The organism is Pseudoalteromonas shioyasakiensis (genome assembly GCF_001550135.1).
Taxonomy (GTDB): Bacteria; Pseudomonadota; Gammaproteobacteria; order Enterobacterales; family Alteromonadaceae; genus Pseudoalteromonas; species Pseudoalteromonas shioyasakiensis.
Map to the genome: position 1 here is coordinate 633064 of NZ_LRUE01000015.1, position 57671 is coordinate 690734.

Below are 57671 nucleotides of genomic sequence, written 5' to 3' on the forward strand. Positions count from 1 at the left end.
TGGTTTTGCTATTTTTGGCCAAAGTGACTTTGTGCAACCTGAGCCTTTACCCAAATGGACAGCTTGGCTAGCTATATTCATGCTATGTAGCAGCCTAATCGTGATTTTTAGAACCAAGCTAAAGCATGCAGTTTGGTCTATTGCATCTGGCTTTATCGCGTATGGTACAAGTATTGGTTCAGCCATGTACCTAGACTACACATTAGGTACATTTGTAGGCGCATTAGCCGTGGGCGTTTTTAGCAACTTATTCAACCGCGTTGTCAATGCTCCAGCCTCTATTGTAGCTATGCAAGGACTGATCGTATTGGTACCTGGTAGTAAAACCTATATTGGCTTGAACTCACTTATTGAAGGCCAAGATTTCGTTTATGCAGACCATATTGGCCAGCAAACATTTTTGATTTTCATGTCATTAGTAGCGGGGCTTATCTTTGCTAACGTCGCGCTGCCACCGAAGAAAAGTTTATAACTTACTAAGCCCGAGTTTCTCGGGCTTTTTTACATCCTCGTTTTAATAAGCCGACTTTGCTTATCAGCAACAAACTGATATAACTCTAAGTGCATGTGGTAAAAATAAAAAGGATTTATTCAGTGATAAGATTGGCTTGGCTGTTATGCAGCTTTTTCGCATTCAATGCGTTTGCAGAACCCCAGTGTATTAACTGTCATCAAAGCCAAGTTGAAGATTGGCAAACATCCCATCATTTTCATGCTATGGAAAAAGCCACTCCCACTACAGTGCTTGGTAATTTCAATGAGCAAACCCTTGACTACCAAGGTCAGCGAGCACGCTTTTATCAACAAGACCAACAACTTTTTATAAGCATGCCAAACCTTGATGGCAAGCTGACTGACTACCCTGTTTTATACACATTTGGCTATGAGCCATTGCAGCAATACATGTTTGATATGGGCCAAGGCCACATTCAGCTGTTTCCATTTGCATGGGACTCACGCAGTAAAGCACAAGGCGGTCAGCGCTGGTTTGTACTGCACCCGGAACAAAAAAAACACGACCTATTTCATTGGTCGCAAAAAGGCCAAAACTGGAATCACATGTGTGCCGATTGCCACTCAACTGATTTCAAAAAGCAATTTGACCTTAAAACGAATAGCTTTGATTCGAGTTATTCAAGCATTAACGTGAGCTGTAAAGCGTGTCATGGCGATCCACAAGCTCATTTAAAATGGGCTGATGGCGATAGCAGTATTGCCGATAAGGGCTTTACTCATAATATTAAAAAGCAAACTCCGCTTTTTACCCAAAAAGCCGATGGCAGTATGCAAAGCGTGCAGCCACTGGTAAAAAGCGAGCAAGTGCAAGTGTGTGCAACCTGTCATGCTCGCCGCTCACAGCTTGATGACCGCAAAGACCCTCATAGTTTTTTACAAAGCTTTCAAGGCTCTTTACTCACTCCTGAGCTTTATCATGTTGATGGTCAAGTGTGGGATGAAGACTATGTATGGGGTTCATTTTTACAAAGTAAAATGTTCAATGCAGGGGTTACCTGTAGTAACTGTCATAACCCTCATTCGGGTAAATTAAAGCTACCGGGCAATCAAACCTGTACGCAATGTCATAGCCAAGAGGTGTTCGATACGCCGAAACATCACGGTCATAAAGTGGCAAGTGAAGGTAGCCAATGTGTTGATTGTCATATGCCTGCCACCACCTATATGCAAGTTGATGCAAGGCGCGACCACAGCTTCCGGGTACCACGCCCAGATTTAACATTAAAAACAAATGCTCCAAATGCCTGTAATAGCTGCCATGAAGACAAGACGCCGCAGTGGGCGGTTAGCAAAATAAAAGACTGGCATCCAAATTCAAAACACCTTGGCACTGCGCATTTTTCTGAAGCGTTTTATGCCGCCGATAACCGTTTACCAAATGCCTCAACCATGCTGACCAAAATCGTGCAAGATAAAAGCTTTCCTGAGATTATTCGCGCATCAGCATTAAGCCGTTTAGCCACAAGCCCAGATAACAACGCTGTCGTTGCGATTGCTCGCTCAGTAAAAGACAGCGAACCATTAAAACGCCAAGCCGCCATTGAAGCGGCGATGCCATTTGATATCAATCAGCGCTGGCGCTTATTAAACCCGCTTTTAGATGATGAGCATTTACCCATCAGAGCCGAAGCTGCAAGAGCACTGGCGGCCATGTTAACTCAGCCGTTCCCTACTGGGCTCAACGAGCAAGACAGCAAACGCTTAAATGCAGCCCTTGATGAGTACAAAGGCATTCAACAATACCAAGCAGAGCGTGGCTATTCCCATACCAATTTAGGTAATCTGGCACTCACACTACAAAAGCCAGCGCAAGCCAAAACACATTACCTACAAGCAATTAGTGTTGAGCCTATTTTTGCTCCTGCTTATGTCAATTTAGCTGATTTATACCGAAACCAAGGCGATGAAAAAGCAGCGCAAGCTATCTTAAAACAAGGCTTAGACGTTAACGCAGAAAGCGGCGATATTCATTATGCTCTGGCAATGAGCCTTATTCGCACAAAACAAAAAGACACCGCCCTTACTCATTTACAAAAAGCAGTACAGTTTGCACAAGAAAATGCAAACTATCAGTTTACCTACGCCCTGCTATTACAAGATTTAGGCAATATGCCAGCTGCAATATCAGCCCTTGAGCGCGCTTTTAATCTAACACCAAATAACCCAGATATCAGCTACAGTTTGGCGCAGTGGTATGTGGCAGAAGAAAACTACAGCCAAGCGCTGTTTTATGCTAGAAACCTAGCCCGTTTGGTACCGGGTAACCAGCAAATTGAGCAGTTTGTGAAACAGCTCGAAATGATGAATAGTATTAATCATTAAGCATTAAAAAAGGGCCAAGTAGGCCCTTTTCAACTTAACTTATGGTCAATAATTAATGACCATAGTTTAGTGATTTTGCTTTTTCGATTGCTTCATTCACGTTAAGAGACGCTGACTCTTGACGCGGTGGGAACTCTACAAAAGATTGTACATGTTCGTTTAACTTAGCAATGATTGGCTGTAGCAACCAGCTCTTACGCATGATTTGGTGAAATCCTGTTACTCCATCATAGTGCTCTAATGGATCTTTACGTAAGTTAAATAGTTTAGGCATGCTATGAGTTACCATGTCTTCGTAATATAAGCCATTTGGTTTAGTCGCAAAGTGCATTTTCCATGGACCAAAACGCACTGCTGTAAGCTGTGACTCATAGTAATAGAAGAAATAGTTACGCGCAGACTTATCAGCCTTACCAGTCCAGTATGCTAGGTTGTTTTCACCATCAATATACACTTTGTCTGACTTTTTAAGCTTTTCACGTAAGTTCTTTTCGCCTAATGCAGCCGCAATTGTAGGGAAAACATCTTCATGCGATGAAATACCATTTAGCTTTAAGCCTTTTGGTATTTTGTTTGGCCAACGAACTAAGAAAGGCACACGTACGCCACCTTCCCAGGTTGTCATTTTTTCACCGCGGAATTCAGTTGTACCTGCATCTGGCCAGCTTGATTGCTCAGGGCCATTATCACTGGTGTAAATAACAATGGTGTTATCGGCAATTTTTAGCTCATCAAGTTTATCAAGCAGCTTGCCAACATGGCCATCATGTTCAATCAGGCCACTACCAAATACGTCTCTTCAGAGCTAATACCCGTCGCTAAATGACGGCTTTCTGGTTTTAAGTGTGTGTAAACGTGCATACGACTAGACGCATGCCAAATAAAGAATGGCTTTTTCGCCTTAACTGCACGTTCCATAAAGTTAAGTGAGCGCTCTAACACTTCTTCGTCAAAGGTTTCCATACGTTTGCGAGTAAGCGGGCCGGTATCAATGATTTTGCCATTAGCGTAAGATTCGATAACACCACGTGGACCAAACTTTTTCACAAACTCAGGATCTTTTGGGTAATCCGCTTGCTCTGGCTCTTCAGATACATTGAGGTGGTACAAGTTACCGTAAAATTCGTCAAAGCCATGCTTTGTTGGTAAGTGCTCATCTAAGTCACCTAGGTGGTTTTTACCATATTGCGCAGTCATATAACCGCGATCTTTTAAAAATTCAGCTAACGTAGGATCGGCTTCTTTTATGCCAAGTGGGTTACCTGGTTGGCCCACTGTTGTTAAGCCTGTTCGAATTGGTAATTGCCCCATTAAAAACGCAGCACGACCCGCTGTACAACTAGGTTGTGCATAGTGATCTGTAAACAATGCACCTTCGTTAGCAATGCGATCAATATTAGGGGTTGGGTAGGTCATACCGTGCGAGTATGCACTGAGTGAGATTGGCGCAACGTCATCAACCATAATGGCTAATACGTTCGGTTTATCTGCAGCAAGGCTTACCGTTGAAACCAAGCCACAGATAGCCGCCGCTATTAGTTTTTTCATAAATCATCCCTTTTCATTAATAGTACTTTTTACTCTAGATGAGCAGCTTTCAGTATAGATTAAAAAACAAACCAGTCTAGTCTCTAAAAGCGGCAAAAACGATTTAAATCAAATTTCCACAAAAATCACACATTTTTATTAAGCCACTGAAAAACAATAGCAAAACAATACTTAAGTGCTTTTTGATTGCCTCGTTTTATTTACTGAGGCTTGTTCGATTTTTGTTCTCGCATTTGTCACTATTTTTATGCTATTTTTATTTTAGAAAGGAATAAATTGATGCCTCTTTAGATAGAGGCTGAAGTCGAGAATTTATTAAGCTAAAAGTATCTAATTTCAACTTATATAAACTAAAAAAACATTAATTTTTCAAACTTTTGTGTAAGGAAAACACATGACTTCTCTTCGATTCCCCTCTTTACTAACGCTTATGATTGCAGCTTCGAGCCATGCGGCTGAGCAAAAAGAAGTACAAGACATGTCAGACCCTCTGGCCGTTTATACTCAAGTAGGAGTTGGCGCTACAAATAAAGGGCTCAATTTCAAAGTTGGCCAAGCATACGATACGGGCATAGCAACAACTGCCGGCATGAATGTGTTTGAAGTAAAAGGCATATATGGCGATGCGCTAGGCTGGGAGAGCGATAGCAAAACGACAGATTCAATTGACTCATTCCGCTTTCGAAACTTCTCAGTTGACTTAAGCACTATGAGTGCAACACAGATTGATGCCAACTATAACCTAAATGCCAACCTTGTTGCTGACGAAAGTATGGATGTTTCGTATAGCTATATAAAAGCACTAAAACCTATGGGGCGTTTTACCTTTTACCCGTTAGCTGGTGTGGGTGCATCGCTCGGTGAAAATACGTTAGAAGATGATGGTAGTCGTGACAGTGGTTATTCCATTATGGGAGCCTATGGTTTAGTGGGTATGTATGCAAAAATTACTATTAACGATAAAATTTGGCTTAACTACAATCCATTTTGGCTAACAACTATCGGCGGTAGCGATAACTATAAAGACCACTACTACGGTCTAAACCAAAGCCATATTTTGACTCATGAATTTGCAGCAAGTTACCAAATTAACCCGCGTATGAATCTACGCTATTTCGCAAACTGGAATGAAAACGTTGATTTTATGGATGGCGATCATCGTCTCGAATTTAATTATCAGCTATAAATTAAAATTTGAAATATCAAGAAACAACAAGGTAAGGGATTAAGTGAAAAAAGTTGTACTAATAAATATGCTTACAGCAAGTTTGCTAAGCACGCAAAGTTTTGCATCAAGTTACGATGAATATGCAATAAAACCTGCAGAGCAGCAGTTAAGTAATCAACAGCAAAAAGTTGATGAGCCCATTTCATTTTTACCCATACCGACTTTTATTACAGAGCCAGCTGTAGGGCCTGGGCTTGGTGTTGTTGGCCTTTTTTTTCATGATAACGAAAAGAAGGCCAAAAAGAAGAAAAAAGAAGGCTCTACCTTACCACAAAGCATTAGTTTAGTGGGCCTGATGGGCACTAAAAATGGTACCAAAGGCGGTGCTGTTGGCCACATTACCTTTTGGGATGAAGACCGAATTCGCTATCAAGGGATTGTTGGCTGGGCGAGTATAAACCTTGATTTTTATACCTTCGACGAGATCAAGCTACTCACACCATTATCGTTGAATATTGAAGGCCCAGCGGTGTTTCAAAACCTTAAGTTACGCTATGACGACAGTAACTTCTTTTACGGCTTTAAACAGATTTATCGTAAAGTAGAAATAAGCTTAGCCGAAAACCCTATCGAAGATTTTCTGCTCGAAAACAATATAATCAAGGACCACCTTTCACTTGATGTAAATACGTCAGGTATTGGTCCATTAATAGAATACGATAGCCGAGATAACCCCCTTAACCCTGAGCGCGGTTTTAATTATAAGGCCGAATATTTATATTATGATGAGGCTATTGGCAGTAAAGTTGATTACACGAGCTTAAAGCTTACCGCCTTAAATTACTGGCGTTACACCGATAAATTCAACTTTGCTCTGCGCATGCAGTATGACTCAGTTAACAACCGTGGTGAAAAACGCTTACCGGTTTATATTCCGCCAAGTATTAGCCTTCGCGGTGTGTCTGCAACTCGCTATCAAGGCCTTGATGTATTTGTTACCGAAGCAGAAGCGAGCTATAAAATCACTCACAAAATAAAGCTCAATGTGTTTACTGGTATGGGCTGGGCAGCCGATAACTTTTCTGACTTATCGAAAGCTGAAACCATAGATACTGTAGGTGCAGGCTTTCGCTATTTAATTGATGAACATTACGGTATTAGTATTGGCTTAGATGTAGCCCATGGCCCTGAGCAGAATGCAATTTACATTCAGGCGGGGTCTACTTGGTAATCCAAACTAATACTTTTGTTATTATTTTAACGACCAATTAAACCTAAAGATTGAATTAATTTATTTCACTGCTATCATCAATAGCTCAATAAATATTCAGGGATTGAACGGATGCATAAAAAAGTATCAACCAATCATTATCCATTCAAAGATTTTAAACCCCATGGTCTCGTAGAGTTTTATCAACGTGAGCATGTGCTTTTAACTACTGCCACAGGGCCTTTCAACGAAGAGATTATTGACGCGCACTCTTTTATGCAAAAAGATTACATCAACAAACTCAGCGCTGATTATGGTCAATGGTTTGAATTGGTTGAGTTTGAAAATTCATGCATGGCAACCCCCGGGGCACTTGAAAAACTAATGGTGTATTTTGTTGAGCTTCGACGTAAAGGTATTGCGCCAGCCAAAACAGCCTTAGTGATAAAAGAAGGGCTTGAAGGCGGTAGCTTGTTGAGTGATACCTACTGCAATTTGTATAAACGAGCCGGCATGGTAATGAGTGTATTTAAGTCAAAAACGGCGGCTCTAAACTGGTTAGCAGAAGAGCCTGCTACAGAATTAGCTTGTTAATATACAATTTAATTTAAAAAGTGTTGCTCTTCTTCACGTAAGGTCAACACTTCAACTCCCCTCAGGGGTCTACCAAACGCTTTGCTAAAGATACTGCTGAATTACAACTCAGCAATCATTTTAACAAGCGCTTGTGTGGTCCATTCAAGTTCATTGAATTTAATATCAGGTTGATAGTAAAAGCCTTTTTTTCTGGGTCTATTTACATAGACCTTTATCGGCAGAATCACTTTAGCAAAGCCTGAAGGTAAGGTTTCGAGCCTCACTTCCATGTAGGTAGAGTCTGTACTACTTGGTGCGCCAACTAATTGTGTGTTTGCAAAAAGCTTAAAACTATCCAGCGCATCTAAACAAGCACTGGCACATTGTCCTGGCACAATCACTTAAACAGGTGTAGTAAACTGACTGGCGCTTTTTGGCATTGCTTGTTGCTCTGCTGAGACTATCTCGACATAAAATTGTTCACCCTTTTCATAAGCAGCTTGCATACTTTTGTGGGTTGTCTTTAACCATTGATGCCAAGGGCTAGCTTTATCATAGCTTGCGACTACATCGCCAAAATAGTCAGTATTACCTTTAGAAGTTCGCCACCACACTTGGGTATTTTTGTGTAACTCATAGCGACCATATTTAAACTGTTCACTGCCCCAAAGTGCTGAGGCTATTTGTTCACTCCACATTGATGAGCCACCTTGATTATGGCGAAGATCAAGCACCACAGCTTTAGCTTGCATTAACTTACTATGTTGCTGTTCAATGGCGCTCAGCATTGTTTGATAATCTGCTTGCTGCTGCTCATTGGGTGCATAAGTTGGCATGCTGATCCAAGCAATATCCTCTAAAGGCCAATTGAGCTCAATTGGTAACTTATCGCCGTTGTAAGCATTTTTAAGTTTTTCTTTGACACTATCAGGCCTAATACGCCAGTTTAACTTTAAGCTGTAAGTAGAGCCGTCGGCTTTTTCAAACGTGCAGCTTTCAAGTGGCGACAAAAACGGGTTTCCATCATCAACCGTTAGTCGCCAGCCATGGTTCCACCAACTACCGGGTTGTTCTACTTCGCCGTAATAGCGAAAAACACGCTCAACGAGCAAAGTATTAATTGCAGTATTATCACAGCTTACGAGCTTATCGCCTTTGGCAACCGTATCTAATTCACTGTAATACACTTTCAACGCATCACCCCGCCAAACTGTTGAAAAGCCCGGCCAACTTCTTTGTGGCTTTAGTTCTCTAGGTAGAGTATCAACCGCTCCAGCATGACCATCTTGTAGAACAGTTCTAAAACGTGCAATAGCCGCAGCAAAACCTTGTGAACTATGCGCTTTTACAGCCAGCTTTAAGCCTTCTTGCTTTGCTTTTTCGAGCTGTTTTGCAAAACCTGGGTTACGTACATCATGCATCCCTGGGTGATTGATAACCGACAACTGATAAGCCGCATCAACATCTTTTATAGCAAGTTCAGACCAATTAATTTCAGAGTGAGTGACTGTACTGCCCTCATCGGCGCGAGATAAGTTCACACCAAAACTAAAGTTTAGAGCTGTAAAGATGAGTGATGAGTAAAGCGTCAAGCGTTTCATAAAAATCCATTTTAAATAGTTATTATGTTTAAAAAACACCCTATTTAATCACTAAGGCATTGTTGTGGCAATAAAAAACAATTCACATGCTAATAGATTAAAAAAATTCATCTATCAGGTTTATTTTAATCGTTTGTCGGTTTAGAAGGATTACTCTAAAGTTAACCCATCAGCGCTTTTACGCTAAACAGCTTCACACCATTGAGAGTGTTTGCGCTAACCGAATTGTTGTCACAAAAAGTCTAGCTTGTGTGTTCTCTGGGCTTTTTATATACCGAGTTACTGCACACGCGGTAACTCAACCAAATTGTTGTCAAAAGCTTAGCTTGTGTGTTCTCTAAGCTTTTTTATTCCGAGTTACTGCACTTGCGGTGACTCAACCAAATTGTTGTCAAAAGCTTAGTTTGTGTGTTCTCTAAGCTTTTTTATTCCGAGTCATTGCACTTGCGGTGACTCAACCAAATTGTTGTCAAAAGCTTAGTTTGTGTGTTCTCTAAGCTTTTTTATTCCGAGTCATTGCACACGCGGTGACTCAACCAAATTGTTGTCAAAAGCTTAGTTTTTGTGTTCTCTAAGCTTTTTTATTCCGAGTCATTGCACTTGCGGTGACTCAACCAAATTGTTGTCGAAAAGCCTGGCTTGTGTGTTCGCCGGGCTTTTTTATGCCCGCTATAAAATAAAAACGCCACTAGATGTGGCGTTTGGGTAGTTTCGACAACAATAAGAAATTGCTTTTAAAAGAAGCCCAGTGGATTCTCACTGTAACTTACTAATAGGTTTTTAGTTTGTTGGTAATGATCAAGGGCAAGTTTATGTGTTTCGCGGCCTATACCTGACTTTTTATAGCCGCCAAACGCAGCGTGTGCTGGGTACATATGGTAGCAGTTAGTCCAAACACGGCCCGCTTCAATCTTACGACCAAAGTGATAAGCACGGTTCATGTTTCGACTCCACACACCAGCACCTAAACCAAATTCTGAGCTATTAGCAAGGGCTAATGCTTCGTCTTCATCTTTAAAAGTCGACATTGAAATTACCGGCCCAAAAATCTCTTCTTGGAACACGCGCATGTCGTTAGTGCCTTTTAATAGTGTAGGTTGAATGTAGTAACCGCCGTTAAACTCATCAGACAGTTGCTCCACTTCGCCGCCAGCGAGGACTTCGGCCCCTTCTTTTTTACCAATTTCGATGTAGCTTAGAATCTTATCAAACTGAGCTTGTGATGCTTGAGCACCCACCATGGTTTCAGTATCAAGTGGGTTACCCCGTTTAATTTGTAAAGTTCGAGCAAGAACACGCTCAATAAATTGCTCGTAAATATCTTCTTGAATAAATAAACGCGATGGACACGTACACACTTCACCTTGGTTAAAGTACGCAAGTACGGCTCCTTCAATCGCTTTACTCAAAAATTCATCGTCTTTTTCCATTACATCGTTGAAGAAGATATTTGGCGATTTACCACCTAGCTCGACCGTCGAAGGAATAATATTATCAGCAGCACATTTTAAGATATGTGAACCCACTGGCGTTGAACCAGTAAAGGCAATCTTCGCGATTCGAGTACTGGTTGCCAGCGCTTCGCCCGCTTCTTTACCATAGCCGTTTACCACATTTAGAACACCTGCAGGCAATAAGTCACCAATCACTTCAAGTAGCACTAATATAGATGCTGGCGTTTGTTCAGCTGGTTTTAAAACAATACAGTTACCCGCAGCAAGGGCTGGTGCAAGTTTCCATGCAGCCATCAACAATGGAAAGTTCCAAGGAATAATTTGCCCTACTACACCTAGTGGCTCATGAAAATGATAAGCCACCGTGGTTTCGTCTATCTCACCGATTGAACCTTCTTGCGCGCGTACACAACCTGCGAAATAGCGAAAGTGATCAGCCGCGAGTGGCACATCTGCCGCAAGTGTTTCACGAATTGCTTTACCGTTATCCCAGGTTTCGGCCACTGCCAGCATTTCTAGGTTTTGTTCAATACGATCGGCAATTTTTAATAAGATATTGCTACGCTCGGTGACCGACGTTGTTCCCCATGCCGCTTTTGCATCGTGGGCTTTATCAAGTGCCAGTTCGATATCTTCTTTTGATGAACGAGGTACTTTACAAAACACTTTACCGTTTACTGGGCTAATGTTTTCAAAGTATTCTCCTTTTACAGGGGCAACCCATTGGCCACCAATATAATTCTCATACTGCGCTTTAAAGTTAACTTTTGCGCCTTCACTACCTGGATTTTCATAAATCATAATGTGTTCTCTCTTCAAATTGTTGTGTTTTATTTAGCATTGACTAAATCATGCGGTAGGTTATTGTTTAATGAACCGCTAACAATTGAAGTTAGCTCAGTTACTGAAAACACACTTGATTCCTAGTCCAGACTTTTTGACTATTTGTCCAGAATTTAGGACGACAGCGAGGCAACAATGAACACATCAGTTAGCAATAGAAGTTTAGATAAAAAACGACAACGTATTGATGTGCTTATTGAAAATAAAGTCAGTTTTGCGGGCGAACATGCTGAATTAAGTATTTACGACACCTATTTAGATGCCCAAAAAGTGGCGTTACATTCCACTGAATTATTATTTTGCGGCATGATCAGCGGTAAAAAAATCATGCATGTCGCCGACAGTGATTATCATGAAGAGTTTTTACCAAACCAGTCATTTGTACTTGCCCCAGAGCAAGGGGTGCTAATCGATTTTCCCAATGCATCTCTTAATCAACCAACAACCTGTTTAGCGATTGAAATCAGTACCGACAAAATAAGCCAAGTAGTTGATGCTCTTAATTTTAACCAGAAAATTACCCAAGATGACTTTTTTCAATATCAAGCCAAGTTAGTGCACGCACAGCATAACCTGCAAACTCAACAACTGCTGGAGCGCATGATCACCCTGTTTAGCGAAAATGAGCAACACCGCGATTACTTAATTGATCTATCACTCAATGAACTCATAACCCGTCTGTTACAGCAGCAAAGCCGAGACTTAATGATAGCAAGTTGTAAGCAAGGCAAGCTCGCAACCCCATTAAGCCATGTAGTAAGTTATATAGAACAGCACCTTGCTGAGAATATTGATATTGATGTGTTATGTAAGATAGCCTGTATGAGCCGCAGTAAATTTTATCAGCAATTTAAGTTAGCCTTTGGTGTTACGCCCGCTCTTTGGCAACAACAATTACGCTTACAAAAAGCGTATAAATTGCTCGAAAAAGGCGAGGCGATTAGCCAAGTTTGTTACCAATTAGGCTTTAATAACCCAAGCCATTTTAGCCGTGTATTTAAACAAGCCTTTGGCGCAACACCTAAAAGTATCGCTAACCATTAAGTTCTGGTTTGCGATGAGAATAAACACGATAGGTCAAGGCAAGTAAAATACAAATAGCACTAGGCACATAAAGCGCCGCAAAGCTCATTTTTGCAAATAACCATGCCCCTGCTAAGCCGCCAAAAATAAACCCTAAAATGATTAGGCCGAACAGTTTAGCCTTACGTTTATCAAGTGCCTCGCCACGTAAAACGCGACCAAACATAATACCTAAATCAGTGAAGATACCCGTTACATGGGTGGTACGAACAATTGCACCACTGTAAGTTGTTGCTAAGGCGTTTTGTAAACCACATGCCGCAGAGGCCAAAAAGTGCCCGTAACCCGAGCCATTAAACAATAACCAAAGTGCGCCCAGTAAAAGCCCTGCTTCAATCAATAATGCCGTGTCGTAATGACGACCTAGTTTAAGTGCTGAACTATGCAACAAGAACCCAGCAATACCAGACCCAACTAAAAATGACAGTAATACACCTAATAAATGTAAAGCATCAAGGCTATTGCCATGCATGAGGTCTGCGCCAAGCAAGGTTGCAGTTCCTGATAAATGGGATACCGCTTGATGCTCAAAGCTAAGTAAACCAACCGCATTCACACACCCAGCCACCAGCGCCAAAATAAATGCGCCAATCTCAACCCATTTTGGTAACTTAGAAATCACTCACTATTCGCCTTTTTCTCACACTCGTACTCATTCTTTTATGGTACGCCTATTTTTATGACTAAAAACACTTTTTTTCGACTCTTTATATGGTAATTTACCATTAAGTAAATCGATTAAGAACCTACAATGACAAAGCCAAAAACTTGGACGCTAAAAAGTATTGCCAAAGAGTTAGGCGTTTCAAATGCCACCGTATCAAATGCGTTTAATCGTCCTGATCAATTATCGAAAGCACGCCGCGAAGAAATTTTGGCGGCCTGTAAAAAGCTCGGCTATTATGGCCCAAACAAGGCGGCGCAATCATTACGCCGAGGCACCTTTAATATTGTTGCCCTAGTGCTACCAGACAGCGTGGAATATATGGTCTCAGATCCGGTTGCTAGCAGCTTTATGCGCGGTGTATCGGCGGTGCTCGAAAAAAATGGCATTAATCTTTTATTATTTTCAGGTAACAACGATAACCTAAATAGCGTAGTCGATTTTGTTGATGGCTTTATTTGTTATGGTCGCCCACGCAATAAACAACTTGTTGAACAGTTAAAACAGGTTGCCAAACATGTGGTAACGGTTGATTTTAACATCGGTCGTGATGCCTCTGTAAACGTAAATAACCAACAAGCCAGTTTCGATATTGCCAAGCATGCACTACAAAAAAATGATGATCGGGTTGCTATTTTAGGCCTGCGCTTACTCGATAACGACGTATTATGCCGAGTATACGAACATCATGAATTTGAAGCCGGCCAGTCGATTGCTCATCAACGGCTGCGTGGTTATCACCAAGCAATCAGCGATGCTGACATCACCCTGGGTGATGATAGAACATGGAATATTCCTGAAAGCAGCGAGCGCTATGCCAGCATTGCCGCCAAAGAAGCGCTTAGCAGCACACCAAGACCAAACGTACTGTTGTGCATGAGTGATTTAATCGCCCTTGCCGCCATGCGCGAAGCATTAAAAATGGGCTTATCGATTCCTGAAGATGTCAGAATTGTTGGTTTTGATGGCATAGATGAAGGCCAACGATTTGTGCCAAAACTCACAACTGTCCATCAAAATAGCGAAGAAAAAGGCCGCATTGCTGCGACCTTGTTTCTATCGAAAGAGCAGCAAACAGCCGAAATCGACTATCAACTGCAATTGGGTCAAAGTAGTTAAGCTAAAAAGTCAGCCAAATTAACAATGCTTTGTTCGCCGTCTCGGTGATCGACAATGATCACTTCGCGGCTAGCAAAGTCAACTTTTAACTCGATTGAGCTGGTATCATCATGCCAGCTTAAACGACACACACTGCCTTCACCTTTCGCAATAAACTCACCGTTAAATGCTGGGTGCTCATTACGTAATTGAATTAGCTTGATTAAACCTTTCACCACAGGTTTAGCAAGCGCAGCATCAATGTCTTGCGCATTTAAATAAGGGCGATTGATATCACGACCTACATTGGTGCGAGCTAATAATTCCATATCGTTTTCACAAGCGAACAGGCCACCATAATAAACTTGTGGAATACCTGGCGCGAAGAACTGAATCGCACGCGCTAATAAGTAATCAAAGTCATCTGCGCCCAATGCATTGTAATATGTGCAGTTAACTTGATATAAATCGACATTACTTGCTGCTGCACCAGTTGCTAAGCGGCTTTGCCCTTCACTCTTTTCGTGAATGGTTTCAACCAAGTTATCAATTTGCGCTGCGTTTAATAGACCCGGTTTATCACCCATTGGGCCTGCGTCAATGATGCCAATGCCATCATGGGTATCGAGTACCGTTAAACAGTTTCGCGGCGAAATAGTTAACCAATTCAGTAAAGCTTGCGCATCATTGCTAAACAAGCTGTGTAAAATAAGGGGTGGTAAAGCAAAGTCATAAACCATATTTACACGCTTTGCTACTTCAACCTGAGTCTGGAAATGGCTGTGGATCTCGGCAATGGTTTCCATACCCGCTTCATTAGCTTGTGCCGAAAGCTTATTTAAATACTCAAATGTTTCATCCAACATAAAGCAGTTTGTGCCAGCTTCTTTAATCGCATAGCCTGCCGCATCTAAACGAATAATGTTGACATTATTATCAGCAAACTTGCCAAGCACCGTATTTAAATACTCGATACCCGCTGTTGATTTCACATTAATATCAATTTGGTTATCGGTAAATGTAGTCCAAAAATCATAGGTTTGGCCATCACCACACGCAATAGGTGTAAAGCAGCTACCCGGACGCGGACGGTAAATCGCTTGTTGCTCAACCTCAGACATGCCATTTGGGAATACATCGTCTTTAGTTAAAAATAAATCCCAAAATTCAGATTGCTTGCCTTTAGCGAGTACATCTTTAAATTGGAAAGATTGTGCTGAAACGTGGTTAACAATTAAGTCAGCCATAAGGTCATAGTTTGCACCAAGCACGTTAATATCGTCCCAGCCACCAAGACGCGAGTCTACTTCACTATGATCAATAGGATCAAAGCCAGCATCACTGCCATCAATCGGATTATAAAATGGCAACAAATGTACACCTGCAAACACATTGTTAAGTGGGCCATTTAATAAATTACTTAATTCATCAATACCTTGACCAGTAATACGGTCTGCGTAGGTGATTAATTGCACTTTATTGTTGATCATAATTGTTAATACCAAGTTGAAACTTAATCGATTAAGATATATCTTTAACCACGACAGCAAATTATTCAAGCAGTTTTTATAGTTTTTATACACTAATATACATAGTAAAGGCGCAGACCTTTCGGTGGGGATACAACAATGAATAGAACACACGATCCTTTGCAAACCATTAGATGGCTGACATACATGATGTTTTTTATGTTTGCGATGACCTCTGATGCGGTTGGTATGATCATTCCTGAGCTTATCGAAGAATTTAATTTAAGCATGACCCAAGCCAGTGCTTTCCATTATGCACCTATGGCACTTATTGCATTCAGCGGCCTATTTTTAGGATTTCTTGCCGACAGTTTTGGTCGCAAGCAAACCATCATGCTGGGACTCGGCATATTCACCATTTGTTGTTTTCTGTTCGCCGTTAGCAGTAGTTTTAGTATATTTGTAGTGCTGCTTAGCTGTATTGGTCTTGCAATTGGGTTATTTAAAACCGGTGCTTTGGCGCTGTTAGGTGATATTTCTAAAAACAATTTAGAGCACACAAAAACCATGAATTTGGTCGAAGGCTTTTTTGGTGTTGGCGCCATTGTAGGCCCTGCACTTGTCAGCTTTTTAATCACCCAACAGGTAAGCTGGACCTACCTTTACGTTATCGCTGGGGTTTTATGCTTAATTTTAACCTTAATTGCTTGGCGTGCAGATTACCCTAAACCTAAAAAGCTTGAAGAACACGCAAAACCGGCCTCTCTTGCAACCACCATGAGTATGATGAAAAACCCATATGCACTGGGTTTTTCATTAGCGATTGCCCTTTATGTTGCAACCGAAGTGGCTATTTACGTGTGGATGCCTACTCTACTTGGCGATTACAACGGCCCTTGGCAATTACTGGCAACCTATGCACTGACTTTATTTTTCATATTACGCGCTGCTGGGCGTTTCTTAGCGGTGTGGCTGCTGAACCACTTCAGCTGGCAAGCAGCAATGCTGTATTTAAGCTTAGGAATTGCACTGTGTTATTTAGGCTTAATCTTCGGTGGTGTTGACTGGGCGGTATTCTTACTCCCTTTATCAGGGCTATTCATGTCGATGATCTACCCAACCTTAAACTCAAAAGGTATTTCTTGCTTTGCGGTGCAACAGCACGGTGCAGTTGCTGGGGTTATTTTGTTTTTTACTGCCCTTTCTGCGGCAGCAGGCCCATTATTAATGGGTGTGATCAGTGACTACTTTGGCCACATTCGTTACGGCTTTTATCTCGCAACAGGTTTCGCATGTATACTGTTTTTAGCCATGCTATATAACTACTTACGAAACCCTGCTGAGCAAGCTTTAGCGCAGCACAGTGCATTAAGCCACTAAATAAAAATCGTTAAAAATCAATTATCGAACATAAATTGTGCAAGTTTTTCGCTAAAAAGACTTGCACTGTGTAAAATTATTGTTATCTTTACTTAATCGATTAAGATAGCAATTTAGACAACAAACCATCTGGGATTGAGACGAGGCACATTATGACAACACACAAACATGCCCTTTATACATTAAGCGCGCTTGCATTAGCAGTAAGCCAAAACTTACACGCAGAAGAGCAAGCACAACCTGAGGCTAAAAAAAGCGGCCTTGAAACTATCGTTGTAACCGGTGTACCACGCCGAACAACCATCATGGCATCAAGCTCATCGGTTAGCAGTGTTACATTAGCTGAAATTGAAGTATCAACACCTCGTTCTACTGCAGAAGCATTTAGAACAATCCCGGGTGTTCGTTCAGAATCAACTGGTGGTGAAGGTAACGCAAATATCGCGGTACGTGGTTTACCGGTTGCATCGGGCGGTGCTAAATTCTTGCAACTACAAGAAGATGGCTTACCTGTAATGCAGTTTGGCGATATTGCCTTTGGTAATGCAGACATTTTCATGCGCTTAGATTCAACAGTGCAAAGTGTTGAATCAATCCGTGGTGGCTCAGCATCAACAGCAGCAAGTGATGCCCCAGGTGGTATCATCAACTTTATTTCAAAAACGGGTGAGAACGAATCAGGCAGTGTATCGACCACGGTAGGCCTTGATTATGATTCAATTCGTACAGACTTTGAGTATGGTACTTACCTAAACGACAGTGTGCGCTATCACATTGGTGGCTTTGTTCGCCAAGGTGAAGGCCCACGTGAAACCGGATATACATCAAATAAAGGTGGCCAAATTAAGGCAAACCTAACCAAAGAATTTGATGCTGGTTATGTTCGTGTTTACTTTAAACACCTCGATGATAAGAGCGTAGGTTACCTACCTATGCCTATGTACTCAGATGGTGATTCAATCCCAGGTTTCGATGCACAATCAGATACGCCGCATTCAGCGCTTTTCACACAAACTCTACGTTTAAATGGTGATAACCAAATCAGCACAGGCGATATGACCGACGGTATGAACCCAGTTGTTACCTCAGTGGGTTTTGAAGCAGCATTTGATTTAGAGAACGACTGGCGCATCGAAAACCGCTTTAGAACATCATCAGTAAGCGGTAACTTTATTTCTCTTATTCCAGCTGAAGTCGCATCTGCAAGCTCTATCGCTTCTAGTATTGCTGGTGATGGTGCATCGCTTGTTTATGCAAATGGTGGCTCAGCAGGCGAAGCTTACGGCGATGACGATTTAGCAATGCGTATTCACACATTCGATGTAACGCTAAATGACATGGGTTCAATTGTTAATGATCTTAAGTTAACTAAGTCGTTCTCTGATGAAACTAGCGTTACCTTTGGTTACTTTGCATCAAGCCAATCGATTGATATGTCGTGGCTTTGGAACTCATATGTTATGGAGCTAAAAGGCGACAACGCTGCATTACTTGACGTTTACGCTTCGAATGGCGACAGCTATTCAGATAATGGCTTGTACGCTTATGGTACACCTTACTGGGGTAACTGCTGTCAACGTAACTACGATACAGAGTACGAAACTCGCGCACCTTACATTAACTTAGCCACTAAGTTTGGCGATTTAAGCATTGATGCAAGTGCTCGCTATGATTCAGGTGAAGCGCGTGGTAACTACGCAGGTGCAGTAACATCAACAATTGATATGAATGGCGACGGTACCATCTCAATTCCTGAACAAAATGTTGTTGGTATTGATAACGCTAACCCAAGCATTGTTAACTACGACTGGCACTACAGCTCATACTCAATTGGTGCAAACTACCAAATTGATCCAAGCTTTGCGACTTTTGCCCGTTTAAGTAAAGGCGGCCGCGCAAATGCAGACCGCTTACTATTCGGTAAAGTTGAAGCAGATGGTTCGGTTGCCGAAGCCGATGCAATTGATGAAGTAAACCAATACGAAATCGGTGTGAAAAAACGTTTTGATTCGCTATCAGTATTTGCAACAGCATTCTACGCAGAAACTGAAGAGCAAAACTTCGAAGCAACATCACAAAAATTCTTCGACCGCGAGTACGAAGCAAAAGGTATTGAGGTTGAATCAACCTACTACGTAGGTGATTGGGATTTCCGTGGTAACTTTACTTGGACAGACGCAGAAATTGCTAAAGATGCGTTATCACCAGAGTTAGTCGGTAATACACCTCGTCGTCAAGCTGACCTTATTTACTCATTAATGGCAACTTACAACTTTGACAAAGGTGCTGCTGGTCTGAGCTTTATTGGTACAACAGATGCTTACGCACAAGACAGTAACGACCTTGAGTTTGATGGCTACACACAAGTGAATGGTTTTGTAAGTTACAATCTATCTGAAAACTTAAGTCTATCGCTTAACGTGAACAACCTGTTCGACACCGTAGGTATCACCGAAGCAGAAGAAGGCTCAGTACCTGATAACGACATTATCCGTGCCCGTACTATTAACGGCCGTACAACGTCGCTTACTTTAAAATATTCTTTCTTTTAACTCTCCTCCCTCGTTTTAGCCCAGTTTTTACTGGGCTTTTTCGGCTTTAATAACCAGCTTTTCTACTACACTTAATTAAATAGTCGTAATTACCACCATTCTAATAAAAAACACTGATAATAAGTTAATACTTTGATCTATAATCAGCATGGGTAGGTATTAACCATATAAATTAGGAACATACATGTTTGTCTCTAGCAAAAGCCACTCTTTACTCCAAGATCAATACAACGCGCTATTAGCTGAAGTTGAGGCACTTAAAGCCGACAATCACGTATTACGTGACGAAAACGAACGCTTAGAAGCAAAATTACATCAGCAAGCTGATGATGCAGACCAACTGTTCCTTGCCAACTTATTGAATAGTTCGATTGAATGTATCACGCAAATTGAGGGGGTACGCCAAACTGTACTCGACTCATACCTTGTTATCGAAGAAGAAAGCCAAGTTACTTTACAAATAAGCCAACTATTAAACGACTCAAATAATGCCCTGCAACATATTGTCAGTGAAATGGCGAGTATGGCAGGCAAAATGGGCAGCATGACCAGTAACATTACGGGTCTGTCTGATATGGCCGATAGCATCAACACCTTTGTATCAACCATCTCTAAAATCTCTGATCAAACCAACTTACTTGCGCTAAATGCCGCAATCGAAGCTGCCCGTGCTGGCGAGGCAGGTCGTGGGTTTAGCGTTGTTGCCGACGAAGTTCGTACACTTGCAACCAACACCAATAAATCAGCCCAAGAAGTATCTGATCTAGTAAAAGAGATCATCAATAAAACTGGCGAAACGGTGACCTCTGTTGAAGATATCCAGCAAAATAACACTCAGCTTTCAACCAGTTTTGATACGCTAAACAATGACTATGGTTCTATCATGAATCACTGTAGCTCAATGAAAGAAACCATTATTAATGCAGCTACACGCTCATTTGTGCAAACCGTAAAACTAGATCATATTGTTTGGAAAGGTGAAGTTTACTCAGTTGCCAATGGCACAAGTAATAAGTCGATTGATGACTTTTCAGATCACACCATGTGCCGATTAGGTAAATGGTATAATTCAGAGCAATCAAATGGCTTCAAACAACACAATGCTTATCGTCAATTAGAAGAGCCACATCGTGAAGTTCATCGCAATGGTGTTGAAGCGTTAGTCATGCTGCAAACTGGCAATAAAGACGCAGCGATTAATCACATTAATAAGATGGAAGCAGCCAGTGAACGAGTCATGCATTTACTAGATCAAATCGCTAATGGCTAATAGCTAATGATTAGTTACTCATAATCAAAAAACCGAGCTACGATGCTCGGTTTTTTATCTATTTAAGCTAGTTATTCAACTAGGCCTTCTTGCAGTACTGGCATAACAGCTCCTTGCTGCTCTTGGCGCTTTACATAGCTAAACAACATTAAGCAGCCAAGGGCTAAACTTGCAGCTAGCATAGAGCCAAGGGTTGCAAACCTAAAACTATAAAACTGTGCAACAACCCCTGCTGCCCCTGCCCCGCACATAACACCCAGTTTAATGGCGTTCGTATAAAACGCTGAGGTAAACCCTATTCGCTCGGGAAGCTGATCTTGTAAGACGGTTAAGCCAATGCCCGCAAAAATACCGTAAAATAGCCCATTTAAAACTTGCAACGCGATTAAGTGCCATACTTGGCTGGCAAAAAACACCCCTAAATAAAATACAATTGCACAACAAAATGCCACTGCAAGCATCGCAACTTTATTGTATTTTTTAGCAAGCTTTGCCCCATACAGCATGATAGGAATTTCTAACAGTGCCACTACCCCCATAAACAGCCCGGGTGTATGTTCAGCAAACCCTAGTTCTGTAATGCTATAAAGCGGCAGTGCCGATGAATACATAATATTACCCGTTGAACCAAGCATAATAGCTAAGCCCAGCAACCAAAATGATAAACTCGTTGCGGCTGCAGGCTCTCTGCCATTTTGCGATTTTTGAGCGCTGTAGTCAGGAATAAACTTAAATGCAAAGATAAGTGCAACCAAGGCACACACCGCAGCAAAGTAAAACGAGCGGCTAAACTCGCCTCCAGCGGCTAATAAATAACCAAGCGGCGGGCCGCCGACCCAAGCAAAGGAAATAGCAGCACGTAAACGGGAATTAAAACTGGTAATGTCGATGTTCTGTTGACGCCCAGCCCATTGTCTTGCCACGGTCATCATTTGCGGAATTGCCGCATTGCCCATCGCAAGAAACAACACGCCTGCGAGCAATACTTGCCAAAATGCAGTGGCATTCGCAAAGGTCACTAACGCACACACCATACCTGATACAGCCACCATAAATAACTTTCGCGCACTGGTGCCTTGATCAGCCATGCCACCTAACCACTGACTAATAACTAACCCAGTAATGGTGACCGCCACCATATAAACACCTAAATACACGGGCGGTGTTTGCAACCCTTCGACAATGAATAAGCTCATCAATGGGTTAACAAATGCCCCCATTAACCCGGTTAGCATACTTAGAAGAATAAAAATTACACCATGCTGTTTCAGCAATGCTTTCACTCACAACCCCACATTAATACGACACGTGAACAGATATTTAAAGGGCGCAAATTATACACAGTTTTAGCGAAAACTTCATTTTGTAATACAAATAAAAAAAGCCCAGTGGGGAAACTGGGCTTTGAGCAGTGAAACAATGTTAGTCGAAGGACACTGTCACTGGGTTAGAACAAACAGTATCAGATACACAAACTTGATATTCATAGCTTGGTAACTCAGCTTTACGCTCTACATCGCGATAGAAACCACGATCAGCTACTGTTTCAAGTAGTTCACCATTACGGTAGATGCTTACTTGATCAGCCACAGTTTGCCAGCTTAAATCAACACGCATAGTACCTAAACGTGTTTTGTTAGCACGTTTAACCGATAGCTCAATTTCAACATCAGATACCACAACCGTTTGCGTGAACGTATCTGTTTGACCTTCGCTATCTGTCGCAGTTAGCGTCACTTCATAGCTGCCTGCTTGTGCGTAAGTATGCATAGGATCAGCATCTGTTGATGAAGCACCGTCACCAAAATCCCACGCCCAAGCAACAATATCGTCATTGCTATCTGTGCTGGTATTAGTGAAAGTGACATCTAAACCTGATGTTTCAAATGCAAAGCCAGCTTGTGGAGGCTGCGAGCTCACTTCACCAATAGCGCTAAACGTCAGTGACCAGCTGTTTAAAGTACCGGTATCAGCAGACAGTACATCTTTGACATTGAGTACCCAATCACCTGTCGCAACTTCGCCATTAAAGTTAGCCAGCGAGTAGCTTTGTACTAGATCATCAGCACCACCGCCAGATTGGCTGTGAAGTGTTGCAGTTGTTCCTTGCGGCGACGTTAATGTGACGATTAAATCACCAATGTAAGTATGAGTAATATCAATACTTGCATCCGTTGAGAACACAGTAAGTTCATCAGCTACAGTAATCACCGAATCAATACCCGTGTCATTGTTATCAGGAATAGACACTGGTGTTTCATTTGAGAAAGTAAAGTCATTTAAGCCAACAGGGTTAACAAACAGTGACGCACTGCTTTGTTTAGCTAACTCACCTGATGTTGCATCAACAACAAAACTATAACTGCCCCATGCTGTTGCTTCTTGTGTTGGCACCGTTAGTGTAACTACATCTCCAGGTACAGCTTCTGTTTGCGATAGTGTTGCGCCCGCTAAATCAGCTTGAAGTGCTAGGCTAACGACACCATCCCACTGGGCGATTGAACCAATTTCAAAGGTATATGTTGCAGTTTCACCAGCAGTAATTTGCTGTGAACTTGGCGACACTGAGATTTTGAAGCTTGGAGTTGGATCTGCTTGCTCAAGTGCTTGATTCACATTTAAGCGATTGCCAGACACTGTTTTGCCTTGCAGCGCTTCATTTTGGTCGCCGCTATTCATTAGCAACTCTTTAAGTTCAAGCGCTGATAAATCAGGGTTGATCGAAAGCACTAATGCAGCTGCACCAGCAACATGCGGTGTTGCCATTGATGTACCAGAATAGCTAGCGTAACCATTGCCCGGTATCGTTGATAAAATTGCACTACCTGGTGCGCCTAAATCAACACTTGTTAAACCCCATTGTGAAAAGCTCGACATGTTATCTCTGTTGTCAGTACTGGCAACTGATAATACGCTGTCATGCTCGTAGTTAGACGGATAATGAGGGTTTTGATCGTTATCAACCGCATCGTTACCCGCTGCTGCTACAAATAGAATATCGGCTTGTTCACTTGCCGTAATAGCATCTGCCAGTGCTTGGCTAAAGCCACCGCCACCCCAGCTGTTATTTAAAACACGTACATTTACGCCTTGGTTTTTAAGATCAACCATATAATCGATACACTTAATTGCATCAGAAGTTGAACCTGTACCATCTGCACTTAAGAACTTACAGCCCGCAATTGATACCTCATGGTTCACACCAACAACACCGGTGCCATTGTTACCTGACGCACCTATTGTGCCCGATACGTGAGTACCATGGCCTTGGTCATCCATTGGATCACCTGAGTCGGTAATCGCATTAATACCGTGCACGTCATCGATGTAACCATTACCGTCATTATCGATACCATCACCCGGAATTTCGCCAGGGTTGATCCATGCGTTATCAGCTAAATCTTCGTGGCTGTAATCAACACCGGTATCAATTACACCAACAACAACTTCGCGGCTACCGGTTGAGATTGACCATGCTTCAACTGCATCAATGTCAGCATCGGCGACACCACCTGTTTGACCTTCGTTGTGTAAACCCCACAACGAAGAAAAATCAGGATCATTAGGTACACTGGCAATCGATACACGGTAGTCAGGCTCTACATATTCAATAGCAGCATGGTTTTGTAGACGCTTGATAGCTTCTTTGCTGCTCATACCTGCAATTTTAAATTTAGCTAAACGGCCAGACAAAATGGCTGAATAGTTATCATCGACACCATCTTTGTTGATATCGCTGATGGTGGCTTTAACTAAGCTACGAGCATGGGCACGCATTGCAGCAGAGGTGCCTTTTTTATACATAACAAGTACAGAGTCTTCACTTGCACCAACGACGGTTGTTTTTGCTGGTGTGCTGATTTGTGCAGCACCTAAACATGGTAATAAGGCTAGGCTTAATACAGATAATTTAGTTTTCATATTTACTATCCATAATTTGTTGAACTGATCGAATCACTATGATCCGACCACCAAAGCTCATTACTTCTGAATGATGAATATCACGTGGCATAGTTCATAAATGGCAAATTGCAGATAACAGGCAAGAAAAAAAATGATGCTAAGTTTAAATCCATACTTTTTTGCTGATTGAATCAATAAAAATACGTCCAATTCACACTTTTTTGTGAAAAAAGAACCCTTAATGATCCATTAATATTTCCCCAACTTTTTTACTGCTTTTAAATCAAAACCCATACTAAAACCTAAACAAACACACATAACTAATTGAAAATAAGTAATTTATAAAAACCACAAAAACTGATGATTTTATATTATTCCAAATCTGTCTAAAGTAATTTTCTTGTTATTTGTACGACCTCAGAGTCACAACTAACAAAGTTGCTTCATTCACTTCTGATTGTTAGCTAACAGTTAAATATCACATAAATTAACCCGGCAAGGCATGCTGGTACATGGTTCTAAAAGAGAAAATAATAATTTTAGAGCTTTGATTAATAATAATTTAAAGGAAATAATCATGAAGTTAAGAAAGTCTCTACTTACCTGTGCAATTACTATTGCGTTAGGTTCAAGCTTTGCAGCAAGTGCAAACAGAGATGATAAAACACAATCTAGCACTGAGCTTGCAAGCCAAGTTTCAACACTGGGTGTATCAAACTCAATTACCCTAGATCAAGTATCGGTTACCGGTGTTGGTAACGATGCGGTTATTGCTCAACAAGGTACAGGTCATCGTGCAGAAACTGTCAGTGTAGGTGATGGCAACATGGTTGAAGTAAGTCAAGCACAAACATCTAACTTATCTCTTATCTACAACACAGGTGACGATAATACTGTTTCGCACAGCCAAAACGGCACCATGAATGGCGCATTGTCTGAAACCGTTGGTGTTGGCAATGCTATTCGCGTTGAGCAAGAAGGTGCAGGATTCTTTGGTGTTAACAACGAAGCTATCAACGTCATGGTTGGTGATGAAAATAGCGCAACTGTAACGCAAGGTGATGGTGGCCATTGGTTCTACAACTTTGATTTACAGGGTAACAGCAACACAATCAGCGCAGAGCAAAGCGGCTTACTAAATGAAGCAACGTTCAATGTAATTAGAGGTGATGACAACAGCATCGAAGTAATGCAAGAGGGTGTTTTCAATGCGTTTACCTCTGATGAAGTAATTGGCAACGGCAATGAAATTACTATTGACCAAACAGGTTTCTTCAACAGCGCTGAGCTTACTTCGCTGCATGGTGATTATAACGAAGTTGAGTTTGAGCAAGATGGTGACTCTAACAGCGCATTAGTTGCAGAAATCACAGGCAATGACAACGAGGTTAAGTCTGATCAAGAAGGCAACAGCAACAGCTTTGAGTCAGGCGTGATTGTTGGTGATGGCAATACATTATTGGTCAATCAAAAGCATGACAGCAATACCGCTGGCTTAGATGCTATTGGCAACGACAACGAACTCACTGCATTTCAAAATGGTAACGGTAATGATGTGTACTTAGGTGCTATTGGCGATAGCAATGAGTTTGTTGCTAACCAAATTGGTGACGCAAACAGTGCTCACGTTGCTAACTTCAATGGTAGCGACAACAACGTTGATATTGCTCAAGGCGGCAATGAAAACACTGTACTAGTTCAGTCTTCATACCCAGACGACTCACTCTCTTCAAACGATAATGACATTGCAGTTAATCAGCTGGGTGACCTTAACGAAGCGGCACTAACATTCGCAAGCGTGCTTGATAGCAACAACAACCAAGTTGCTTTCACACAAGTTGGTGAACTCAATGCCATCGACCTGATTATGGAAGGTAGCAACAACTCTGTTGATATTAGCCAAACAGGCTCAGAAAACTTTGTTGTAGGTATCGGTGAAAGTGCATTCTTGCTAGGCGGTGAGGGTAACTCACTGGTCGTTGTACAAGACGGCAACGCAAACCTTGTTGAAGGCTCAATGATTGGCTCTAACAGCACAGTTGTTATCACTCAACTAGGTGATGGCAATACCGCAACTGTAACCCAAGAATAATCGCTTAAGAGGGAGCCTTGCTCCCTCATTCCATTATGAAAATAAAAAACTTACTACGCATATGTTGCATCGTGCTTGCAGCTCAAAGTACGGCTAGTTATGGCGAAGACCTCGAAATCGATGGCTTAGTACTCGATAGAAGTATTAGCCGATTTGGCCATCAATTTTATTTTGAGTTTGCCAACCTATGGCGCGATTTACCTTCAACAGCAGGTTTTAATATCGAAATAAAAGAAACGGTATTACCCCGAGCGGGGACTCGACTTGTCTTAAAAATGAATAACCAAATAGTGTACGTCACCTATCTAGGACGTCGCTTAGAGCCATTAGATGAACGTGTAAAACAAGCCATGTATAGCGTGATGGATGCCATGGCACGCAGTCAAATGCAGCAATCAACACCCGATATGGCAAAAAATGGATGGTAAAATGAAATACTTAACAACACTAATAATAATCCTCTGCCCTCTTTCTAGTTGGGCAACCGAACTCGTTTATACCCCAATTAACCCAAGCTTTGGTGGCAGCCCATTAAATGCCAGCATGCTACTTAATAAAGCGCAATCACAAAACAAGCACAAAGCGCCGGTTATCGAACAAACCTACGGGGAAAAATTTCAAGATTCGTTAGAGCGTACCTACTTAAATAGAATGGTACGAGAAATCACAGATATGGCATTTGGTGACGAAATCGACGACAGCATCTTTAATGGTGACTCGACCTTTATGACGGGTGATTATGAAATTCAAATTATCACCAGTACCAGTGACACAATCACCGTTAGAATTACCAACACCTCTGATGGCACAGTGACAGTAATTGAAGTACCGAGGTTTGGATAATGAAGACACTCACATTAGCAGCAATGGTATTACTTCTGTCGGGTTGTTCATCAATGGGCAATTTAATCCCGCCGACCAAACAACTAGCAGACTCTCTTGAGCCAACCGAAACTTTCCAGGCTTTGCAGGCCCTTCCTCAACCAATGGGAAGCATTCCTGTGTCAGTGTACTCATTTCGTGACCAAACTGGGCAATACAAACCACAGGCAAATGTAAGCTCATTTTCTACCGCAGTAACACAAGGTGCTAACTCTATTTTAGTGCAAGCATTGCATGAATCTGATTGGTTTATTCCGGTAGAACGCGAAGGTCTACAAAATATCTTAACTGAGCGTAAAATAATTCGCGCTGCGCAAGCCGAAAACGATAAGCTACCTGAATTACCACCGCTCACAACAGCAAAAATAATCTTAGAAGGCGGTATTATTAGTTACGACACAAATATCAAAACCGGCGGGATTGGTATGGAATACTTCGGGATTGGCGCATCAGAGTTATATCGTGAAGATGCAATCTCAATTTATTTACGCGCTGTCGATGTTCGCACAGGCCAAGTTTTGTTATCCGTCGCGACAAGTAAAAAAGTGCTCAGTCAAGAAATGCGCGCAGGCTTCTTTCGCTATGTGAGCTACAAGCGTCTTGCAGAAGCAGAAGCCGGATTCACCGACAATGAACCTATGAGTATTTGCGTAACACAAGCAATTGAAAAAGCGCTTAGCGACCTTGTATTAAAAGGTATCAACAAAGGCATTTGGTCTGCAAAAGCGGTCTAATTTAATGAGTATATTAGTGTGGCGCTGAACATCACAGCGCCCAATTTGAACTTTCTGCTTAATTATCCATCGAAATAAATACTTATAGCATTCAGTCAATTAAGTTTTATTTATGAAATGGATTACTTTCTCCAAATGCGCTTATTCTCTTATTGTTTTAGCCGCACTGATTACCCTAGTCATCACAATTGATAATTTTGACAGTTCAAAAAGCCTGCCAATTGGCTTTGTTTTATGGGGTATTTCGCCTTATTTATTAATGGCATGGATGGTTGAACACAGTAAAACAAGAGTGGCACAAATCGCCACGTTTATTGTCACTATTATGTGTGTCTTATTTGGTACTGTGACCATAGGTTCAATCTATTTTTCTCATGATGCACAATCAGCGCTGGTGTTTCTTTTTGCGCCATTATGGCAATGGCTGGGATTATTAATACTCTGTATTCCACTGTACTTTATGAATAAGCTCACATCTAAATCGAACCGAGGCTCGAATAATGGAAGCTAAACGGAAACACGATTTTGAAGGATACTTGCTCGAAGCTGGATTTTTAAGCATCGAGCAAGTGCTAAACGAGCTTTAATAGCAAACACTACCACAGGGATTAAACTGGTTATAGTTTGTTACTGTGTATTTTGCAAAGACAAACTCACTGCCATGTAATTTTGTGCCCAATTAGCCAGCTCCACGCGGTTACGCGATGCCGTTTTCTTGAATGCACTGTACAGGTGGGTTTTAACTGTATGATCGCTGATATTTAAACGCTCTGCGATATCTCGATTACTCGCACCTTGGGCAAGTAAGTGAATCACTGATTTTTCTCGTTTAGTCAGTAAGCTGAGGTCAATATCCGTATTTACCGAATCGTTACTAGCATTGAATTGGCTGCGAGACATTGCAGATAGCATATGGTTAAAGGTAGAAGAAATACTTTTACGGCTAAAAAACAGCTCGCCATTGATCACTCTGACCAGCCCTGCAAAAATATCTTCAGGTGATTGATCTGCAAAAAACACCCCTTTAATACCATTTAAAAGTAAGTTTTTTTCGCAAATTGCATTAGCGTCCGCATTAAAAATAACCACTAAATGTTGCTTAGCAAGTTGCACTAACTCTGCAGGTAGTAAGTCTTTCCAATGTGCGTCAGTGCTATCAATCAAATAAAGGTTAAACTCTTCGCGCATAGACTCTTGAGGCAAGCTTGCATCAACTTTCACACGCATAAAAAACGCATCGAGTATTTTAATTAAATATTGATAATTTTGACTGCGGTTTTGTAACCTTGGCTGTGTTTTTAGAAATACAGAAGTTGGTTGAATCATCTCATTTCTTCCTTGAAACATTTTATTCACAATACCTAATTTAGATACATGATTCAACCGTTCATAAGCCTTTATTTTGGCAATTTACAACATTGCTAACCCATTTGGATGGCCAGACACCAAAGTTAACAAAATGTAAACCAACAATACTCGCATCTCCCCTTTTACAGTGAGTCATTAAGTAGTTTGTAAAAACGTGATGTTACACCGTTCGTCCAACCAAATCCTTGCTGTACTGTGTATTCGCCACCACCTGCACGGCTAACTAATTCGCACACATTGTACTTTTCAAGGAGGCACTTATCCTCTGCAAAACGCATTTCGATCATACTCAGCCAGTTTTTCATGATCGCCTGTGCCTCGCTGACAAAGCCATACTCTGTTAAACCTTTTACAGCGAACCATTGTAGCGGCGCCCAACCATTAGGACTATCCCATTGTTGTGATGTACTACACAATGTTGTCACTAAACCACCGGGCTTTAAAAACTCATTCATCAGTTTTTGCTTCACTTGTTGAGCTTGTTGTACAGATGCAGCGCCTACAAACAAAGGAACAGCCATTGCCATCGAATCGACACTACTTTGCTGATTGAGTCTAATGTTGTAATCACGATAAACACCCGCCTCAGAATTCCAACAATAGGTATTAATTGCATCTAAGCGCAGTGTAGCCAGCTCAGCAATCGACTGGCTCTTTTGTTCTTTACCAAGTAAACGGTAAAAACGAGATAACGTATGCTCTAAGTTATACAGTAAGCTATTCAAATCAACCGGTATGATATTGGTTGTTTCAATACTTTTTAGGTCACTATGATCGCTTAGCCAACGGCTACTAAAGTCCCAGCCAGACTCGCATGCAGCGCGAATATGTTGAAAATAACTTTGTTGCTGCTCAGTTGTTAGCCCTTCAGCGTCATGTAAATCTTCTTTTAATGACTCTGGACGAGGTGTTGCCGCACTATCCCAATATCGGTTTAAAATAGCCTTATTAGGCACTTTTACAACGCGCCTAATAGCAGGCGTTTCACTGCTAAGGTCGTTACAGCCTTGCATCCAAAATTGATACTCAGCTTCAAGTGCTTTTACCGCGTTTGCTAGCCAAGTTAAATCTGCTTCTTGTTTATATTTTGCGTCCCATAGCATCGCTATCATTAACGCCAAAACAGGTGGTTGCGAGCGAGAGCTATAATAAACTCGGTTACCATTTGGAATACAGCCATTACGTTCTTGTAGGTCTATAAAGTTATTAACCATGGCTTCAATGGTGGCTAGGTCGCCACAATCTTCTAGACCCAAGGCTGTAAAATAACTATCCCAATAATAAATTTCTTGAAAACGACCACCCGGTACAATGTAGTCAAACTGCAAGGGCATTAGTGAGCTTGCTAAATCTGTATCTGCATTGCGATGCAAGTGTGGCCATAAATCAAGAATATACTGTTTAACCGAAGTGGTATCTAATTTCGCAGTCGGAATAGTCTGATCAGCAAACAAAAAGTTCGACATAACAAATTCGCGCAGCTCATCACCTTTTAAAGGGCCTACAAGTTGATACAACTCACAAGCACTTTGCCAAGATAAATTTGGCACTGCATCGGCAAACATTTTTGAATCAGCAAACACTTCTGCTAGCTGTACGTCTTTAAATAATTGGCTATTAACGAAGTTCATGACAATCCCTTATTCTGCGCTTGAAGCCGCTTGATACTGTGGTTTTAGGGTAATTTTCTTAAAGATTGAAACGGTGATTAATAGCAAGGCTATTGGCACTAATGTGAGATAAAACGCATGCTGACCGCTAAATTTATCGAATACAAAGCCCGTAATAATTGAGCCTGTTGTTCCACCTAATGCTGAAAAAACCACAATTAAGCCTGTCATAGCCGCATGCTTGTGCTTAGCAAGTGAACTCAGCATGACAGAGTTAAGTAACGGGTAAATCGGTGCCATAAAAAAGCCAATCAACGGCAGCATGTATGCTGCAAAAGGCACATCAAACACACTTTTCACTTGGCTACCATCAACATCGTGAGTCAAAGGCAGCACCAATAATACGAGCATACCCATAGCGACCAAGCAGCCCATTAATAAACTAAACCAACTAATAAACCTAAGTACTTGCCCTGCTACCAAACGACCAAGCGCTAACGCAGCTGCAAACAAACTAGCAAGTTGGATACTGACATCAACAGGCAATTTTAAAACTTGGTTATTAAAGGTCGGCAGCCAAGTGCCCACGCCTTGCTCAATTAGTACATACATAAATGCACTAACAACAAAAATAAGCACAAGGGGTTGGTAAGTCAGCTTTAACATGTCAATAAAATCATGAAGCTGCGATTGCTGATTAGTTTTTAACTCTGGCGATTTTATTGGTGCCGCAAGCACAGAAACAAACGCCACCGCAACAATCGCTGCGAGCAAGTAATAAACATTCAACCAGTGGCTACTTTGCGGGTCATCAGCGTCTATAAATAACGCAAAAATCCAATAACCCGACAGCACGCCAAGCATAAACACCCCTTCAATGGTGTTTAATAACGCTGAATGTTTATTAGCATTATCAGTCACTTGACCAATAACAGAGTAAACAGAGATTTTCATTACTGCAAAGCTGCAACCAATTGCGGCAAAGAGCGCTTTTAATACCCAAAAGTCGGCAATGCTCGGAACAACCAAGCACATCACCGCAACCAGTAATAAAGCGCCAAGCATGGCAATTTTATAGCCTATACGAGGGATAAATGACGCCACTAAAAATGACACAATGGCAATACTAAGATCCTTAAATCCTTCAAGAACAGACGCCTGAGTTTTGCTTACATCTAAGCTATTGATTGCTTGTAAAATAACAGTGCCCACACTATTAAGCATAATAGCAAAGACAAAATAGCTGCATGCCAGCGCGATAGTTATTCTTATAGGATTCATTCACTTCAACCTATGATTATTTTTATTCAGTCTAGTTTAGCGCAAAACAAAATGCAAACGTTTGCATTTAAAATTACACATATTGCTAACATTCAAAAGGCTTAGCGCTGGCTCGACTGCCTATTTACTAGTTCTATTTCAACAACTTGAGATTCTACCGACTGCCCTGTTAACTGGGCTAACAACTTTTCAACAAGAATAACTGAAGCGCGTTGAGTATTTTGTTTAATACTCGACAAAGAAGGATGACTGATATCTGCCATGGCAATATCATCAAAGCCCACGAGGGCAACGTCGTTTGGAATACTAATGTAACGCTCTTTCAGGGCTTTCATCGCACCAAAAGCCACCATGTCACTACATGCCATAATGCCATCAAAGCATAGCCCTTTTTCTACCAACAATTGGTTAATTCCTTTATAAGCAGCACTACTAGTAATATCGATAGAAACCACGTGAGGAGTGGCTTTGGCTTCATTAATAGCATCTAAATAACCACGGTGGCGTTCACTAATTTCAGCGTGCCCAGGGTCACCTAAAAACAATATGTTTTTAGCGCCATTTGCCAATAAGTGCTCAGTCGCTAGGCGACCCCCTAAATAATTATCGCTGCCAACAATTGGGTAACTGCTGGGTGTTTTTGGATCGCCCCACACAACCAAAGGAACACCAGCACTCGCTGCAGCTTCAATATTTGCTTGGCTTTTACCTTGGCCGACCACAATAATGCCATCGGCACGGCGGCTATTAATAAAGTAATTTGCCCAATCATCGCTGGCCATAAACGAATTAGAAAGTAATAACTCTAAGCCAAATTTATTTAGCGCTAAATTTATTTCACCAACAATTTTAAGTAAGAAAGGGTCGTTAATAGACTGTTCTGTATCACCATCGAGGTTAATAATAACCGCAACAACATTGGTTTTTTGGGTGCGAAGGCGGCTAGCAGCCGTGTTTAAACTAAAGTTATGTTTTTTTGCTAACTGTTGAAGCTTGTCGCGAGTTTCCTGTTTTATCAATGGGTTATCATTGAGCGCACGGGAAACTGTCGACGTAGAAACACCGGCTAATTTCGCAAGATCAGCTAACTTTAATTTTCTATCATTCATGATACTGAAACACTGCTTTCCTTTAAAACATATGCTGGCAATATACCACCATTTCGACCAAATCGCTGCGCCAAAGAGCATAATATTTTTTCAGTAAGCAAAACAGACCAACTCACCCTGTGGGTAAAAAAAGGACAAAAAATTGAAAAAACAAATTGCAAACGTTTGCATAAATCTTTATGGTTTATAAAAGCAAGGTGTTAACAATTGCAAAATATTCGCTAATACATTGCTTTCAACAACATAAAAAATGGGAACACACAATGACAACTACATACACACGCAGTGCGCTAGCCTCTGCAATTTTGCTAGCTTTGAGTGGCCAAACAGTTATGGCCGAAGAGCAAACTGAGCAACCAGCTAAAGAAAAAGTAGAACGAATTATTGTATCTGGTACACCTGCAGGTATTGGCGTACGTAAAATTGATGCTGGCTATGCAGTAACCAATATAGATGCAGATCAAATTGTTAAATTATCGCCAAAAAGTACAGCTGATTTATTCAAAGCCGTGCCGGGTGTGTGGGTAGAAAGCTCGGGTGGTGAGTCTGGCGCGAACGTATTTGTACGTGGTTTCCCTGGTGGTGGTGATGCACCATTTTTAACATTAAGCCTTGAAGGTTCGCCAATTTATCCTGCGCCTACTTTGTCATTTTTAGAAAACTCGTCGTTATTCCGTTTAGATGAAACAATCGAAACGATGGAAGCACTGCGCGGCGGTCCAAACCCTGTTGTATCAAATGGTCAACCTGGTTTAACAACTAACTTCCGCCTTAAACGTGGTAGTGAAGATACCGAAGGTGTATTCAAATACACAACTTCAGATTACAACTTACAACGCATTGACGCTATGGTAAGTGGTGAGATTTCTGATGACTTATTCTTCATGGTGGGTGGTTATGTTAAAAGCTCTCCAGGTATTCGTGATGCTGGATTCACATCAGAAAAAGGCAGCCAGTTCACAATTAATATCACTAAAGAATTAGAAAACGGCACCATTAATTTATACACCCGTCAAACCGACGACCACGGTGCTTGGTACTTACCAACACCACTTAATGTTGACGGCGTTGACGCAAGCTACACGCAGCTGGGTACTTTAAATCGCCAAGCGACTATCTACACAGGCGCAAATAATGACGAGCAACAGATCGACTTAGGTGAAGGCCGTGGTTGGAAAGGTCATGTTTCTGGCGGTAGCATCAAACTTGAATTCGATAACGGTTGGAGCTTCACAGATCGCTTCAACATCACTAAAGGTGATGCAAACACGTACGGCTTAGTACCGGCAGGCTCTGCAACAACCGTTGGTGCGGTGGCTGATAACGGTGAAACAGCAACAGGTGCAGTAACTGGCACAGAATACGATGCAGACACAGCGGTTCAACAACTTGGTCGTTGGGTGGTATTAAAAGAAATTAGCGCATTCACTAATGATTTAGCATTCGCTAAAAAGCTTGATAACTTATCACTGGCCTTTGGTTATTACACAGCAAGCACATCAGCAAATGACTGGTGGAGCTTAGGTAACACAGCGTATCACGTGCTTGAAGCAGGCGGCGAAATGCTAGACGGCATTGAGTGTAATGCAAGTGTTGATGGTTGTGACTTCAACTACGATATCAACTCTACAGGTGATGCACGTACCAATGCCTTTTACACAACGGCTCAATATAAATTCAACGATGACTTTACACTAGATGCCGGTGTTCGTTTTGAAAACCACGAAGTGGAATACTCGGTTGATGAAGGCCTTGATGGCGTAATCGATAAGTCTGTTCAATATGACGAAAGCAAAACATCGTGGACAACGGGTATCAACTACTCAATTAACGATGACATGGGTGTGTTTGCCCGCGTAAACCGTGGTTACAAAATGCCTTACTTTGACGACTTCCGCGATAACTTTAGCGCATACGAAGGTGGCGAAAAGTTAATTAAAGAAGTAACACAAGCCGAGTTTGGTTATAAGCTATTAACTGATAGCACCGATTTCTATGCAACATTCTTCACTAACGAAGTAAAAGGTGACACTTTTGTTCGTCGCCCAGGTGTACCAGCTGAAATCTTAACCAACGAAGCATACGGTATTGAGCTTGATTATAACTACAACCACGAATCTGGTTTCTCAGTTAACTTAAACTCAACGCTTCAAGAAACAGAAATCACAGAAAGCCCAAGCAACGAAGGTAACGAAAGCCAACGTCAGCCAAAATGGCAAGTACGTGTAACACCAAGCTATGACTTTGAAGTAAGCGATATGTATGCAACCTTATACGGCACAATCTCAGCGGTTGATGATCGTTGGGGCGACAACGAAAACACGGTTGTGTTAGAAGGTTACGAAAAAGTAGACATAGGTTTAATTGTTGAGCCTATGGAAGGTATTAAAGTGCAATTAGCAGTTGATAACTTAACTGACGAGCAAGGTATCACTGAAGGTGACCCTCGTAATGCTGATGCACCGAATGGTCGTTACATTATGCCTCGTACTACACGCTTAAGCATTAGCTACGAGTTTTAAGCGATTCTCCCAAACCCCTTGATTGAAAGAATCAATACCCAAGCCACAGTGTTTTATAACCTGTGGCTTTTTTGTTTTACAATCAAGAACTGTAAATGCTCTGCTAAAGACTTATGTGATTCAAGAATTAAATGCACACCTTCTTGCTGGCAAGGCGTAGCGATTGCTGTGATATCCAAAAACAGAGTTTGCTGTTTCACACACACTTCAGAAAAAGCCTCAACTAGCTCGCTAGACTTAGCAGCCGCTCCAGCATAAATAGATTTATAGGAGCCTACCTCATACACCGCCGGCGGGCTTAGTATCATTATTTTGGGCAATTCGCGGTGCAAATAGTAGTTTTTTATATCTAAAATAAGTGCTTCGAGGGCATTGGCAATATCAGCAGCCGACAGTGCAAAACGGCGCTTTAAATCATTCGTGCCGAGCTGAATAACAATCACATCTAAATGATAAGCCACTAAGTAAGGTTCTAAGTATTTAATGCCCAGTTTATCACCACTGAAAGGCGGGTCGTTCACCAGTGTACGATTGGGCTGGCCGGCTTCAATAACTTGGTAGCCGGCACCTAATTTAATACCCAGTAAACTAGGCCAGCGCTCATCTGCTGCAAAGCGCTTACCATCGACGGGCGAAATACCATAGGTGTTTGAATCACCGAAGCATAAGATATTCATTAGAATGGATTCAGTGTGTAACCTTGCTGTTGCAACTGTGCATGCGCCGTCATTGCCGATAACGCCATTTGCACACCAGGAATAAGCTGCTGCTGTTTTACCTTCATGTGCGTTGCAGACTGCCGACACACATACACAACGGTATTATGTGCCAACAATTGTGAGATCAATTGCTGATTTTTATTGTCACTGTCAAAGCGCTGTTTATAAAAACTGTTTTCCAGTACATCAACACTCGCGCCACCATGCACAACTAAAGCGAGTTGAATGTTCTCAGGCTTCACACCATGGGCTATATGCATATTAATGAACCTTGCTAATGAGTTCATTTTGTTATTCTGCGCCCCTTTTTTTGCCGCATCAGCAACATCAAATGCCACTTTGAAAACCGTTTGATCAGAGATTTCTGCATGGTTTGGCACATCATAATAAAAACCAAAACCTTTAATAGCTGGCTCAGCTTGCTCTGCATGACTAAACGAAGATAATAAGGCTAAAGATAAACCTAACAGTGTTGATTTCATAAAAGTTCCTGTTGTTTTTTACTCTAGCCTACCTTGTTTAAACCCGTTTAACTAGCATCAATATGTTGGTGCGCTTTAAAGGTCATGCCTAAGTAATTAAAGGTGTTTTTAAACATCTCGATAAACGCGTTAGGTGCGTGTGCAGATCCTGCATTTGAGAGCAATGAAAACTGCTTTTCACGCAGTGTTCTCAGTTTTGGCCTAAGTGTTTCATCATCCATGTAATCAGTGATCCGGTCTAAAAATGCTTTAAACTGCGGTGTGGTGTTATACCAATACACAGGTGATGCCAGCACCCAGTGTTGATAATTCAACAGCGCTTCAAATACCGCATAAAAATCATCATTTTTATATTGCTTATCGTAGCAATAAGGCGAGATAACATAGTCATCTAGACATACCACATCACCACCATATTGCGCTTTATAATCATTAACTTGTAAACTCGTATTACCCTTTTTTCGCGCACTTGAATAAATAATTACCGTATTTGTTATTGGTTTTTGTTGCATGACTATCACTCCTTTTTTATGATGTGCGCAGCGTAAAACCTCAAGCTAACTTTAGGTCAACACCTTGGAGCAAATTATGTCAGATAAGAAACTTATTGATGCAAACCTAGCGGTTGGCTTTGTGGCAAAACGCAGTGGCGTAAAAGTTTCAACCTTGCATTTTTATGAGTCTAAAGGACTTATTCGCAGCTGGCGTAATAACGGTAACCAGCGCCGCTATAAACCCGATGTATTGCGCCGAATTGCCGTAATAAAAGCTGCGCAAACCATGGGTATAACTCTTGAAGACATTAAACAAACGTTAAGCACCCTACCCGAGCAACGCACACCCACTAAACAAGATTGGGCAGCTCTTTCAAAGGTATGGCAAACTCAACTAGATGAACGAATTCAATACATGCAGCGTTTACGCGAGCGCGTTAACGGTTGTATTGGCTGCGGCTGTTTATCAATGGCAAAATGCCCTATCTACAACAAAGACGACTATTTAGGTGAAGAGCACAGCGGCGCTGTGCTTTTAGAAAGAGATTAATACACAACTGTTTGTGCTCTTAAATTAACTGCAAATAATACAGTGACGACAGTGCACTGCCATTAACAATAATTGTTAACCAAAGTACGGCAATAAAACTGCGTTTTTTAGATTTATGTCTTAACCATTGCTGTGCAATTAATGAACCTGGCCAGCCGCCGATTAACCCTAAAATATGCAGTGTACGCTCAGGTACTCTTATCACATGCTCGCCATGTTGCATCGCTAAACGTTTATCCCAGCCGTATACCAAAAAGCTTATTAAGCTCGCTACGCTGTAAGTGCCTGCAATAAAGTAGGTAATATTAAGTTGCCACGATATCAGCCATAGCAGCGCTAGAAACAACAATGAAAATGTAATTAATGTTTTCTTAATCAACGAATTATCACCTATACTCTGCAAAACAAATTAATTTTATCGGGGCGCTATTATGGCATACCTAAAATCACTTTTACTATCAATCTGCTTATGTTCGCTTTCTGTTATGGCGGCGGAGCAACAACTTGATGACAAGCTAAAAGTGTTTGAGCCTTACTTAGGCACGTGGCAGTCAGACTTTAATGTCGCAGCAGGTAAACCTGCGGTGCAAGATGTGAGTACCTGGCAACGCGCGCTCAATGGCACGGCGATTAAAACCATTCACTCTATCAATGAAGGTGAATATGGTGGTGAGTCGATGATTTTTTGGGACAATAAAAAGCAGTCTTTGGTGTTTTATTACTTCACTACGGCAGGTTTTTATACCCAAGGCACTATGAATGTACTTAGCCCTACTCAATTTGTTGCTTATGAAAATGTAACGGGTAATAAAGAAGGGATCACTAAGGTGAAATCGACAAGCGAGTTTAAAAACAACAGCTTTGTAGTGTCAACCTCTTACCTTAAAAAAGGTCAATGGACAAAACCCGATACCCGAACTTACACCCGCAGCGAAAAAACAGTTAAGTTTAAATAAAAGCTTTAAAAAAGGGTAAGGCGTTTATCACCTTACCCTTATATATTAATGTCTAAAGTCTGCCATTAATGCTGGGATCCCTGGCAACATACCCACCATTGCCATCACGCTTGTTAAAATAACAAACATTACTAATGGAATGATCCAGCGGCTCATTGGGGATAGTTCAGAGCTTCGTTCTTTACAACCAATTAAGCCCAGATTGTCGAGCAACATAGTTAATGACCAGCCAAATGCAGGATTCACTAAAGTCGATGAAAACACCACAATAGCAGCCGATTGCGTAGTTTTACCTTCGCGAGTCATTTCCATACCCGCTTCTAGAAGCGGGATAAACACACCAACTATTAGCGCGACGCATAACACGGGTTGCCAAATAGCTAAATCCATTGGGTAGCCCCAAATACTGGCAATAATACAAAATAATGCCGTTAACACCGCTCCGGCAGGAATTGGGCGTTTAGCGATGGCTGCTGGCACGATGTAGGTTCCCCATGACGAGGTAAAATTAGAGCCGCCTAACAAGGAACCAAATGTCTGGCGGATTGAAGCGCTGAACATGGTATCGTCAATGTTCATTTGTACTTTTTCTGTGCGCTCAGGATAACTAATTTTTTGGAATACTTGATGCCCTAAAAAGTCAGGTGACCACATGGCAACCGCAAGCACCGCGAATGGCAATACCACCACAAAGCTCTCTAGGGTTGGTAAACCCAGCATCCAACCGGTGTTTTCACCCCACCAATACATTGGGTTCATATTTGGTAAACCCGGTGCGGTCTTAAACTCAAACGGCGCTCCCAGTAAAAATGCAATTAAACCGCCAAGTAAACAGCTTAATGGCACGGCTAACCAACGTTTTTTGTAGTGCTCAAGTAATGCATACAACACGATAGTCGACAAAATCACAATGAAAGCGATATGGGTCATATCAATGCCTTCAGCCCATGCAAATAGCTTTTTAACCTGCGAAATCGTGCCAATAAAACCAAGGTAAAGCAGTAAACCGCCACACACGCCTCGGCTGGTTAACCCCGCCAGTAAACTCCCGCCTTTACTAAGCGCCAGTAATAGGCCAAACGCCCCTATCAGTAAACCGAAGGCCATTGGGTGACCACCCGCAGCAACCACAATCGGGATCAAAGGAATAAGCGGCCCATGCGTACCCGCTAAGTTTGCTGTTGGTAAAAAGAAGCCTGAAAATAATAAAATGAAGATCGATACAATTAACAGCTCATAGCGCACGTTTTCTAGAATAAAACCTTCACCTAAGCCCAGTGGCGCTGCAAACGTTGCAGCAATTGCACCCACCATAACCACCTTGCCTATGGTCCCTGCCATGGCAGGGATAGAGTCTTCTAATTCAAACCGATAATCACGAAATGGTAAGTTAGGACGCCAGCGCTTAGGCTGCATAATTTGTAATTCGTGTTCAAGGTATTCGTCACGACTCGAAAATTCACTGCTGGGTTTATGAAGAGCTTGATAGCTTTGCTGGTCGGTATGAGTATCCGATCCTTGTTCAGCAGGCGTTATTGACGCTGATTGCTGCCTCGTATTCATGAGTTCTCCTACTACCTATCTTGAAAAATTATGTGAGTTTTTATTATGCAGTTAGGGTAAAGCAGTCAGATACAAAACACGATTAGGCAAAAGGTCGGGTATGAATTTATAAAATAGGTGTTTTTAATAAGTTGAGAGACTCATAAAACACACTCAAGCAATTGATAATTAATGATTTATTTAGATTTAGCGCTTTTAAAGAGTAAGCAAAAGATTGTTTTTTAAGCACATTAACTATTAGTCTAATAAATTGTATGAATAGCAAACAGCTAGAGAAAAACCACTTTTAAATTAATCGAATTTGCCTATTCTCCAACTACTAATATACTAATTTATTAGTAGCTTGATTAATGCTAACTCACCGATCGGTGGCTTTCTTACATAAGCACATAAAGGGATGTATGGACACACAGCTCAAGCCTTGGCAATTTAATATCATTGTTTGCTCTGTTTATCTGCTGTTTGGCTTGTTTACTATGCAAGTGTTAAAGACACTGGCGGTATGGCCTCCAGCAGGAGTCGCATTGGCAGGCTTGATGTTATTTGGTCGTAAAGCCTGGCTGGGCGTTGCATTAGGCACCTGTTTAGTTGTGCTTTGTTATTTTTATCTAAGCGGCTTAAATCCATTCACTTTTAAACACATAGCAATAAATGCCGCGACAACCACAGGTAATACACTCGCTGCTTTAACTGCATTTTGGCTAATTAACCGAAAACTTAAACAACACACACTGCTGACAAGCGTCACCAGTTTAGCCAGAGTGTTTATTGTTGCTTGCATTGCGATTGGCGTGATTTCTGCGCTTTTCGGTGTGGGCATATACTCACTAGTTGGTATCGAGTGGTTTAATGGCTTGTATGTAGGCATATTAAATTGGAGTATTAGCAATGCCTTAGCAGCAATTGTGTTCACCCCTGCCCTTTACTTTTTATGGCGAAATTGGCCGCATACGGTCACCCCTAGTGAATTTTCTAAACTTCTGTTGCTTACTTTTACCGTGGTTTTGTTGTGTTATTTTATTTTTGGCCCCGCATACACAACCATGACATTGCCATTTTTACAGCCTGCATTACTGCTGTTTCCACTGCTTTATGCCGCTACGCGGTTATCACCAACCGCCACCAGCTGCATGAATATGTTAGTATTTTTTGCAGCTTGGGTCGGAAGTAATCAAGGCTGGGGGTATTTTTATTATCATCATCCTAAAACAGCAGAAGTGACCATGCAGTTTTTCTTTTTATTTACTCTTTCAGCGGTATTACTTATTCAAGCCGTGTTTATTCAGCGCAAGAAAGAGCAACAAAAACTAACCACCATGCTCGAACAAAAAGTAGAAGAGCGAACCTATGAACTAGAACGTGCTAAGCATGAGGCATTAGCCTTATCTGTAACAGATCATTTAACACAACTTTATAATCGTCGCGGCTTCTTCGAAAAGGTTAATCAGCAGTTTGCAAAATATCATGACGCGCAATGTACCTGCTCCTTATTACTGTTAGACTTAGACCAATTTAAAGCTATAAACGACAAATATGGTCACGCAACTGGCGATGAAGTAATACGAACCACAGCGCATAAGCTCATCCAACATAGCAGAGCATCAGATATTGCGGGGCGCATTGGGGGAGAAGAGTTTGTCTTATTTTTACCTATGGCAAATAACCACACAGCCTTTGCTATCGCAGAAAAGATCAGAGCCGATATCGAACAACAAGACATCATCGCCGACAACAAACACGTTAAATTCACCGTGAGTATTGGCGTAAGCACCTTACAAGCAAGCGATCTGCATATAGAATCGATGTTAAAACGCGCCGATAAAGCATTGTACCAAGCCAAAAACCAAGGTCGTAATCAAGCGCAGTGTAGTTAGAATGAGTTACGAGTTGCTAGTTACGAGAGTAAAGTTACGAGAGACGAGGTACGAGAGACGAGGTACGAGAGACGAGGTACGAGAGACGAGGTACGAGAGACGAGGTACGAGAGACGAGGTACGAGAGACGAGGTACGAGAGACGAGGTACGAGAAACGAGATGCGAGATGCGAGATGCGAGATGCGAGATGCGAGCATGAGCTTAAGTTTCTTTGCACTATACGACTAGTAATTAATTAACGGCTCTGATAAAAATACAATGGATATGGAAGAAAACGAGCTATAAGCCCGTTAAGTTTAATGGAATTACTATCCTTGTGAGGTTCAAATGGAAATTGAAGTAAACAGACCAAAACAATATCATGATAAAATTAGAGATTACACTTTATGGGCCGACTCTAAAAAAATCGGCAAAGTCAAACCCAACTCTTTAGCCAACTACACAATACCTGATGACGCTGAATTTATCTGGTTCTCCATTGATTGGTGCTCTAGCCCTAAACTTTCTGTCAAAGATATTCAATCAAATAAAGTAACTGTTTCAAACACTATGAGCAGGAACTTACTATCGGGTCTATTTTTACCCATTTATTACGTTACTTTTGGTAAAAATAAATATCTAACAATTACGAGCGATGTATAACCATCCTTAATCGATTTTCAGATCCGATTACTTCACCGCATAACGATATTTTTACCCTTTGTCGCGGCATAAAGCCGCTGCTACCTTGTAGGCGTCACGCTTGCTTGGCGCGCGAAACGAAGTATTAGATACGAGTAACGAGATGCGAGCATGTAGCAGCGATTTTACATCGCGTTTTTCTCGAACCTCGTATCTCGTATCTCGCAACTAGCGCCTAGCTCCTAGCTCCTAGCTCCTAGCGCCTAGTTCCTTAAAACTATTTCGTCTTTAACTTATTCAACTCATCATCTTGTTGTGCAACGAGTGCATTGAGGGTTTGGCTACCATCTCCGGCTTGGGTAGATAGCTCAGCTAGTTGCGATGCGGCATCTGAAATTAACGTCAGGTTGCGGTTTATCTCTTCTGTGACTGAGCTTTGCTCTTCTGCGGCCGTTGCAATATGGGTAATTTGCTGCGTGATTTCGTCCACTTTGACGACAACTTCATGTAATGCATCAAATGCAACGGAGGTTTCATCTACCGCAGTTTGTGCACGCACAACACCTTGCTCAATGACCTTAGACGCGTTGCCTACTTCAAGCTGTAAACTGTCGATTAGGCCGCTGATGTCATCGGTTGATGAACGTGTTTTTGAAGCAAGTGCCCTTACTTCATCAGCCACCACCGCAAAGCCACGGCCTTGTTCACCGGCCCTTGCCGCTTCAATTGCCGCATTCAGTGCTAGTAAGTTAGTTTGCTCTGCAATTGTTCTGATCACATCTAAAATTTGTGTAATGTCGTTACTACGTGCCGCAACTTTTTCAACTGCTTGATTGGCCTCTTTGATTTCATCCGACATGGTTTTAACTTGGGTAACCGCAGACGACAAGCTCGATTCACTGCTCACAACAAGGCTGTTTATTTCATCAGCTTGCTGTGCTGACTGCTCTGAGGCTCTTGCTACTTCGAGTGCTGTTGCGCTCATTTCATTCATGGCGGTCACAACACTCTCAATTTCTTGGAACTGCGCTTGAACGTTGTGCTTAGTATCAACAGCAACACTGGTCGCTAAGTGAGCCTGCTCTTTGGTTTGCGTTGATACATTTTTAAGCTCACCAATTAAGTCGCGCAATTTAGCAAGAAATGCATTAAAGCCAGTTGCCAATGCGATTAGCTCAGCGTGAGTATCAACATGCAGGGTTTGAGTTAAGTCACCTTCGGCACTGGCAAGGTTATCAACGCGCTGTTGAATTTGCTGTAGTGGTGCCACAATTGTGCGGATCACTAAGGTCATGATTACAAAGGCGGCACCAGCAATAATAATACCTGTAACCAAGATTAAGCCACCTAGTGTATTGGCATTTTCGCTCATGCTATTTGCTAGCGCATGAGGCCCTTCAAGGGCAAGCTCAGCGGGTACTTCAATCAATAAGTTCCACTGTGTTTTCGCAAGCTTAATGCTAATTGGGTAGTTAACTAAATACTCATCACCAACTTTAAATACACCACTTTGTTTTTTCGCTTTTACGTAATTGTCTAAAATGCTTTTAGTCACCGCCTCTTTTAACGGTCTGCCTAGCTTATCTTTGTAATGGCTACTACCAACCACTAAATCGAGTGAACTTAGTAAGGTAACGCGGGCTTTACCGTTATACAGCTCTTTTGAGAGCTTTTCGGTCATGCTTTGAAATACAGGCAATGTTAAATCAACCCCAGCAACACCTATAAATTCGTTATCACGAAGAATGGGCACAGTTAGAGAGGTCATCATTTCAGAGTAACCCGGGGTGATTTCGTATAGGTAGGGCTCCATAATGCAAGGCACTTTGGTGTCTTTTACACACAAGTACCACTCAGCTTCCCGCTGGCCAAATTCATTGAGCGTATCCACATATTTTTCAGCTACATCGTCAACCACTTGTTGCTCGATTACGCCGTCTCGGTTGCGCGTGAAATAAATTTCTAGTGTGCCAACGCCTGCTACAGAATGATCATACCCGCTGATAAAATTAGCATCACGGCCATCAAACGCATTTGCTTCAAATTGCGAGTAGATAGATGAAAGAATATCATTTTTTTGTAATAGAGAGCGATTCAACTCAACCACAGCATCGCGGGTTAAGGTAGCTGCCGCATCGTTGTCACCTAAGATAGCGGCAAATGAATAAGGCACTCGGTACGCTTCATTAATAAACCCAGCAACTTGTTCACCATATGCGGCGGCATTTGAGGCAAGTTTATCCTCCACCTCTGCAACAATCAGCTTTTCTGATTGCGCAGCTAACTGCTGGTTGCTGCTTGACAGCTGCCACCATAAAACACTTGATAAAACAAACACAGTAATAAAAATACTGCCTACCGTAAGCCATAATAACTTTTTCGCTAATGCTAACTGCCGCATCGACATTTCCTGTTTTTATTGTAGGTTTGCTAATAGTTTAGACCATTTGCATGACTACATAGGGACAATTAGAAAAAAAGTATGAAGTTTTACTGTGATTGAGCCGCTTTGTTAAGTTAGCCCAAGTTTTGCTGCCATTCGGTGGGTGACATACCAAACCATAACTTAAAGCGACGACTAAAAATCGACAGCTCCGCATAGCCTAAACGCAGTGCTAAGTCGGTCATATTGATGTGCTTTTGTTGTAATAGCCGCATTGCCTCTGACTTTCGTACTTCGTCCAACAATTGCCGATAACTGGTGTTATGCTCAGTTAATATTCGCTGCAGCTTTTTGGGGTGTAGCCCTACACTTTTCGCGGTATTTTCTTTATTACACTCACCGGTTGCTAGCAACATTTTCATCGCACTTTCTATTTGCAGCATTTCATCGGGGAGTTTATTAAGGCGTTGTAGCTCAAGTTGATCCGCTATTAGGGTGTCTAAAATGGCATCATTGAGCTGGGGTTTATAGGATAAAAATGCGCTTGAAAAGTAAATCGCATCTACGTCACTGTTAAACTCAACCTCGCAATTAAGCACTTTATTAAATAATGGCCGCTGTTTCACTGCGACAAATTGCCGTAAGCACACTTTATCGGCCCGCCATTTCGGGCCAACTAATTCTTTTAATATTTTATTGACCAAACACACTGCCAACTGAGACTTTTGCTCAAACTCGTGTTTTTCGTCAGACAGTCGGACAAAACGTACCTCACAACTCGTTTGCCCAAGCAGGGCAAGGTTTAGCACAATACCTTCAGCATGCAGGTATATGTATTTTTGGGCAACATTGAGGGCATCAAGAATCGTAGGTTGGCGCGACATGTAAGCACCAATCAAGCCTACCGTACTCATACTTTGTGATGCGCCAAGCTTTAAGCCAAAACATGGCTCATCACACGCTTGAGCAGCAAGCTCAAGTAATTCAAGGTAATGAGCGTAAACAACAAAGCTGTCTGGGTCGCGTAACTGTGCGGGTAAAATACCTGCTTTCTCCAACAAAGTAATTGGATTTACGCCATATTGCCTCACTAAATTCTCAAACCCAGCTAAACTAGAAGAGCGAATTAAACTTTCCACGCAGTGTGCCTTTTGTCCTAAAGAGTCATTTCAGTGTCCTAAAAAGTCAAATCAACTGCAAGCGATTTATTTATGCTAGAACAAACTCTGACAAACAGAACTTACAGATGAACATTGCCACAAAACCAGTAAGCATCGATAGCATTTTAATGGCCGACTTAGTTGCGCAGCGCAGCCATGCCAAAGCAGCAGGTATTGAAAACTACCAGCAAAGACGTGAACACTTACTTGCGTTAAAAGCCATGATTACTGAGAACCAAGCACGTATTATCGAGGCCATTAATCAAGACTATGGTAATCGCTCTCGCCATGAAACCTTACTTGCCGAAATCATTAATGCCTGTGCAGATATCAATAGCACTTTAAAGCACCTTAAAAAGTGGATGAAAGTGCAAAAGCGACATGTTGATCACCGTATGTATTTAGGGGCAAAGAACCGAGTTATTCCCCAGCCGCTTGGTGTTGTAGGGTTAATTGTGCCATGGAATTTCCCGATAAATTTAGCCTTTAGTCAATTAGCCGCAGCATTTGCAGCAGGTAACAAGGCGATGGTTAAAATGTCTGAAAACTCTCGGCATTTAAGCGCGCTTTTAGGCGAGCTAGTGGGCAATTATTTTAAGCCCGAAAAGCTGCAATTTTACTGTGAGACTGGTGAAGTAGGCATAGCCTTTTCAAAGCTTCCCTTTGATCATTTAATGTTCACAGGCTCAGGTGAAACCGGCAAAAAAGTGATGGCTGCAGCGGCGCAAAACCTAACGCCTGTAACCCTTGAGTTAGGAGGTAAATCTCCTGCTGTGATTGCTACTGATTACCCGATGCAAAAAGCTGTTGAGCGCATCATGTATGTAAAGCAAATGAACGCTGGGCAAATTTGTACCAATGTTGATTACGTATTTGTGCATCAGTCTCAACTTGCGCTATTTATCGATACAGCAACTCGCTGGGCGAAGAAACATGTGCCAGATATCAATAGCCAAGATTACACAGCCATTATTGATGACCGCGCATTTAAACGCCTTACAAACTGTATTGAAGAAGCCAAACAACTTGGCGCTGACGTCATCACTCTCAGCGACCAAGTGGCAGATGCCAACACGCGAAAACTGCCTCTGACATTAATTTTAAACAGCAATGACAGTATGAGCATTGATACCCGCGAGACTTTTGGACCTATTTTAATGGTAAAAACCTATCAAGACTCGCAGCAGGTCGTTGATTATATTGCAGAGCGAGATAGACCTTTAGCGTTTTACCCGTTTAGCTACAACAAACAGCTTATTAACTTTTATATTGAGCAGGTGATGTCGGGGGGTGTAAGCGTTAACGATGCCCTGTTTCATGTCGGTCAGCACGACTTACCTTTTGGTGGCGTAGGTGCCAGTGGTATGGGGCATTACCATGGCTATGAAGGCTTTTTAACCTTTTCAAAATTACGTCCGGTGTTTTATCAAGCCAAGTTTTCGAGCGTGAAATTTTTAATGCCGCCTTACGGCAGGTTTGCCGATAAGCTTTTAGCCTTTTTAAGTAAATTAAATTCATAATAATAAACACCAACAGGTGATAATAATGCAGCAACACACATTTGATTTTGACCAAATTATTATAGGCTCTGGATTTGGCGGCTCTGTGAGTGCGCTTCGCCTAAGCGAAAAAGGCAACCGAGTTTTAGTACTCGAAAAAGGCCTACGCCGCGACGATAAAGAGTTTCCAAAAACCAACCTAGATATCAAAAACTATATGTGGCAGCCAGAAATTGGCCTAAAAGGCTGCATTCAATTTTCGTTTACCAGCAAAGTCACTGTGCTGCATGGTGTGGGTGTGGGTGTGGGTGGTGGTTCACAAATTTATGCCAATGTGCACCTTATTCCTGATGATGAGGTCTTTCAATCTCCAGCCTGGACACGAATAAAATCAGACTGGAAAGAAAGCCTAATGCCCTACTATGGCCTTGCACAGCGCATGTTAGGCAGTGCCAAAAATACCTATACCAATGTTGCCGATCACACATTAAAAGAGATTGCAGAGCAGATGGGTCAAGGTGACTCGTTCAAAACCGTGAATACCGGGGTGCTTTTTGCAAAACCCGGCGAAGCCTATAACAAAGAGCTACCCGACCCATACTTTAATGGCGATGGTCCAAGGCGAAATACCTGCCATTACTGTGGTAGCTGCATGATTGGTTGTCGCCATAATGCCAAAAACACCTTGATGAAAAACTATTTGTACTTTGCCGAACGCAATGGCGTAGAGATAAGACCCAGCTCTGAAGTAATCAAAATCACCCCGCTCAATGCGGATGGCAGCGCCGGATACAAAATTAAGATTAAAGATACCAGTCATCGCAACAGCCATATTTATACGCTAACAACACGTGGCGTTGTGCTAAGCGCAGGGGTCATGGGCACCGTGCCTTTGCTTTTAAAAATGCGCGATAAAGACAAAACATTGCCCAATATTTCAGCTTGGCTTGGTCAGCAAATTCGCACTAATTCAGAAACCCTCACCACCCGAACAACACTACTAAAAAAGTTGATGATGGCGTTGCGATCAGCTCATTTATTTCGGTCGACAAAGACACCAATATTGAAATTTGCCGGTTTAGAGAAGGCGCCGATGGCACATGGCTTTATTTACCTTACGTTCCTATGGTGACTGGAAAAGGCCTCAAGCGTATTGTTAAGTTCTTAGTGAATACACTGCGCCATCCAATAAAAACAGCTAAAGTATTGCGGCCAAAAGGTAAAGCCCGCAGCTCGATTCTATTTTTGGTGATGCAAAAATCCGAGGCGTTTATTCACCTAGAATGGCGACGTAAATGGTATCGCTTATTTAAAAACGGCATTACTGCGGTGCAAAAAGACAATGACACGCCGCTTAGCGTTAGTTTTCCAAAAGCAGAAGAAGCAACCAAACTCTACGCCGAAAAACTCGGTGGCGTGCCGGGGTCTGCCTTATCTGAAGTGCTATTTGGAGCACCGATGACGGCGCATATAATGAGTGGAGTCGCCATGGGAACTGATGCCTCTAACGGCGTAGTTGATAGCTCCGGAGAAGTGTTCGGCTATCAAAACCTACGAGTTATTGACGGCTCAATCATACCGGGTAATTTAGGGGTAAACCCATCATTAACCATTACCGCATTGTCGGAATATGCAATGAGCCAAGTGCCGGTATTCGATGCAGCCCGAGCAAGCAAGATAAAACCAATAGAATTTAGTGAACCACGCGAAGGCCTAGTATCTGCGCTTACGGGTTCAGGTGATTTAGCAAAATCGATTGCTGAAAAACAAAAAAGCCGTGCATAAAGCACGGCCTATTTTGATAAATAGCGATTAGATAACTGATAACTCTACAGCAATGTTACCGCGTGTAGCGTTTGAGTATGGGCATACTTCGTGCGCTTTATTAACAAGTGCAAGAGCGGTGTCTTTATCAAGATCACCTACCGATACCGCAAGCTTAACAGCAATACCAAAACCACCTTCAATAGGACCAATAGATACTTCAGAGTTAATATGAGTATCAGCTGGTAATTTAACTTTTGCTTGGCCAGCCACTAACTTTAATGCACCGATAAAACAAGCCGCGTAACCTGCAGCAAATAATTGCTCAGGGTTTGTACCTTGACCATCATCACCACCTAACCCCTTAGGAGTTGATAGTGCCACATCTAAACGACCATCATCTGATTTTGCTGTGCCTTCACGGCCACCTGTTGCTGTTGCTTTTGCTGTGTATGCGACGCTTTGTAGTTCTTTCATGATTACTCTCCTAATTGAGTGAAAATATATTTTGCATGCAAAATATATTAGATCAGCTTTTTCGTGATTGCAAATACTTTGCATGCAAATTAAAATACTCGTATTGAATTTTGAGGATCGAGTATGAAATACCCACAACTAAAATTAGATAACCAGCTATGCCATCGCTTATATATGGCATCGAATGGGATTGCCCGTGCGTATCGAGATTCTCTCAATCAATTAGATTTAACCTACCCGCAATACGTAGTGATGATGGCGCTGTGGGAAAAAGATCAGATCAGCATTGCTGAATTACTTGAAAAAACTGCCATTGATGGGGGTGCGATGACGCAAATTTTGAAAAAAATGAGCGATAAAGCATTGTTGTCGATCACCAAAGATAGCCAAGATAAACGCAAACGACTCGTGCAGCTCGAAGCCAAAGGCAAGGCGATGCAAGATCAAGCTGCCGATATACCGTCGCAAATTCGTTGTCGCTTCCCAAGCATTAACGAACAACAAGCACTGCAACTGATTGAATTACTCGATTTAGTAAATAGTGACCTCAATTAACAAAAATTATTTGAAAGTGAATTTGGATTACACCGCTTTTTAATAAAACAAGATGCGCTATAGTGTTCAAAACTCATCAATACGGACACCATCATGAAAGCATTTGGATACACAACAGCAACCCCAACGTTATCGGACTCATCACTACAAGCGATTGAATTACCTGATCCCGTTGCCACAGGTCACGACATTCTTGTAGCCGTAGAAGCAATTTCAGTAAACCCTGTTGATACTAAAATTCGCGCTAATTTGTCACCAGACACTGGCTACAAAGTTATTGGCTGGGATGCAGTGGGAACCGTTAAAGCTGTTGGCGACAAGGTTTCGTTATTTAATATCGGTGATCGTGTGTTTTATGCTGGCGACTTAACGCGCCAAGGTAGTAATGCTGAGCTGCAACTTGTTGATGAGCGCATTGTTGGTCTTGCACCAACAAGCCTTAGTAATAGTGAAGCAGCCGCCCTGCCCTTAACCAGTATTACTGCGTGGGAGTTATTGTTTGACCGTTTACAAATTGAAAAATCTAAGAACAATAAGCCAGCCTCTGTATTAGTGATAGGTGCCGCAGGTGGTGTAGGCTCAATTTTAGTGCAGCTTGCCAAACAGCTTACCAATTTAACCGTAGTTGGTACCGCCGCACGAGAAGAAAGCGCCAACTGGCTTAAAGATTTAGGTGTTGATCATGTGCTTGATCATAGCAAAAACCTTAACGAGCAACGTCTTGCGGCCGACCTGAGTGAATTTGATTACGTAGTGAGCTTAACGCACACCGACCAACATCTAGATAGCATTATGGAAGTGATCAAGCCACAAGGTAAATTGGCACTGATCGACGACCCTGCAAGCTTTGATATTTTAAAGTTAAAGCGTAAAAGTATTTCGTTGCATTGGGAGTTTATGTATACCCGCTCAATGTTCCAAACCGATGATATGATTGCCCAGCATCAGCTTCTTTCTGAGCTCTCGACCTTAGTTGATAGCGGCACAATCAAAACAACATTGGGTGAGCATTTAGGTAAGATAAACGTAGCAAATCTTATTAAAGCCCATAGAATTTTAGAATCTCATAAAGCTCGCGGAAAGCTTGTGTTGGAAGGGTTTGAGTAACGAGTTGCGAGGGGAAAGTTAGCGAGATTAAAGCTACGAGAGGAAAGTTAGCGAGAGTAAAGTTTCGAGAAGCGAGGTGCGAGCATGTAGCAGCGATTTTACATAGCGTTTTATTCTCGTATCGCCCCTACCTCACCAATATCGCGGCATAAAGCCTCTGCTACCTGTAGGCGTCACGCTTGCTTGGCGCGCGAAACAAGTTTCACGCCTACGTCCAAGGTTTTACTTTTGTGTAGTGGTTAATTATTCATGACTAAAGTCATTCCTACGAGAAATAGATACGAGCTTGTAGCAGCGATTTTACATCGCGTTTCATTCTCGAATCGCTCCTACCTCACCAATAACGCGGCATAAAGCCGCTGCTACCCGTAGGCGTCACGCTTGCTTGGCGCGCGAAACAAAAATTAAGATTCAAGTTACGAGATACGAGGTGCGAGATACGAGGTGCGAGATACGAGAAGCGAAGTGCCAGCTTGTAGCAACGATTTCACATCGCGTTTTATTCTCGTATCCTCCTACCTCAACCATGTTGCGGCATAAAGCCGGTACTACCTGTAGGCGTCACGCTTGCTTGGCGCGCGAAACAAAAAATTAAGATTCAAGTTACGAGATACGAGGTGCGAGCATGTAGCAGCGATTTCACATCGCTTATTTTCTCACTCAACAATAATAACACGCATCATTAAAGTGCATTACAACACTTGCCTTTCACTATTTTAGTGCCTGATATCAGGGACGCCCTTACCGCCTAACATTAACCAATTGATTTTTAATGCATTTAAATTTAATAAAGGTTTGGCACAGATCTTCCAATAGTGAGTATGAACTGGCACTAACAAGGAGACTAACGTGACTAACTTCTTTCACACTCTTTATCTACTTTGGCGATTAGACATCAGCACATGGCATATGCATGAAGCAAACGATCCGCATAATGTCGCTGATTTGGAGCGTCGCTATGTTAAATAATGACCCCGCATTTATTGAAGCGCTTAAAAAAATTTCGGTTCATCAACTGACAATCACTGAAGCGTCTGAGCAGTACGACATTCCTAAGCGTGTGTTATACAAAGCCGCACGACAGCAACAAGTTAAACAGAACAAACAAAAAGCGTATTTAATTGCCACTCAGAAGCGCCTTCAACAAAGTCTACGTAATGTAGAAATGGAGTTAGCTAGCTTCAGCTAAATAACTTCTGTATGGTTAAAATACATGCACAATAATGATGGATTAAGTATGCACGCAGTAGAAGTAAACTTTGATGGCTTAGTGGGGCCTACTCACAATTACGCGGGATTATCGTATGGCAATGTCGCTTCACTAAGTCACGCCTCTTCGCATTCGAACCCCAAAGAGGCCGTGCTACAAGGCCTTGAAAAAATGAAGGCAATGCACGAGTTAGGGCTAGAACAAGGTATTTTTGCACCCCATGCTCGCCCCGACATTAATGTGTTAAAGCGTTTAGGCTTTACAGGCAGCGATAGTCAAATTATTGAAAAAGCATTTAAAGCCGACCCTGTTTTACTGCGAGCTTGTTACAGTGCATCGGCCATGTGGACAGCCAATGCTGGCACTATTTCGCCTTCAGTCGATACGCTTGATGGCAAAGTGCACTTTACGGCTGCTAACTTAAATAACAAATTTCACCGCTCGCTAGAGCCCGTTACAACTACGGCTTTATTAAAAGCCATGTTTAACGATGAGCGTTACTTTAGCCATCATGCGCACTTGCCTGATCAAGGTTTTTTTGGTGATGAAGGCGCCGCAAATCATAATCGATTATGCGATAGTCATGCAGATTCAGGGCTTGAGATCTTTGTTTATGGTGCAAGTAGTTTTAATAGCGCCTTGCCAAAGCCCGTTAAATTTCCTGCAAGACAATCTCTTGAAGCTTCGCAAGCAATTGCCCGTTTACATCAGCTAAAGCCAGAAAATCAGTTATTTATTCAGCAAAACCCTGATGTGATAGACCAAGGTGTCTTTCATAACGATGTAATCGCAGTGGCCAATGGCAATGTACTTCTATGCCACGAACAAGCGTTTTTGCATCAAGCTGATACGTTAAAACAAATTAAACAAGCTTATATTGGCAACAAGCCACTCCATATTATTGAAGTGCCAACAAATAAAGTGAGCATTACAGATGCTGTAGGCAGCTATTTATTTAATAGCCAATTAATTACCTTAAGTGATGACAGCATGATGCTGGTTACACCTAAAGAATGTCAGCGTAATCAAGCTGTTCACGATTACATTCAAGAAATGATTTTGGCTGACAACCCAGTTCAGCAAGTGCGCTTTTTTGACTTGCGCCAAAGCATGCAAAATGGCGGTGGCCCTGCTTGTTTACGCTTGCGTGTTGCGCTCAATACTGACGAACTCGCAGCGGTCAATCCGGGTGTGCGATTCAGCGAAGAAAAATATAACCAATTAGTGAGCTGGGCTAATAAGCATTACCGTGACTCGTTAAGTAGCGACGACTTTGCCGATCCAATGCTTTTAACCGAAAGCTACCAGGCACTTGATGAGTTAACTAGCTTACTTAACTTAGGCTCTGTGTATCCATTTCAACAAGAATAAATAATGAAAATTAAAGCAGTACACTCTATTAAAGGGGTGTCTAAATCACTCAATAGTTTACTGATTGATAGCGTTGCCAGTGGCGCATCAATCGGCTTTATAGCTCCGCTATCATTACAGTCAGCACATGACTACTGGCAAGGGGTCGATGGCGATTTAGCAACGCCTTACCGTAGGCTTTACCTTGCCCTTGATGGTGATACGGTGATTGGCTCAGTGCAGCTTTCTTTGTGCGCTAAAGCCAATGGCGCTCACCGCGGCGAGGTAGAAAAGCTCATGGTACACAGCGAATATCAAGGCAAAGGAATTGCAAAACAATTGATGAATAGCCTAGAAACCGACGCCCGTATCTTAGGAATTCAATTACTCGTACTTGATACCCGCCAAGGTGACACTGCTTCATATTTGTATCGAAAACTCGATTACATTGAAGCTGGCACGATTCCTGGTTTTGCGAAAAGTTCCTCCGGTGAATTTGACGCAACGGTGTATTTTTATAAGCAGGTCGCCTAGATCTGCTTTTATAGCCAATTGATATAATCATAAAGTCGACTAATAAAAATCTTTAAACGTACTAAACTAGTACTGCGGATTTTTATTAGGAGCGATAAATGGCGCTATCAATACAGCAACGGGTACTCTTTCTAGCCCTACTTCCCCCCCTACTCATTGCAATTATGCTGACACTCTACAACTATGTGCAGTCAAAACACAGTGGTGCACAAACCGTTGAAAGTTTTGCTACACAAATGGAAAACGACCGAAAGGCCGAGGTCAGTAACTATCAAAAAATTGCCATGAGTTCGATTGCTCATCTCATCGCACAAGATGATGGCTCTAATACTGAACAGCTGCAAAACCAAGCAAAAAGTATTTTGCGAAATTTGCGTTTTGATGATGCTGGCGATACAGGTTATGTGTTTGTTTATGATGTAAAAGGGATCAATATTGCCCATGGCGTTAACGCCTCACTTGAGGGTAAAAACCTTTATGATTTTAAAGATCCTAATGGGGTTTATCTGATACGAGAGCTGATTGATGCTGCGAAGAAAGGCGGTGGTTATGTGCAGTATTCTTGGAAAAATACCAACGGCAGTGTAAACCCTAAACTCGGCTATGCCGCTTTGGTACCAAAATGGAATTGGGTGCTCGGAACCGGCTTTTGGATCAGTGGCCTTGAGCAACAAGTTGCAGTAACAGAACAACGGGTTAATGAAGGTATCGATAATGCCTTTATAAACACAGTTATCGCTTCAATATTCGCAGTTGCAATTACCGCAGCGATTGCAGTGGTGGTATCGCGCAGTATTACTAGCCCACTGCACACAACCGTACTCGCAATGAACGATATATCACAAGGTGATGGCGATTTAACCCAGCGTTTAATGGTGAAACGAGACGATGAGCTTGGCAAGCTTGGCAGCTCGTTTAACCGCTTTGCTGATGACGTTGGTAAAATGGTTATTGATATACGCCAATCATCGCAATCGATGAATCAAGCGTCACACAAACTCAACGAGCTACTTGCTAACATGCACGCAGGTATTAATCGCCAACATGAAGAAAGTGAGCAAGTTGCAACCGCAATAAACGAAATGTCGGCGGCGTCAATGGAAGTTGCCCGCAGCGCCCAAGAGGCCTCAACCGCTGCTGAACATGCCGATCATTTAGTAAAACAAGCTAACAATCAATTACTGATTGCTATAAAGGTGATTAATGGCCTTGCCAAACAAGTTGATGAAGGGGCTAATGCGGTGGATCAGCTTAATCAACAATCGAGTCAAATTGGTAGTGTGCTTGATGTGATCAGAAACATTGCCGAGCAAACTAATCTACTGGCACTGAACGCGGCTATTGAATCTGCCCGAGCAGGTGAAGCGGGTCGTGGTTTTGCAGTGGTGGCTGATGAAGTGCGAACTCTAGCAAAACGCACGCAAGATAGTACTCATGAAATAGAGGCAATGATTGAGCAAGTACAGCAAGGAACAACAACTGTAAATAGCATTATGCAGTCAATCAAATCTGGCAGTGCAACCAGTGTTAATGAGGCAGGCGAAGTCGAAAAAGCGCTTAATGAAGTACTGCTTTCGGTTAACACCATCACATCACAAAATGCACAAATTGCCACAGCCGCTGAAGAGCAAACGTCAGTGTCTGAAGCGATTAATCAAAACATGACGACCATTGTCGATATTGCTAACAAAACCGCTAATGATACCGATGTAGCAACGTCATACATGCATGAACTAACAGACACGGCAACGCAGTTAGAACAAAATGTAAGCCGTTATAAAACCTAATAACTGATTGATGGTTAGGCAGGCATTGCAGCCTGCTTAACAAAAATCATTGGTCTTTTGTAAGTTCTTTAACCAATCGAACAAATCATTATCGTAGCGCTTTAGACGCTGTTGATGTTTGTCATTAAGGCTATAAAAAGGCGCAATACAAATATACTTTTCGCCCATAATAAGTACTAAGCGCAAACCAAAAAATGAGTAATGGTGAATAAACTGCACTTGTCTTGCATGCATATGACGGCATTGTCCAAATAAATTACGGTAATGCACACCATGGCGACACACCGTTAAATTACGCTTTGAATTAAACACCAACAGCGCTAATAGTAA

49 protein-coding genes and 1 pseudogene (2 of these 50 only partly in view) are annotated in these 57671 nt (G+C 42.0%); 29 read left to right on the plus strand and 21 right to left on the minus strand.

From position 1 onward, the window contains the following. Together PASHI_RS12055 and PASHI_RS12060 are read left to right on the plus strand one after the other, a co-directional pair. Window positions 1-472: the 3' portion of a threonine/serine exporter family protein gene (locus PASHI_RS12055; RefSeq protein WP_082401625.1), read on the plus strand. Its footprint begins 755 nt before the window's first position; 472 of the gene's 1227 nt are visible here — the last part of the coding sequence; its start codon lies beyond the left edge, outside the window; the stop codon is at window positions 470-472. Between the two features lie 122 nt (window positions 473-594). Beyond that, entirely contained in the window at window positions 595-2838 is a 2244-nt protein-coding gene (locus PASHI_RS12060) for a tetratricopeptide repeat protein (RefSeq protein ID WP_082710919.1), read from the plus strand. Between the two features lie 52 nt (window positions 2839-2890). Here the strand turns inward: PASHI_RS12060 and PASHI_RS22460 are convergent. Then, window positions 2891-4386, minus strand: a pseudogene (locus PASHI_RS22460) (arylsulfatase). A gap of 394 nt (window positions 4387-4780) precedes the next feature. Here PASHI_RS22460 and PASHI_RS12070 point away from each other — a divergent pair. From PASHI_RS12070 to PASHI_RS12080, 3 genes are all read left to right on the plus strand, one after another. After that, a complete protein-coding gene (locus tag PASHI_RS12070) occupies window positions 4781-5572 on the plus strand; it encodes a hypothetical protein (RefSeq protein WP_062565791.1) in 792 nt (263 codons plus the stop codon). Between the two features lie 43 nt (window positions 5573-5615). Continuing rightward, a complete protein-coding gene (locus PASHI_RS12075) occupies window positions 5616-6785 on the plus strand; it encodes a BamA/TamA family outer membrane protein (RefSeq protein ID WP_240701537.1) in 1170 nt (389 codons plus the stop codon). A gap of 111 nt (window positions 6786-6896) precedes the next feature. Continuing rightward, entirely contained in the window at window positions 6897-7358 is a 462-nt protein-coding gene (locus PASHI_RS12080) for a hypothetical protein (RefSeq protein WP_058584677.1), read from the plus strand. A 101-nt stretch (window positions 7359-7459) separates the two neighbouring features. On the opposite strand, the gene PASHI_RS22015 is transcribed toward PASHI_RS12080, so the two are convergent. From PASHI_RS22015 to exaC, 3 genes are all read right to left on the minus strand, one after another. Then, window positions 7460-7735, minus strand: coding sequence for a hypothetical protein (locus PASHI_RS22015; RefSeq protein WP_156426483.1), 276 nt, complete (start codon window positions 7733-7735; stop codon window positions 7460-7462). A gap of 6 nt (window positions 7736-7741) precedes the next feature. Then, window positions 7742-8941, minus strand: coding sequence for a S41 family peptidase (locus PASHI_RS12090; RefSeq protein WP_062565793.1), 1200 nt, complete (start codon window positions 8939-8941; stop codon window positions 7742-7744). Between the two features lie 734 nt (window positions 8942-9675). Then, window positions 9676-11196 (minus strand): acetaldehyde dehydrogenase ExaC, encoded by a 1521-nt coding sequence (gene exaC / locus PASHI_RS12095; RefSeq protein WP_062565794.1) that lies wholly within the window; start codon window positions 11194-11196, stop codon window positions 9676-9678. A gap of 177 nt (window positions 11197-11373) precedes the next feature. Between exaC and PASHI_RS12100 the strand changes: the two genes are divergently transcribed. Continuing rightward, a complete protein-coding gene (locus tag PASHI_RS12100; protein WP_062565795.1) occupies window positions 11374-12282 on the plus strand; it encodes an AraC family transcriptional regulator in 909 nt (302 codons plus the stop codon). Here PASHI_RS12100 and PASHI_RS12105 read toward each other — a convergent pair. Continuing rightward, window positions 12272-12943 carry a YoaK family protein gene (locus tag PASHI_RS12105; protein WP_062565796.1) on the minus strand — a complete coding sequence of 224 codons (672 nt, stop codon included), beginning with the start codon at window positions 12941-12943 and terminating at the stop codon, window positions 12272-12274. The genes PASHI_RS12100 and PASHI_RS12105 overlap by 11 nt on opposite strands. A gap of 129 nt (window positions 12944-13072) precedes the next feature. Between PASHI_RS12105 and PASHI_RS12110 the strand changes: the two genes are divergently transcribed. Then, window positions 13073-14104, plus strand: coding sequence for a LacI family DNA-binding transcriptional regulator (locus PASHI_RS12110; RefSeq protein WP_062565797.1), 1032 nt, complete (start codon window positions 13073-13075; stop codon window positions 14102-14104). Here PASHI_RS12110 and gtfA read toward each other — a convergent pair. Continuing rightward, window positions 14101-15573, minus strand: coding sequence for a sucrose phosphorylase (gtfA, locus tag PASHI_RS12115; RefSeq protein ID WP_062565798.1), 1473 nt, complete (start codon window positions 15571-15573; stop codon window positions 14101-14103). The two genes, PASHI_RS12110 and gtfA, sit on opposite strands and share 4 nt — an antisense overlap. A gap of 138 nt (window positions 15574-15711) precedes the next feature. Between gtfA and PASHI_RS12120 the strand changes: the two genes are divergently transcribed. The 3 genes from PASHI_RS12120 (at window position 15712) to PASHI_RS12130 (ending at window position 20754) form a co-directional block, all read left to right on the plus strand. Beyond that, window positions 15712-16932 (plus strand): MFS transporter, encoded by a 1221-nt coding sequence (locus PASHI_RS12120; RefSeq protein WP_062565799.1) that lies wholly within the window; start codon window positions 15712-15714, stop codon window positions 16930-16932. Window positions 16933-17084: 152 nt separating this feature from the next. Continuing rightward, entirely contained in the window at window positions 17085-19484 is a 2400-nt protein-coding gene (locus PASHI_RS12125; protein ID WP_062565800.1) for a TonB-dependent siderophore receptor, read from the plus strand. Between the two features lie 184 nt (window positions 19485-19668). Further along, window positions 19669-20754 (plus strand): methyl-accepting chemotaxis protein, encoded by a 1086-nt coding sequence (locus PASHI_RS12130; RefSeq protein WP_058584668.1) that lies wholly within the window; start codon window positions 19669-19671, stop codon window positions 20752-20754. Between the two features lie 71 nt (window positions 20755-20825). Here the strand turns inward: PASHI_RS12130 and PASHI_RS12135 are convergent, their stop codons facing one another. Both PASHI_RS12135 and PASHI_RS12140 read right to left on the minus strand, forming a co-directional pair. Further along, a complete protein-coding gene (locus PASHI_RS12135; RefSeq protein WP_240701538.1) occupies window positions 20826-22037 on the minus strand; it encodes a sugar efflux transporter in 1212 nt (403 codons plus the stop codon). Between the two features lie 139 nt (window positions 22038-22176). After that, complete coding sequence (locus PASHI_RS12140) at window positions 22177-24675, minus strand: S8 family serine peptidase (RefSeq protein ID WP_062565801.1); 2499 nt, start codon at window positions 24673-24675, stop codon at window positions 22177-22179. Window positions 24676-25234: 559 nt separating this feature from the next. Between PASHI_RS12140 and PASHI_RS12145 the strand changes: the two genes are divergently transcribed. The 5 genes from PASHI_RS12145 to PASHI_RS12165 all read left to right on the plus strand — a co-directional run bounded on the left by PASHI_RS12145 (window position 25235) and on the right by PASHI_RS12165 (window position 28876). After that, window positions 25235-26749: an autotransporter outer membrane beta-barrel domain-containing protein gene (locus PASHI_RS12145; protein ID WP_062565802.1), complete on the plus strand. Its 1515-nt coding sequence runs from the start codon at window positions 25235-25237 to the stop codon at window positions 26747-26749. Between the two features lie 35 nt (window positions 26750-26784). After that, window positions 26785-27177 carry a curli production assembly/transport protein CsgE gene (locus tag PASHI_RS12150; protein ID WP_055021612.1) on the plus strand — a complete coding sequence of 131 codons (393 nt, stop codon included), beginning with the start codon at window positions 26785-26787 and terminating at the stop codon, window positions 27175-27177. Beyond that, window positions 27167-27592, plus strand: coding sequence for a curli assembly protein CsgF (locus PASHI_RS12155; RefSeq protein WP_054562528.1), 426 nt, complete (start codon window positions 27167-27169; stop codon window positions 27590-27592). Before PASHI_RS12150 ends, PASHI_RS12155 begins: the two co-directional genes overlap by 11 nt. Continuing rightward, window positions 27592-28365: a CsgG/HfaB family protein gene (locus PASHI_RS12160; protein WP_054562529.1), complete on the plus strand. Its 774-nt coding sequence runs from the start codon at window positions 27592-27594 to the stop codon at window positions 28363-28365. The genes PASHI_RS12155 and PASHI_RS12160 overlap by 1 nt, the downstream gene beginning before the upstream one ends. A gap of 112 nt (window positions 28366-28477) precedes the next feature. Continuing rightward, entirely contained in the window at window positions 28478-28876 is a 399-nt protein-coding gene (locus PASHI_RS12165; RefSeq protein ID WP_062565803.1) for a hypothetical protein, read from the plus strand. 116 nt (window positions 28877-28992) lie between these two features. Here the strand turns inward: PASHI_RS12165 and PASHI_RS12170 are convergent, their stop codons facing one another. The 4 genes from PASHI_RS12170 to PASHI_RS12185 all read right to left on the minus strand — a co-directional run bounded on the left by PASHI_RS12170 (window position 28993) and on the right by PASHI_RS12185 (window position 33733). Beyond that, complete coding sequence (locus PASHI_RS12170) at window positions 28993-29691, minus strand: helix-turn-helix transcriptional regulator (RefSeq protein ID WP_062565804.1); 699 nt, start codon at window positions 29689-29691, stop codon at window positions 28993-28995. 164 nt (window positions 29692-29855) lie between these two features. Further along, the gene (locus PASHI_RS12175) at window positions 29856-31364 is read right to left on the minus strand and encodes a trehalase family glycosidase (RefSeq protein ID WP_062565805.1); all 1509 of its coding nucleotides are present in this window, start codon (window positions 31362-31364) and stop codon (window positions 29856-29858) included. Between the two features lie 9 nt (window positions 31365-31373). Further along, the gene (locus PASHI_RS12180) at window positions 31374-32624 is read right to left on the minus strand and encodes an MFS transporter (protein WP_062565806.1); all 1251 of its coding nucleotides are present in this window, start codon (window positions 32622-32624) and stop codon (window positions 31374-31376) included. A 101-nt stretch (window positions 32625-32725) separates the two neighbouring features. Continuing rightward, complete coding sequence (locus PASHI_RS12185) at window positions 32726-33733, minus strand: LacI family DNA-binding transcriptional regulator (RefSeq protein WP_062565807.1); 1008 nt, start codon at window positions 33731-33733, stop codon at window positions 32726-32728. A 263-nt stretch (window positions 33734-33996) separates the two neighbouring features. On the opposite strand from PASHI_RS12185, the gene PASHI_RS12190 reads away from it, so the two are divergent. After that, window positions 33997-36255 (plus strand): TonB-dependent receptor, encoded by a 2259-nt coding sequence (locus PASHI_RS12190; RefSeq protein WP_062565808.1) that lies wholly within the window; start codon window positions 33997-33999, stop codon window positions 36253-36255. Window positions 36256-36308: 53 nt separating this feature from the next. On the opposite strand, the gene PASHI_RS12195 is transcribed toward PASHI_RS12190, so the two are convergent. From PASHI_RS12195 to PASHI_RS12205, 3 genes are read right to left on the minus strand one after another with little or no spacing between them, the layout of a single operon-like run. Beyond that, window positions 36309-36932 (minus strand): SGNH/GDSL hydrolase family protein, encoded by a 624-nt coding sequence (locus PASHI_RS12195; protein ID WP_062565809.1) that lies wholly within the window; start codon window positions 36930-36932, stop codon window positions 36309-36311. Further along, window positions 36932-37456 carry a DsrE family protein gene (locus PASHI_RS12200; RefSeq protein WP_062565810.1) on the minus strand — a complete coding sequence of 175 codons (525 nt, stop codon included), beginning with the start codon at window positions 37454-37456 and terminating at the stop codon, window positions 36932-36934. Before PASHI_RS12200 ends, PASHI_RS12195 begins: the two co-directional genes overlap by 1 nt. A 47-nt stretch (window positions 37457-37503) precedes the next feature. Further along, the gene (locus PASHI_RS12205; protein WP_062565811.1) at window positions 37504-37968 is read right to left on the minus strand and encodes a flavodoxin family protein; all 465 of its coding nucleotides are present in this window, start codon (window positions 37966-37968) and stop codon (window positions 37504-37506) included. 76 nt (window positions 37969-38044) lie between these two features. Between PASHI_RS12205 and soxR the strand changes: the two genes are divergently transcribed. Further along, window positions 38045-38500 (plus strand): redox-sensitive transcriptional activator SoxR, encoded by a 456-nt coding sequence (soxR, locus tag PASHI_RS12210; protein WP_054562542.1) that lies wholly within the window; start codon window positions 38045-38047, stop codon window positions 38498-38500. A 19-nt stretch (window positions 38501-38519) separates the two neighbouring features. Here soxR and PASHI_RS12215 read toward each other — a convergent pair whose 3' ends face one another. Beyond that, window positions 38520-38879 carry a DUF1294 domain-containing protein gene (locus PASHI_RS12215; RefSeq protein ID WP_062565812.1) on the minus strand — a complete coding sequence of 120 codons (360 nt, stop codon included), beginning with the start codon at window positions 38877-38879 and terminating at the stop codon, window positions 38520-38522. 52 nt (window positions 38880-38931) lie between these two features. Here PASHI_RS12215 and PASHI_RS12220 point away from each other — a divergent pair, with 52 nt between their 5' ends. Further along, window positions 38932-39456 carry a hypothetical protein gene (locus tag PASHI_RS12220; RefSeq protein WP_062565813.1) on the plus strand — a complete coding sequence of 175 codons (525 nt, stop codon included), beginning with the start codon at window positions 38932-38934 and terminating at the stop codon, window positions 39454-39456. A 45-nt stretch (window positions 39457-39501) separates the two neighbouring features. Here PASHI_RS12220 and PASHI_RS12225 read toward each other — a convergent pair whose 3' ends face one another. After that, on the minus strand, window positions 39502-41019 hold the full coding sequence (locus tag PASHI_RS12225; RefSeq protein ID WP_062565814.1) for a DUF3360 family protein: 1518 nt from the start codon (window positions 41017-41019) through the stop codon (window positions 39502-39504). Window positions 41020-41420: 401 nt separating this feature from the next. Between PASHI_RS12225 and PASHI_RS12230 the strand changes: the two genes are divergently transcribed. Then, the gene (locus PASHI_RS12230; RefSeq protein WP_062565815.1) at window positions 41421-42893 is read left to right on the plus strand and encodes a sensor domain-containing diguanylate cyclase; all 1473 of its coding nucleotides are present in this window, start codon (window positions 41421-41423) and stop codon (window positions 42891-42893) included. A 328-nt stretch (window positions 42894-43221) separates the two neighbouring features. Beyond that, complete coding sequence (locus tag PASHI_RS12235; protein ID WP_062565816.1) at window positions 43222-43536, plus strand: hypothetical protein; 315 nt, start codon at window positions 43222-43224, stop codon at window positions 43534-43536. Between the two features lie 256 nt (window positions 43537-43792). Here the strand turns inward: PASHI_RS12235 and PASHI_RS12240 are convergent, their stop codons facing one another. Together PASHI_RS12240 and PASHI_RS12245 are read right to left on the minus strand one after the other, a co-directional pair. Further along, window positions 43793-45916, minus strand: a complete 2124-nt coding sequence (locus PASHI_RS12240) for a methyl-accepting chemotaxis protein (RefSeq protein WP_062565817.1) — start codon at window positions 45914-45916, stop codon at window positions 43793-43795. A 116-nt stretch (window positions 45917-46032) separates the two neighbouring features. Next, the gene (locus PASHI_RS12245; protein WP_062565818.1) at window positions 46033-47037 is read right to left on the minus strand and encodes an AraC family transcriptional regulator; all 1005 of its coding nucleotides are present in this window, start codon (window positions 47035-47037) and stop codon (window positions 46033-46035) included. Window positions 47038-47144: 107 nt separating this feature from the next. Between PASHI_RS12245 and PASHI_RS12250 the strand changes: the two genes are divergently transcribed. The 3 genes from PASHI_RS12250 to PASHI_RS22240 are packed head-to-tail and all read left to right on the plus strand — an operon-like array spanning window position 47145 to window position 50342. Then, on the plus strand, window positions 47145-48578 hold the full coding sequence (locus PASHI_RS12250) for a coniferyl aldehyde dehydrogenase (protein WP_082710921.1): 1434 nt from the start codon (window positions 47145-47147) through the stop codon (window positions 48576-48578). 25 nt (window positions 48579-48603) lie between these two features. Then, window positions 48604-49689: a GMC family oxidoreductase N-terminal domain-containing protein gene (locus PASHI_RS22235; RefSeq protein ID WP_244269394.1), complete on the plus strand. Its 1086-nt coding sequence runs from the start codon at window positions 48604-48606 to the stop codon at window positions 49687-49689. Then, window positions 49683-50342: a GMC family oxidoreductase gene (locus tag PASHI_RS22240; RefSeq protein ID WP_244269395.1), complete on the plus strand. Its 660-nt coding sequence runs from the start codon at window positions 49683-49685 to the stop codon at window positions 50340-50342. Before PASHI_RS22235 ends, PASHI_RS22240 begins: the two co-directional genes overlap by 7 nt. A 27-nt stretch (window positions 50343-50369) precedes the next feature. Here PASHI_RS22240 and PASHI_RS12260 read toward each other — a convergent pair whose 3' ends face one another. Further along, window positions 50370-50798, minus strand: a complete 429-nt coding sequence (locus PASHI_RS12260; protein ID WP_054562552.1) for an organic hydroperoxide resistance protein — start codon at window positions 50796-50798, stop codon at window positions 50370-50372. A 123-nt stretch (window positions 50799-50921) separates the two neighbouring features. Between PASHI_RS12260 and PASHI_RS12265 the strand changes: the two genes are divergently transcribed. The 6 genes from PASHI_RS12265 (at window position 50922) to PASHI_RS12290 (ending at window position 57341) form a co-directional block, all read left to right on the plus strand. Next, entirely contained in the window at window positions 50922-51353 is a 432-nt protein-coding gene (locus PASHI_RS12265; protein ID WP_055197371.1) for a MarR family winged helix-turn-helix transcriptional regulator, read from the plus strand. Between the two features lie 93 nt (window positions 51354-51446). After that, window positions 51447-52460 (plus strand): zinc-binding alcohol dehydrogenase family protein, encoded by a 1014-nt coding sequence (locus PASHI_RS12270; RefSeq protein WP_062565819.1) that lies wholly within the window; start codon window positions 51447-51449, stop codon window positions 52458-52460. A 958-nt stretch (window positions 52461-53418) separates the two neighbouring features. After that, the gene (locus tag PASHI_RS12275) at window positions 53419-53649 is read left to right on the plus strand and encodes a helix-turn-helix domain-containing protein (RefSeq protein ID WP_054562555.1); all 231 of its coding nucleotides are present in this window, start codon (window positions 53419-53421) and stop codon (window positions 53647-53649) included. A gap of 48 nt (window positions 53650-53697) precedes the next feature. Continuing rightward, window positions 53698-55041: an N-succinylarginine dihydrolase gene (gene astB / locus PASHI_RS12280; protein WP_062565820.1), complete on the plus strand. Its 1344-nt coding sequence runs from the start codon at window positions 53698-53700 to the stop codon at window positions 55039-55041. A 3-nt stretch (window positions 55042-55044) separates the two neighbouring features. Then, a complete protein-coding gene (locus PASHI_RS12285) occupies window positions 55045-55554 on the plus strand; it encodes a GNAT family N-acetyltransferase (RefSeq protein WP_062565821.1) in 510 nt (169 codons plus the stop codon). 98 nt (window positions 55555-55652) lie between these two features. Continuing rightward, complete coding sequence (locus PASHI_RS12290; protein ID WP_062565822.1) at window positions 55653-57341, plus strand: methyl-accepting chemotaxis protein; 1689 nt, start codon at window positions 55653-55655, stop codon at window positions 57339-57341. 36 nt (window positions 57342-57377) lie between these two features. Here PASHI_RS12290 and PASHI_RS12295 read toward each other — a convergent pair whose 3' ends face one another. After that, window positions 57378-57671, minus strand: partial view of a hypothetical protein gene (locus PASHI_RS12295; RefSeq protein WP_062565823.1) — the 3' portion only. Its footprint extends 147 nt past the window's final position; only the last 294 of its 441 coding nucleotides appear in the window; the start codon falls outside the window, past its right edge — the gene reads right to left on this strand; the stop codon is at window positions 57378-57380.

Coding starts and splice junctions, on each gene's coding strand:
- PASHI_RS12070 (WP_062565791.1), top strand. CDS start 4,781: ATGACTTCTCTTCGATTCCCCTCTTTACTAACGCTTATGATTGCAGCT.
- PASHI_RS12080 (WP_058584677.1), top strand. CDS start 6,897: ATGCATAAAAAAGTATCAACCAATCATTATCCATTCAAAGATTTTAAA.
- PASHI_RS12090 (WP_062565793.1), bottom strand. CDS start 8,941: ATGAAACGCTTGACGCTTTACTCATCACTCATCTTTACAGCTCTAAAC.
- exaC (WP_062565794.1), bottom strand. CDS start 11,196: ATGATTTATGAAAATCCAGGTAGTGAAGGCGCAAAAGTTAACTTTAAA.
- PASHI_RS12100 (WP_062565795.1), top strand. CDS start 11,374: ATGAACACATCAGTTAGCAATAGAAGTTTAGATAAAAAACGACAACGT.
- PASHI_RS12110 (WP_062565797.1), top strand. CDS start 13,073: ATGACAAAGCCAAAAACTTGGACGCTAAAAAGTATTGCCAAAGAGTTA.
- gtfA (WP_062565798.1), bottom strand. CDS start 15,573: ATGATCAACAATAAAGTGCAATTAATCACCTACGCAGACCGTATTACT.
- PASHI_RS12120 (WP_062565799.1), top strand. CDS start 15,712: ATGAATAGAACACACGATCCTTTGCAAACCATTAGATGGCTGACATAC.
- PASHI_RS12125 (WP_062565800.1), top strand. CDS start 17,085: ATGACAACACACAAACATGCCCTTTATACATTAAGCGCGCTTGCATTA.
- PASHI_RS12130 (WP_058584668.1), top strand. CDS start 19,669: ATGTTTGTCTCTAGCAAAAGCCACTCTTTACTCCAAGATCAATACAAC.
- PASHI_RS12140 (WP_062565801.1), bottom strand. CDS start 24,675: ATGAAAACTAAATTATCTGTATTAAGCCTAGCCTTATTACCATGTTTA.
- PASHI_RS12145 (WP_062565802.1), top strand. CDS start 25,235: ATGAAGTTAAGAAAGTCTCTACTTACCTGTGCAATTACTATTGCGTTA.
- PASHI_RS12150 (WP_055021612.1), top strand. CDS start 26,785: ATGAAAATAAAAAACTTACTACGCATATGTTGCATCGTGCTTGCAGCT.
- PASHI_RS12155 (WP_054562528.1), top strand. CDS start 27,167: ATGGATGGTAAAATGAAATACTTAACAACACTAATAATAATCCTCTGC.
- PASHI_RS12160 (WP_054562529.1), top strand. CDS start 27,592: ATGAAGACACTCACATTAGCAGCAATGGTATTACTTCTGTCGGGTTGT.
- PASHI_RS12165 (WP_062565803.1), top strand. CDS start 28,478: ATGAAATGGATTACTTTCTCCAAATGCGCTTATTCTCTTATTGTTTTA.
- PASHI_RS12170 (WP_062565804.1), bottom strand. CDS start 29,691: ATGATTCAACCAACTTCTGTATTTCTAAAAACACAGCCAAGGTTACAA.
- PASHI_RS12175 (WP_062565805.1), bottom strand. CDS start 31,364: ATGAACTTCGTTAATAGCCAATTATTTAAAGACGTACAGCTAGCAGAA.
- PASHI_RS12180 (WP_062565806.1), bottom strand. CDS start 32,624: ATGAATCCTATAAGAATAACTATCGCGCTGGCATGCAGCTATTTTGTC.
- PASHI_RS12185 (WP_062565807.1), bottom strand. CDS start 33,733: ATGAATGATAGAAAATTAAAGTTAGCTGATCTTGCGAAATTAGCCGGT.
- PASHI_RS12190 (WP_062565808.1), top strand. CDS start 33,997: ATGACAACTACATACACACGCAGTGCGCTAGCCTCTGCAATTTTGCTA.
- PASHI_RS12195 (WP_062565809.1), bottom strand. CDS start 36,932: ATGAATATCTTATGCTTCGGTGATTCAAACACCTATGGTATTTCGCCC.
- PASHI_RS12200 (WP_062565810.1), bottom strand. CDS start 37,456: ATGAAATCAACACTGTTAGGTTTATCTTTAGCCTTATTATCTTCGTTT.
- PASHI_RS12205 (WP_062565811.1), bottom strand. CDS start 37,968: ATGCAACAAAAACCAATAACAAATACGGTAATTATTTATTCAAGTGCG.
- soxR (WP_054562542.1), top strand. CDS start 38,045: ATGTCAGATAAGAAACTTATTGATGCAAACCTAGCGGTTGGCTTTGTG.
- PASHI_RS12220 (WP_062565813.1), top strand. CDS start 38,932: ATGGCATACCTAAAATCACTTTTACTATCAATCTGCTTATGTTCGCTT.
- PASHI_RS12225 (WP_062565814.1), bottom strand. CDS start 41,019: ATGAATACGAGGCAGCAATCAGCGTCAATAACGCCTGCTGAACAAGGA.
- PASHI_RS12230 (WP_062565815.1), top strand. CDS start 41,421: ATGGACACACAGCTCAAGCCTTGGCAATTTAATATCATTGTTTGCTCT.
- PASHI_RS12235 (WP_062565816.1), top strand. CDS start 43,222: ATGGAAATTGAAGTAAACAGACCAAAACAATATCATGATAAAATTAGA.
- PASHI_RS12240 (WP_062565817.1), bottom strand. CDS start 45,916: ATGCGGCAGTTAGCATTAGCGAAAAAGTTATTATGGCTTACGGTAGGC.
- PASHI_RS12250 (WP_082710921.1), top strand. CDS start 47,145: ATGAACATTGCCACAAAACCAGTAAGCATCGATAGCATTTTAATGGCC.
- PASHI_RS22235 (WP_244269394.1), top strand. CDS start 48,604: ATGCAGCAACACACATTTGATTTTGACCAAATTATTATAGGCTCTGGA.
- PASHI_RS22240 (WP_244269395.1), top strand. CDS start 49,683: ATGGTGACTGGAAAAGGCCTCAAGCGTATTGTTAAGTTCTTAGTGAAT.
- PASHI_RS12260 (WP_054562552.1), bottom strand. CDS start 50,798: ATGAAAGAACTACAAAGCGTCGCATACACAGCAAAAGCAACAGCAACA.
- PASHI_RS12265 (WP_055197371.1), top strand. CDS start 50,922: ATGAAATACCCACAACTAAAATTAGATAACCAGCTATGCCATCGCTTA.
- PASHI_RS12270 (WP_062565819.1), top strand. CDS start 51,447: ATGAAAGCATTTGGATACACAACAGCAACCCCAACGTTATCGGACTCA.
- PASHI_RS12275 (WP_054562555.1), top strand. CDS start 53,419: ATGTTAAATAATGACCCCGCATTTATTGAAGCGCTTAAAAAAATTTCG.
- astB (WP_062565820.1), top strand. CDS start 53,698: ATGCACGCAGTAGAAGTAAACTTTGATGGCTTAGTGGGGCCTACTCAC.
- PASHI_RS12285 (WP_062565821.1), top strand. CDS start 55,045: ATGAAAATTAAAGCAGTACACTCTATTAAAGGGGTGTCTAAATCACTC.
- PASHI_RS12290 (WP_062565822.1), top strand. CDS start 55,653: ATGGCGCTATCAATACAGCAACGGGTACTCTTTCTAGCCCTACTTCCC.